Raw genomic sequence first — 56504 nt, 5'->3', positions numbered from 1 at the left:
CCGGAGAAGATCATCAGTGCCGTGTGCGTCAACGACAGGTGCCCGAACTCAGCTCCGTCGGACAGGTTCAGCCAGGTCAGGTAGGCCAGCGCAGGAACCGCCAGCACCGCCGACTCGACGAACAGACCCTCCGCCGGCGGCAACGACATCCGCTTCTTGACCAGGCTGTAACAGCCGAACGAGGCCGCCAGCGTCAACGCGATATAGGGCAGCCGTCCGTAGTCGATCGCAAGGATGCCGACGGCAAGCGTGCCGACGCCGACCGCCACCCCCTGCCACAGCCGCAGCCGTTCCCGCAGCACGGTGACGCCGAGCAGGACCACGAACAGCGGGGTGATGAAGTATCCCAGCGCCGTCTCCACCACTCGGGAGGAATTGACGCCGTAGATGTAGGTGCCCCAGTTGACGCCGATCAGAAGTGCCACCACGACGACGCCGCCGAGCAGGCGCGGGGTGCGCAGAATCCGGCCCAGGAACCGCCAGTTACGCATGACGGCGAGCAGCATCGCGACGAAGAGCACCGACCAGAGCACCCGGTGCGCGAGGATCTCGAACGCGGAGGCGGGGCGGAGGAGCTTGAAGTAGATGGGGAAGAAACCCCAGATCGCGCACGCGGTGAAGCCGTACAGGTATCCACGCCGCTCCTCGCTCATGGGTTCACCGTAAGGTCGGTTTACAGGAGCGGTCCTTGCATATGGGCCAGGTCACGAGGCCAATTCGGGGTGGGCGGCTCTTTCGGGCGGGTGGTCGCGGGGGTGTGCATGCCGGGTGGGCTGCTTCGGGGCCGTCTCGGTCTTGCGGTCTGGCTATCGGCTGGTGCGCCTTCGCGTCTCCGAGCCTCGCGCCCGCACTCTGTGCCCCGCGCTCTGTGCCCCGCGCTCTGTGCCCCGCGCTCTGTGCCCCGCGCTCCGCGCTCCGTGCCCGCACTCATGAGCTGTGGGGGCGCCCGGCCGGGCGCCCCCACATGTAGTTCTTGCGGTTCTTGCTGGTCAGTCGCCGTCGGGAACCAGCATGTTGAGCACCCAGCTGACCACACCCACCAGCAGCGCGCCGAGGAGCGCCGCAGGCCAGAAGCTGTCGACGTGGAAGCCGAGGTCGAGCTGGCCGGCGATCCAGCTGGTCAGCATGAACAGCAAACCGTTCACGACCAGTGCGATCAGGCCGAGCGTGAGAACGTACAGGCCGCAGCCGAGCAGCTTGATGATCGGCCGGAGGACCGCGTTGACAAGACCGAAGATCACAGCGACCGCTAGCAGCGTGCCGGCCTTACCGGCCGCGGTGTCGGCGGTGAGGCTGATTCCGTCGATCACCAGGGTCGCTATCCACAGCGATATGGCGGTGATGACCAGCCGGATGAGGATGCCCATGGCAGGGGATCGTGCCACGGCCGGACAAGCTGCGAGTGCAACACCCCGCGATCTTCATCCATCCGCCGCCGAGGAAACCGTCATATCGACACTTATCGCTCAAATTCTGATGAGTGGACGCCTCGCCTCGCCGACCAGTGCCGCTTCGATCTGAGTCTGCGCCAGGGTTGCCCACCGAACGGTACGCCGATTCACCAGCGCGATCATGTCGGGGCGCATTCGGGTCAGGTAGGTAGTCGTCGCCCCAAGGTGTAGCGCCTCGCCGAGCAGGGCGGCTTCCGCCGGGTCGAGCACTTGGAGCACGAGCAGATCGGCTCGGGTCGCCAGGTCCAGGTCGCCGGTCCCGAGGGCGTCCCGCACGACCAGGGTCGTCTGCCAGCGGTCGGCAGCGGAAAGCGGATCGCCGGACGCGGCAGAAAGCGGATCGCCGGATGCAGCGAAAAGCGGATCGCCGGACGCAGCGGAAAGCGGATCGCCGGAAACATCAGAAGGCGGCTCGCCGGAGACGCTGGATCCAGCAGAAGGTGGTTCGTCGAAGACCGGGTGGGCGGTTTCGGCCCGGCCCGTGTCGACGATGGTGAGCGTTGGCCGCAGTGGTGAGCCGGCTGGGATGTCGAGCAGCCGGTTCGGTGGCATCACGGTGATCGACTTTCCGGGCGCGGCGGCGCCTCGCACGAAGGGCTCCCAGGCCTGTGGGCGCGTACTGCGGACAAGCACCCGGGCCCCGGCCGCTATCGCCCGGAACGCCAGCAGCTGGGCGCCGGGAAGACCGCCGACCAGCAGGACAAGAGTGGGCGCGGGCCGGAACAGGCGTGCCTGCACGGAGCGGCCCTGCCGGTTGCGTCCCACCATCAAGCCTGCTGGCACGGCCGGCAGATCCGAGCCGTCGAACGAGTCGCCACTCTCCGCCCAGCCGCCCAGCGGCAGCGTGGCGGTGAGCCCGGGCAGGTGCGCCCCGTCCCACCGCCGCATCCGGAACCCTTCTGCGGCGAGCAACCGGTGTAATGCCTGGACAGTTGTGCTGAGAGCGGTGGCGTCCGTCGCGGCCAGGCGTACCAGCAGGCTGGTCACCCGCCCGGAGGGGAGCTCCGAGGTCACGGCCACTGTCGTAGCGGCCGCCGGCAGGTGTAGCAGCCGGGCGACGAGGTGGCCCGGCAGCGCCTCGCCGGGTCTCGGGCGGCAGCGGAACGTCGCCTGGGTCAGACCGCCCAGCCGGAGGCCACTCCACGCCTCACGTGCGTCGCCGGGATTCCCGGCGTGGGCGAGCTCGGCGATTGCTCGCATCGCCGTGGCGTGGTCCAGCGGCCGTACCGGGAGGCTCGCCAGTCGCCGCGTCAGCCGCCGTCCCAGGCCCAGCAGCCCGCGCCGGAGCTCCTCCTCGGTCCACCCGCCCGTACGCAGCACGCGTACCGCCAGCACCGCGCTGTGATGGCCGAGAGAGCTGCCTTCACAGAGTGCGCGGTACGAGCTTTCGGCCGGCCCGGTCCCGGGCCGGCCGGGTGGGGCCGGGACGCCGGTCAGCACCAGTTGGATCTGGGTCGGAGGCTGATCCTGATCAGTAGCCGGAAGCAGGGTGGCGAGCGACGGGAGCGGTGGCGCCTCCCCGGACGGATCACCGATCTCGAGGAGCAACGTCAACCCGAAGTCGTCGGCGAGCACCGCAGCAGGCGTGCCGGCCAGGTCGGCGGTCGTCATGAGGGTGCGTGGTGCGGCGAAGCGCAGCACCGCCGCGGGTCCGTCGATCCGAGCCGAACGCGTACGAGCGATAAAACGCAGCATGGTGCTCAGCCACCCGAACGCCCAGCGGCCGCGTACGCGTACCCAGGTCAGGGCGAGCAGGCCGACGGCGGAGATCACCGCCACGACCAGCGCCGAGCCGCCCTGGATCGCGCCGATCAATACGGCCACCACGGCGGCCTGGGTGACGATGATCTGATTCAGGCGTACGCCGAAACGTTGTCCACTCCGGACTATGCGCCCCGCGTCCCCGGTCGGCGGCGCCACCACCTCGATGCTCACGTGACCCCCCGTCCGCCGAACAGACATTGATCGTCATGCGCGCCTCATCGTATGGCAGCCGACGTGCCGGCCCGGAGTTATCCACAATCTCGGTGCCGGCGACCGAGTTATCCACAGGCGGCGATCAGGGACTACCGCGCCGAGTCACCGTGCCGCTACCGTCGGCGGGAACTTTCGAACGGCCGATCGCAACGGGCAACGTGCTCGTCGCCGAGCGGTTAACCTAGTGACCCACGTCGATGGATTTGTGGGTCCACATCAGATCCGCGAAGAGAGTGGGGGTGCATCCGCCGATGGCGCAGACTCAGGCCGAAGCCGCGGTGATGGCGAGTACGGCTGCGAAATTCGAACAGGCCAACACCGCGCTGCAGGGCATGCTGAGCACACTGATGTCCGAATTGTCGATGCTCAACGGCGCCTGGAAAGGGCTCGGAGCGAGGGCGTTCGAGCAGGTCAAGACGCAGTACGCGGCAGACCTGAAGAGCCTCAACAACGCGCTCGGGGAGACGGCGGGGGCGATCCGTTCGTCCGGCACCAGCTACGAGGCTGCCGACACCGAGGCCGCCTCTCGCGTCACCCGGACCGGTGGCACCTTCACACTCCCGCTCTGATTCTCCTGGAGGACTTGATGAACGACGGGCTTCTGCTGGTCAACTTCGGTGCGTTGCAGCAGGCGAGCGGCGACATCGAAAAGGCACTGAACGCCCTGCGGTCGCAGCTCGACCAGCTCGAGCGAGACGCCGGTCCGCTGGTGGAGACCTGGGCCGGTGAGGCGCGGGAGGCATATTCGCAGCGTCAGGCCACCTGGCGGGCGGCTTCCGAGGATCTGCAGAACATCCTCCGGCAGATCAAGATCGCGGTGGACGAGTCGGCGGCGGACTACGTCGACACCGAACGAGCGGCTACCGAGCGATTTCTGTGACGAAATGCCGTACCCTCGCGGTCGATCCGTTTGTCCGTTCCGTTGGGGTTGAGGTCGCCCGTTCGCGTAATGGCCGGGGCGGGTGTCACGGCTACCATCGGTTGTTGGATGATCGCTAGGAGCGATCTGTAGGTGCCGTGGCGCCTGCGCGATCTCGTGCCGGGTGCGCCATACTGCCGTCTCGGCTTTCAGCACGCCGCCGCCCATTGTGATTGCGGCCTGACCTTGTAGCGTATACGCGTTGAGTTGGCTCGTTCGCACGCGTGGGGAGAGGTGGACGTGTCCGAGTGGGAACCGGCTACGGACGCCGAGGTCGCGATGCGCGATGCGTTGCGAACCGATGACCAGGAGTCCTACTTCCGCATTCTCGCCGGTGTCGACCTCCTGTTACCAGTTTCAGCCGATGCCCTAGCCGGCCTGGCGCCACTGGGCTGGGGGACGTGGAGCACCGGCGGGCGTACGCACGTGCTCGCATTCACCTCGCAGGAGGCGTTGCGGTCGTGCCTCTCCGACTACACCGGTTCCGCCCGTCGCGTGCCGTATGCGGAGCTGGCCAACACCTGGCCCAACCTCGAATGGTGGCTGGCGGTGAACCCCGGCCTTCCGATCGAGGGATATCTGCCGGCTTGGTTCGTCGCCCAGCTCGCTCGTGGTGACCTGCGCCTGCCCACCCGGGGTCCTGGGCGCGCCCCACACGGCAGCTCGAAGATCCAGGGGCTCGGCGCGGCGGCACTCGCTGGCGGTCGGGGTCCGGAGGCGGCTGGCGGTCCGACGTACGACCCGGCTGCGTCCGGTGCGCCGTCGCCGGCCGCTGCCAGCGCCGGCCGAGAGGCCACGCAGCATCCAGCCGGACCCGCGCACATCTCTCCGGCCGTCGCGCCGATTCCTCCGGTCGGCACACCCGCCTCTCCGATGAGCGCGCCGCCCGCGCCGGCTGTTCCGACTCGACCGGGTGGATTCGCTGCGGCTCCGGGATTCGCCGGCCCTGGTGGTTCCGCTCCGGCCAGCCCCAGCGGGCTGGCAGGCGCTCCGAATGGCCCTGGCGGGCTGGCGGGCGCGCCGAGTGGCCCTGGCGGGCTGGTCGGTGCTCCGGGTGGCCCCGGCGGGCCTGGTGGTTTCGCCGGCGGCCCGGGTGGGCCCGGCAGTTCTGTCGGCGGACAGGCTCCGATGGGACCGGGTGGACTGCCCCAGCGGAGCCCGGGATTGCCGGCACCGAGTGGACTGCCGGGGCGTGCTCCTACTTCCGGCGGTCCCGCAGGCCCGCCGTTGCGGACGCCTCCTTCCGGAGATCCTTCGAGCCTGGTCACCCCGGCGGCGTATCAACCTCCGGCGGTGCCTCCGAGCCCGAGCGGCATGCCGCCGGGCGCAGCGCCTGCCTCCGGTGCGCCGGCTCCCGGACGTCCGGGAGCGGGTCCGGGCATGGCGACGCCGGGCTGGGACAAGGCGGCCATGCCGTTCAACCCCGACCAAGACCCTCGCGGGCCGCTGCAGGACCTGAAGGCGCCGTTGCCGGTGCGGACACCGATGGCCAACACTCCTCCGGTCCCCGAGCACGTCACGCCCTACGATCCGGCTGAGACCTCGTTCGCTCCCAACTGGTCGACGCCGGGAGCCGGGGGATCCGCTACTGGTTCGCCCGCCGGAGGTGCTCGCGAGGCACTGCCCCGGCGACAGCCCGGTCAGTCGGCCGGTGCTGGGCAGCTTTCGAGCATGCCGGGCTTTGTGCCCACCGGTTCGGCGGGCACGGCGCCGCCTTCGTCAGGCTTCGGCCCTGCCGCTTCGGCCTCTACGGCGGGGTTCCCGCAGGGACCGGCGTCACCGCAGGCCGCCGCAGCGCAGGGCGCGCCGGGGCCGACGAGCGGCGCCGGCGGCCCGGGTGTTTCCGGTGGTCCCGGTGTTTCCGGCGGACCGGGTGGTTCTGCCGGACCCGGTGGTTCTGGCGAACTGGGTGGTTCCAGCGGCCCGGGCAGCCCGCTGCCGCGGCGCCAGGTCCCTCCGCCGTCGGAGCGTCCGACCTCGATGGCTGCCGCCGCGCAGGCCCTTGGCTCCGGCCGTCAGCCGGCCCCAAACCAGGCCGGGTACCAGCAGGATCGTCAGCCTCCGGCGGAGAGTGACCGATTCGGCCCGTCCGGCCCGGCACCGTCGATTCAGCCGCACTCCCCGGGAGCGGGTGGCGAACGGCAGCCTGCGCCAGCCGTCAAACCTGCCCTGGTGCCGCCGGTCATTCCGGGCGCTGCTGGTGTCGATCGGAGCGCGCCCGCGTCCGGTGTGTCCGGCTACCCCGGTCAAGACGCGGGCGGCTACGGCCCTGCCGCATCGGCGCCCGGCTACAGCCCGGCTACCCCGGCAAGCCCGGCCGGCGGGTTCCGTCCCGGCGGCGGATCCGGCGCGCCGATCAGCTCCGCTCCAGGAAGTCCTGCGTTCGGTCAGAACTCGCCGATCTCCGGAGCTCCCACTTCGGGCGGCGCCGGGTCCGCTTACGCCTCTCCGGCCCCGGGAAGTCCGGCTCCGGGAGGCCCCGCGCCCGCTCCTATGGGACAGCCTGCGCCCGGCGCGCCGTTCGGCGGAACCCAGCCCGGGCCGTCGTTCGGTGGGGCTCAGGGAGGCTCGTCGTTCGGTGGAGCTCAGCCCGGGATCGGCGGTCCTCAGGCAGGCCCGTCGTTCGGCGGCGCCCAAGCCGGATCCGGGTTCGGTGCCGCTCAAAGCAGCTCCGCGCTCGGCTACGACAATCCCGCGCCTTCCATCCCGGGTATGCCTCCGCAGGGCAGCCCAGCGGCCGCCTACGCGACGCAGGGCTACGGCTCCTCGGCCTTCACCACCCAGGCCCTGTCGATCGGGCCGGGTGGCTACGGTTCGGCCGGCGGGGGCTCCGGGCTCGGCGTCGCGGGTTCGGACACGGGCTCCCGGATTCAGGCCAACGGCCCGGCGCAGCGGAGTCAGGCCGCGGAGGACTTCGTTCCGGCCAACGACGTGGAGCGGGAGCTGCGGGAGGCCGCCGACGCCGGTAACACCGACGTCTTCCTCTCCACGCTGCTGCTGGCAAACGTTCTCGTGCCGGTCGCGAACCACTCCCGTCCGGGCAGCGCGCCCGGTGAGTCCGGCTTCGCGTTCCTGCCCGAGGAGGTCGAGGGCGAGCGCTTCTTGATCGTCTTCACCAGCAAGGACCGGCTCTCCGAGCACTTCGGTGAGCCGACTCGCACGGTCGGGGTGCGGTTCTACGAGCTGATCCGTAACTGGCCCGATCCGGCCTGGTCGTTCGCGGTCAACCCGGGCACACCGGTCGGCGCGAAGTACCCGGGCACGCAGATCATCGCGTTGGCCAACTGGGCCACCGAAGCCGGTCTCGGCGCCGAGCCGGTCGACGGGCCGGTTGCCGATGGCGGGGCGGCGCCGATTCCGGCACCGGAGCCCGCCAGCGATGAGGCGCAGTCGGCGACGGTCATGCAGAAGACCATCTCGGCGGAGCAGGTCGACTACTACCTGGATCGCGGCTACGACCGGGTCGCGGGGTTCGTGCACCGGGCTTCCGAGGTCGAGCATCTGCGTACTCCCGCGGAGCTGTTCGCCGCGCTCGGCCTTTACTTCGACTCCTCGCCGTTCCAGCCGGACGCCAAGGAGGCCTTCGTGCTGCGCTGGCCGGCCTACCGGCCCAGCCTGTACCGGATTCCGTACGGCGGGCAGACCGAGCAGGCGCTGCGGGCCATGGACGGCTGGGTGATCGAGCGGCCGCCGTTCCGGGGCAACGGCTTCGCGCCGGGTGAGGGCCGCGACGTCATCGCCGAGTTCAAGGTGGACAGCGTCCGGCTGCCGCATGGGGCGCAGCTGTGGCGCATCGACGCGGACGGCAACGAGCGGATGCTGGCGATCTTCGACGCGGATGGACCGTTGTGGCGCCGGGTGGGTGAGCACTGATGCGTGACGGCTATGTGGTGACCTGGCAGGGGCAGGAATACGACGCTGCTCCCGAAGGGGACCGGGTCCGCATTTATGCGACAAACCCGGCCGAAGGCTTCCAGGAGGTCAAGCCGGGCCGCTACGTGCGGGTGCTGGAGCCGGACGAGTACGAGGAGATCGCGTACGTGCGGACGCTCTGCACGTGGCGCGGCGAACCGTTCATCGTGCTGGCCGAGGCGGACAGCTGGCTGCGCCTGGAGTACACCGGCGGGCGTGCTCCGGTGGCCCGCCGGCTGGGCCTGGAGGAGTTCGACTACGGCGTGTACCAGGGTTGGGCACCGGCCCACGAGGTCCGCGACCGGTACGAGCACCGCATCTGAGGACTCAGACCGGGGTCTTGAGCCACCGGAGGATCTCGCCGGTCACCACGTCCGGCGCCTCCTGGTGCAGGAAGTGTCCGGCGTCCGGGATCAGGCGCCACTCGTAGGGTGCGGTCACATACCGCCCTGAGCCCTGGGCGGTGCGGGGCAGCACCGCCGTGTCCCGGGCGCCGTGCAGCTGGAGTGTCGGCACGCTGGATGGCCGCTGCATCAACTTGACGAACCGGTAGCCCTGGAGCCGCAACGCACTCCGTGCCACCCACCGGTATGCCTCAAGCGCGCAGAACGCCGCCTGCGGGATCTGCATGGCCTCCCGGCAGCGTGCCGAGTACTCACCGAACTCCGGGGTGATCGCCCACTGCGGGCTGCTCCACTGGGTCATCAACTCGCCGACCAGCGCCGCGTCGTCGCGGGTCAGCACATGTTCGAAACGTGGAACCTGGAAACGCAGGACGGTGGCGGAAGCCGTGAACTGGCCCCGCGGATCGGCGAAGAGAGCGGCTCGCAGCCGCAGCGGATGTGCCGCACCGAGCACCACCAGCCGGTTGACCAGCTTGGGGTGGAAGGACGCGGCCGCCCATCCGATCATCCCGCCCGCTCCGGCGCCGACCACGGTCGCGGACCGCTCACCGAGTGCGCGGATCAGACCGGTGACGTCGGCGGCCATCGTGTAGCCGTCGTACCCCCGGGGTGGTTTGTCGCTGGCGCCGTATCCGCGCAGGTCGATGGCCGCCGCGCGGAAGCCCGCGTCCGCGACGCGGGTCATGATGTCGTGCCAGGCCCACCAGAATTCCGGGAAGCCGTGCAGGAAGAGCACGAGCGGGCCGGTCCCCACCTCCGCGACGTGGAACCGGCTGCCGTTGGCGCCGACGAACCGGTGGCTCCAGGGCCCCTCCGTCAGCACAACCGACTCGTCCACCAGACCGCCCATGCCGTCAGCCTAAGCGCCGTTGTCACCGTCGATGCCAGGCAGTGGCGAAGAAGAACCCTGCCGTGATCATTTGATTCGCTCGACTTCGAGCATCGTCATGAGCGCCCCGGGACCGCAGTAGATCCGCAGCATCGATGGCTCGAGCTTCACCTTGACCCGTTCGCCCTTGGTCAGCTCGGTGCCGCCGGTGGAGTACAGGGCGTACCGGGTGCCGTCGTCGGCGATCAGGCCGTAGCAGGGACCGGTGCCGCCTCGGGTGACCATGCCGGCGACCCAGCCCGTCGTCGGCAGGTTGTCGGTGGGTTCCCTGGGCGGCTTCGCCGTCTTGGTGATCGTGGGAAGCGCTGTGGGGTCCGTTGACCGGGCCGGTGACGGCCCAGCGGACGGCGGCACAGCGGAAGGCGGGACCGCGGACGGTGAGACGGCAGAAGGGGACGGAGTCGCTGACGACGGTGCGGCGGCCGTACTCGCTGGGCCTCCGTTCTCCGCGCACCCGGCCAGGATGGCTCCGGCGACCATGGCCAGGCCGATCCGGAACGTTGCGTGATCGCGCATCTTTACATCCTTCCCGCGGAAGCGCCCCGTATAGGACTACACGCGGCTTTGATCGGTTCCGCAAAGGGGGCGGCGCCCGGGGAGCGAACTCCCCGGGCGCCGCGGAAACGTCGGCTCAGTAGACGGCGACGTTCATCGAGGTGCCGACCTGAGTCAGGACGGCGATCTTGACGCCGAGCGCCGGCAGCTTGACGCCGTGGTTCGGCAGCTCCTCGTAGAAGTACTTGTCCTTGTCGTTGAAGATCGGGTCACCGAGCTGCGGCTTGATGACCGACTCCGCGCCGTTCAGGTGCAGCTTCATCCCGTCGGTCGGGTAGAGGCTGAACGGAGCGTCGTAGACCTGGACACGGGACCGCCACGGAACCCCGGTGGGGTTCATCAGCGGCTTCGGGTGCGCGTCGATGTAGAGGTTGAGCCCCTCGCCCGGGTGCACGTTGGTGTTGTTGTCCGCCTGGGAAGTGTCCCAGTAGGAGATCAGCAGGCCGGTCTGGTAGTTGTAGTGCTCCACCCAGTCCGGCTTGGTGTCCGCCCAGCCGAAGTTGTACGGGCCGGTCGCCAGGTACTTGTCGTACGAGGTGTAGCTCCGGTAGCCGGCGATGTAGTAGTGCTTGAAGCTGTCGGTAGCCGTGGCGGCGACGATGCTGAACCCGTCGAGGGTCCAGGTGGAGGTGCTCTCGGCGCCGTCGACCTCGGCCACGCCGTCGGCCGTGACGGTCAGCTCGTCACCGAAGAAGCCACCCTCGGAGACGCCGCCGTCGGTCACGTAGTACAGACGGAGGTCGATTTTCTTGCCCGCGTACGCGTCCAGCGGGACCGCGATGTCGACCCAGGCGTTGTCGCTGGTGCCGCTGATCGCCGGGCTACCGCTGCCGTCCTTCACGAACGGTGCACCGGCCACGGTGCCGTCGAGCTTGGTCCAGGTCGCTCCGCCGTCGGTCGACGCCTCGAAGTAGAGATAGTCGTACTCGGCCTCGATCGCGTACCGGCCCTTGAGCGTCAAACTCGCCGTGGACTTGCCGGTGAGGTCGACCGTCTTGGAGAGCGAGTTCTTCAGGTTGTCGGCGTTGCCGGAGAAGAACTGCTTCGCTCCGGCGGCCGGCTGGCCCAGGTCCCGGGTGACTTTCTTGTCCGGAAGGTTGACCACCAGAGCCTGCTTCTTCTCGGTGTTGTATTCCTCCGGGCCGAGCTTGACGATCTTCTTCTTGCCCGCGTCCACCGACTCGTAGTCGAGCCAGCCGAGCTGGAGCTTGTTCCAGGCACCGAGGTCACCCGGGCGGGTGCCGATGCCCTGGTCGCCCTTGGCGCCGAGGCGGCTCTGCGCCATCAGCGTCCAGTACTCGCTGTTGTTGTCGCCCAGACCACTGGTGTCGTAGTCATCCGGCAGGCCGAGGTCGTGCGCGTACTCGTGCACGAAAACGCTGAGGCCGCCGTTCTCCGGCTGGACGGTGTAGTCACCGATCCAGATGCCGGTGTTGCCGATCTGGGTGCCGCCGAGCAGGTTGCCGGCCGGGCCGGTGCGGCCCTGGTCGGTCACGTACGCGTACCAGCGGTGGCTCCAGATCGCGTCCTCACCCTGCCACGGGTCACCGTCGGCCTGGTCACCGCCGGAGTGGACGATCTGGAAGTGGTCGATGTAGCCGTCCGATTCGTTGAAGTTGCCGTCGCCGTCGAAGTCGTACCGGTCGTGCTGGTCGAACGACTTCATGTCCGCCGCGATCTCGGCGTCGGTCTTGCCGGCGGCCTGCTGGTCCGCGACCCACTGGGTGGCGGCGTCGCGCACGAGTGCCCAGACGTTCTGGCAGTTGCTGCTGGCGCAGACGGCCGGGTCGTCCCCGTTGGCGTCTGCCGGGTTGTCGTTGGACCGCCCGTAGCGGCCCTCGTTGTACTTGACCTTGACCCAGTCGGTGACCTTGCCGTCGACGCTGTAGCGACCGGACGATTGAGTCTCGAAGTAGGTCTTGACCGACTCGACGTTCTTGCCGGTGCCGAAGTACAGCTTCTGGTAGTACTCCTGCGAGTAGTCCTTCTGCCAGATGGTGGAGTTGTCGACCGTGCGGTCTGGCTCCGGGATGGCGTTGTGCAGAGGACCGTCGAACGTCGCGGGGCCCGCAAACTGCGGCGTCGTGTCCTTGTCCGGGAAGTCCGGGTGACGCTCGTTGCCGAACTCGGTCAGGATTACGAAGATCCGGTCGGTCTGCTTGCGTTCGAGCTCGACGTACTGGTTCTTGCCGGGATGGCCGAAGCCGCCGTTTCCGTACGTCCGGCCCAGGTTGACCACCTTGCTGCCGTTGCGGGTCTCAACCTTGGCGTCCCCGCTGACCACCTCGGAGACCGCCTGCTCGCGCAGAGCGCGGCGCTTGTCCTCGAGAGGGTGCGGCAGGTCATCGGCCGGGCGCGAGTCCTCGGCCTCTGTTGCTGGAGTCCGGCCTGACGGTGGCGCTGCCACAGCCACGGACGGAGCCATGGCTCCGACGCTCGTGACCATCGCGGCGCCAAGCAGTCCCACGACCACCTTGCGCACTACGTTTACCTCCGTTTACGCGGCCGGTCGCTGGGTGTAGCGGACCGGCGTCAAACGGCCCCGGGGTTCGGGACTGTAGGTGAACGTATGCAAACCAACTGATGCGTGCGAGATGGCGACGAGATTGATGACCAACAGTTATGTGTTATGGCAAGGTCATAACATCGCGTGCCCCGGGAAAGCCGAAAGGCTGGCGGCGCAAGCGCGCCACCAGCCTTTATGGACAGCGGTCGGTCAGTCTTCGGACTTGCCCGACTGCATCCCGGAGGAGATCAGGTCCATCACGGCCGAGTCCTGCAGCGTCGTCACGTCGCCCAGCGATCGGTTCTCCGCGACGTCCCGCAGCAGCCGCCGCATGATCTTGCCGGAGCGGGTCTTGGGCAGCTCGGGGACGAGCATGATCTGACGCGGCTTGGCGATCGGCCCGAGCGTCTTGGCGACGTGGTTGCGCAGGTCCTTGATGAGCTCTTCGCCCGCATCGCCTGAAGTGTCCACATTGCCGCGCGGGATGGTGAACGCGACGATCGCCTGCCCGGTGGTCGGGTCGGTGGCGCCGACCACGGCCGCCTCGGCCACCGACGGGTGCGACACCAGTGCCGACTCCACCTCGGTGGTGGAGATGTTGTGACCGGAGACCAGCATGACGTCGTCGACCCGGCCGAGCAGCCAGAGCGAGCCGTCCTCGTCCTTCTTCGCGCCGTCGCCGGCGAAATAGATCCACTCGTCGGAGGACGAGGAGTCGGAGCCGGCTCCGAACCGCGACCAGTACGTGTCCAGGAACCGCTGGTCGTCGCCCCAGATGGTGCGCAGCATCGACGGCCACGGCTCACGCAGCACCAGGAAACCACCGCCGCCGTCCGGTACCGACTGCGCCTGGTCGTCGACCACGTCGGCGCTGATGCCCGGCAGCGGGGTCATCGCCGAGCCGGGCTTGGCCGAGGTCACGCCGGGCAGCGGCGAGATCATGATCGCGCCGGTCTCGGTCTGCCACCAGGTGTCCACGATCGGGGCGCGCTCGCGGCCGACGTGCTCCCGGTACCACATCCAGGCCTCGGGGTTGATCGGCTCACCGACGCTGCCCAGGACGCGCAGCGACGACAGGTCGTACTTGGCGGGGATGTCGTCGCCCCACTTCATCATGGTGCGGATCAGTGTCGGGGCGGTGTAGAGGATCGACACCTTGTACTTGTCGACGATCTGCCAGAACCGGCCGCGGTCCGGGGTGTCCGGCGTGCCCTCGTACATCACCTGGGTGGCGCCGTTGGAGAGCGGGCCGTAGACGATGTAGGAGTGGCCGGTCACCCAGCCGATGTCCGCGGTGCACCAGTAGACGTCGGTCTCCGGCTTGAGGTCGAAGACCGCGTGGTGGGTGTAGGAGGTCTGGGTCAGGTAGCCGCCGGTGGTGTGCAGGATGCCCTTCGGCTTACCGGTCGTGCCCGAGGTGTAGAGGATGAACAGCGGGTGCTCGGAGTCGAACGGCTGCGCGACATGCGAAGCGTCGGCCTGCTCGACCGTCTCGTGCCACCACTTGTCCTTGTCGGTCCAGGCGACGTCCTGGCCGGTGCGGCGGACCACCAGCACGTGCTCGATGCTGCCGGTGCGCGCCACGGCCTCGTCCACGGTCGGCTTGAGCGCCGACGGCTTGCCCCGTCGGTACCCACCGTCCGCGGTGATCACGACCTTGGCCGCGGCGTCCTCGATCCGGGTGGCCAGCGCGTCCACCGAGAAACCGCCGAACACGACGCTGTGCGTCGCACCGATCCGGGCGCAGGCGAGCATCGCTACCGCGGCTTCCGGGATCATCGGCAGGTAGATCATCACGCGGTCGCCTGCGGCGACCCCGAGCTCGGTTAGCGTGTTGGCGGCCTGGCTGACCGATTTCAACAATTCGGCGTACGTGACAGCGCGGGTGTCCCCGGGCTCACCCTCCCAGTGGATCGCCACCTTGTCGCCGAGTCCCGCCTCGACGTGGCGGTCCACGCAGTTGTACGCGATGTTCAGCTCGCCGCCGACGAACCATTTCGCGAACGGCGGGTTGGACCAGTCCAGTACCTGGTTCCACGGCTTCGCCCAGGTCAGTCGCTCGGCCTGGCGAGCCCAGAAGGCGAGCCGGTCGGACGCGGCCTCCTCGTACGCCTCGGCCTTGACGTTGGCGTTCGCCGCCAGGTCTGCGGGCGGCGGGAACTGCCGCGTCTCGGAGTACAGATTCTCCAGTGTCTCGCTCATGAGGGCGGCTCCTCTGCCTGACCGGGGTCTTTTCGTTGCACACTAGTTCTGCCGGGGGATCCGGCGAAGGTCTGTGTGGCGGTGCGCGCCCGATGGTGCCGTACGCGCGCCGACTGGCGAGACGATGATCGCTCTTGCGCGAATCTTGCCAGTTCCAAGCTCGTTTGTGCACCCCGTGTTGCAGGTCTTTTACCAGCTACCGTGTTCACGTGGATCCACTCGCCCCGTTGCTCGACCTCGCTGACGTCGCGCCCGCCTTCGCCGAAGCCCGTGATTCCGTCGACGCCGCGATGCGGCATCGATCCCTGCGCCGGCACGGCGGTCAGGTCGCGGCGGAGGCCAGCCTCCGGGCCGCGGTCGCGAGCGCCGCGCTGGAGGGCAGCAGCTACGACCTTGATGAGGTACGCGGCGGAACCGTCACCGATCCGGTCGTCCAAGGCGCCCTGCGGGTCGCCGAATCGCTCGGCGGGCTGGTCGACCTCTGGCCCCGGGCTCCCCGCCAGGTCCTCGCGAAACTGCATGTCCTCGCCGCCCGAGGCGTCGTCCACGATCACGATCTGGGCCGCCTCACCTCCGGCGCCGAGCGGATCGACGCACTCGCCGGCCTGGTGGCGGGCAACGAGGAGACCCCGCCGCTGCTGCTCGCCGCGATCGTGCACGCCGAACTGCTCACCCTGCGGCCCTTCGCCGGGCCGGCCGGTGTGGTGGCCCGGGCAGCAGCACGCCTCACCCTGATCGGGCGCGGCTTCGACCCCCGCGGTCTGGTCACCGCCGAAGTGGGTCATCTCAACCGCGAGCCCGAGTACGTGGGCTCGGCCGGCGCCTATGCCACCGGTACGCCGGACGGAGTGCGATCGTGGCTGCGCCACTACGCGGCGGCGATCACGGCCGGGGCCGAGGAGATTGTGGTAATCGGGGACGGTGTCCTGGCGACCGTCTGAACGGCGGCATACTTCTCTGCGTGGGAGAGAACTGGATCCGCCCGTACCCGCCCGGGACCGGCCGCTGGCTGGTGATCGGCTGGGAAGCAGCCGCGCTGGCGTTCCTGACCTGGGCGACGGTCCAGCATTTCGACCTGATCGGACACGGGGTCCGGGCGGTCGCCGGGCTGGTGGCGGCGCTCTGGGTGATCGGAACGTGGCGAATCCTTCAGCACGGTGTCTACGTCAGTGCCGACGGCGTGCTGATCCGCGGGCTGATGCGCTCACGGGTCCTGCGGTGGCGGGAGATCGCCGGGGTGCACCTGCACCGCGCCACCCATCGCGTCGGTCCCTGGAAGATCGAGAGCGGGATGACGGTTCTGATCGAGCGGCACGACGGTGCCACGGTCAACACCGAGCTCTGGGCCCAGGGAGTGGACTTCCACTCCCGGCCGAAGCTCTTCCGTGCCGTGTACCAGGAGATCCGCAATCGACACCTGGCCTCGGCACGGTAGCCCGGGAACGATAAGAGCCGGCGTCCCTGGAGGGGCGCCGGCTGTGCGCGTCCAGACCGGGTTATCAAGCGTGCACCTGGGTCGTTGTCGACGGTCCAGCCACCCAGATATCGGGCAGAGGTCCCGCCGCAACGTGCCTGCCGTGGCTGATCGCGCGTGGGTTCCCGGTGGCCGTGCACGGTGCCCGATTAACTCGGGCCCGCGAGTCATTTCTACGCCGCTTCGTACATGATCGCCAGGTATCAGCCCGGCAAACCTGGCGTACCCCTATTACTCAGACCAATGCCATTCATGCTGCTCACTGAGCCCGTGCTGTTTCCCGGCGGCCGCGTTTCGGCCGGGAGCGGGCGGTGGGCCGCGTGGCCGTGGCGGGACGGCGTGGTGGGTTTTGGGGACGGTCGATCACGCGTACCGAGAAGGGTTTTTATGCCACTGCGGCGCGCGTGCGGCGGTGGCGGCCGTAGATGGCGAAGCCGATGGCGACGCCGACGCCCACGCCGAGCGCGGCAGCGGCGACCGGCACCGCCGGGCGGTCGCGGAGGCGCCTGCCCAGAGGTACGGGGTTGCGGAACTCCAGGACCGGCCAGGAACGCTCGAGGGCCACTCGGCGCAGCGCGCGGTCCGGGTTGACGGTGCTCGGGTGACCCACCGCTTCCAGTAGGGGCAGATCGCTGCTCGAGTCCGAGTAGGCGTAGCACTCGGTGAGGTCGTAGCCGCGGGCGACGGCGAGTTCCCGGACGCCGACCACCTTGGCCGGGCCGGCCGCGTAGAACTCGACCTCGCCGCTGTAGCGGCCGTCGACGATGGCCATCCGGGTGGCGATGATGTCGGTGATGCCGAGAAGTGCGCCGATCGGCCGGACCATCTCGTCGCCGGAGGCGGAGACCAGCACGACGTCGCGGCCGGCGGCCTGGTGCTCGGCGATGAGCGCGGCGGCCTCGGCGTAGACATACGGATTAATCAGGTCGTTGAGCGTCTCGGCGACGATCTGCTGGACCTGCTCCACCCGCCAGCCCTTGCAGAGGGCGGCCAGATAGTCACGGGTGCGCGCCATGGCCTGCTCGTCGGTGCCGCCGCCGAGCCGGAACATCAGTTGGGCATAGGCGGACTTGACGACGTCACGCCGGCTGATCAGGCCGTCACGGTAGAACGGCCGTCCGAAAGCCAGGGCGCTGGATTTCGCGATGACGGTCTTATCGAGGTCGAAAAAGGCGGCGCTGAGGCCCACGGGCCGAAAGTGTAGCCGCAAGACGCTAGTGCCCGTCGCCCCGCTCGTGCGACGCGCGCGGTGGTGACGCGCTGTGAAAACGGTCAGACGGGCAGGGAGCGTGGCATCCGGCGACATTCGGTACTCGACGCCGGACCTGATTCTGAGGCAGACTTGTGTTTGCTGGCGGGAAGAGTGTTGTTACCGTCGCGTCTGGTGAACTTCTGATGAACCGCTGGCCCTCGGTGATCGCGCCCCCCGCGATTGCCGAGTTGATTCGGCTCGACCCCCCCGGAGCCGAATCCCAGGACGACCCCCGTCTCCCCCGACGGGGGTCGTTCCCTTAGGAGCCGGTGGCCTGGGCGGACTCGGCGTCGAGGGATGTCTCCGCCGGCTCGGTCAGGCCGAAGAAATCGGCGAGCCCGGTCACCGTCAGCACCCGCCGGAACGTCTCACTCGGATTGACGACCACGAAGTCGATGTCGCGGTCCGTCGCGGCCCGATAGCCCTCGATCAGCGCGCCCAGCCCGGTCGAGTCGATGAACGAGGCGTCGCGCAGATCCACCAGGACGATCGTCGGGGACCAGTCCATGACGGCATCGCGGATCCCCAGGGCCACCTCGTCCGCATTCGAGAAATCGATCTCGCCCAGCACGGTGACGGTGACCGCGCCGTCGTCGCCGAGCGTGGTCCGGATCGATTCATCCATGCCAACTCCATCGGTCCGTGTCGGCGTCAACGATACCCAACCGGGTCCGTACCAATCGTTGCGCCTAGCAGATCAACCCGTCCGGCGAAGGCCTGTCCACAGGCACCGACGATATCCACAGCGGAGCGGATGAACCGTTGCTGGGACCCGTCCGGCCCGGCGACGGTGGGCGCCTCAAACCGCCGCGTCCCGCTGGAGGCCAGTGATGCCCGCCCCACGCCGTCCCCTGGTCGTGACCGCCGACCCGGACCTGCTCGACGATCTGCTCCGGCTCGCCGCAGCGGGCGGCGCCGAGATCGACGTGGCGTCCGACCCGTCGGCCGCCCGGGCCCGCTACTCGGGCGCGCCGCTCGTCCTGATCGGCGCCGACCAGACCGCGGCCTGCCTGCGTGCCCGCCTGCCACGCCGGCCCCGGGTCATCGTGGTCGGCCGGGACGAGGCCGTCGCGAGCGCCTGGGACATCTCCCAGTTGCTCGGAGCCGAGCACGTCGCGGTCCTGCCGACGGCCGAGCCATGGGTGGTGGACCAGTTCACCGGACGACCGGCCGCGGCCGCCACCGCACGCACGATCGCGGTGATCGGCGGGCGCGGCGGGGCCGGCGCCAGCATTCTTTCGGCTGGGCTCGCGACCACGGCGGTACGTGCGGGACACCGCACCCTGCTCGTCGACGCGGACCCACTCGGCGGCGGGCTGGATTTGGCGCTCGGCTGGGAAGAGGTGGACGGGCTGCGCTGGCGTGCGCTCGCCGGAGCCGACGGCCGGGTGGACCCGCCGACCCTGATCAGCTCCCTTCCCCGGCGCGGTGACCTGGTGCTGCTCTCCTTCGACCGGGAGGAACTGCTCGGCATACCGGCGGAGGCGATGGCGGCGACGCTTGACGCTGCCCGGCGCGGCCGGGACGTGATCGTCGCCGACCTGCCGCGCCAGCTCGACGACGCGGCGGTGCTGACCCTCCAGGCGGCCGACCGGACCCTGCTGGTCGTGCCGGCCGAGCTGCGGGCCGCCGCGTCGGCGGTGCGGATCGCGGCGACGGTGGCGCCGCACTGCGACAACCTCGCCGTCGTCGTGCGCGGACCGGCGCCGGGACGGCTCCGGGCCCGGGAGATCGCGCAGGCGCTGGGCCTTCCGCTGGCCGGGACGCTGCGACCGGAGCCGGCGATGTGCCAGGCGATGGAACGGGGCACGGCGCCGACAACGGACGGCAAGGGCCCACTCGCCGAACTCTGCCTGCGGCTGATCGAGGACCTGATGCGTACGGCCGGCTCGCAGGCGGCGGCATGAGCGCCGAACCGGTGGTGGATCGAGTGCGGCGGCAGTTCGCGTACGAGGGGACCGAGGCGACGCCGGCCGCCGTGGTCAGTGCGGTTCGCCGGGAGCGCGGAGTGCTCGGCGACACGGCCGTGCTGCGCCTCGCCGACCAGATCCGCGACCAGCTGATCGGCGCGGGCCCGCTGGCGCCGCTGCTCGCTGATCCGGAGGTCACCGACGTCCTGGTCAACAACCTGCAGGTCTGGGTGGATCGCGGCGCCGGCCTGCAACGCGCGGCCGTCCGCTTCAACGACCCGGATGAGGTACGCCGACTCGCGCAACGCCTCGTGGCGGCCTGCGGACGGCGACTCGACGACGGGCAGCCGTACGCGGACGCGCGGCTCCCCGACGGCACCCGGCTGCACGCGGTGCTGCCGCCGGTCGCGACCGAGGGGCCGTACCTGTCGTTGCGGACCTTCCGGCAGCGGCCGTTCAGCCTGGACGACCTGGTGTCCCACGGGACGGTCGACCCGGACGCCGCCGCGGTGCTGTCCGGGGTGGTGGCGGCGCGGCTGGCGTACCTGGTGACCGGCGGCACCGGCAGCGGCAAGACCACGCTGCTGTCGACCCTGCTGGGTCTGGTCCCGCCGAGCGAGCGGATCGTGCTGGTCGAGGACGCCGCGGAACTTCGGCCGGTGCATCCGCACGTGGTGGCGTTGCAGGCGCGTACCGCCAATGTGGAGGGTGCCGGTGCGATCGGTTTGACCGACCTGGTCCGGCAGGCGCTGCGGATGCGCCCGGACCGGCTGGTGATCGGGGAGTGCCGGGGCGCCGAGATCGTGGACCTTCTCGGCGCGCTCAACACCGGGCACGACGGTGGCGCCGGGACTCTGCACGCCAATGCGCCGGGTGACGTACCGGCTCGGCTGGAGGCGCTGGGCATGCTCGGCGGGCTGCCGCGAGCCGCCCTGCACGCCCAGGTGCTGGCGGCCCTCCAGGTGGTGCTTCAGGTACGGCGTACGGCTCAGGGCCGGCTCTTGGAGTCGATCAGCGTGTTGACGCCGTCGGGGGAGGAGCGGCTCGCCACGGTCGTACCGGCGTGGCAGCGGGGTGACGGTGCCGGGCCCGGGGCCGGTGTACTGGCTCGGTTGCTCGTAGAGCGGGGTGTTCCGGTGCCGGCTCTTCTCCGTGCCGTTCCGGCTGCGGGGTGGGCGGCATGATCTGGGCTTTGGCAGCGGCGCTGTTGGCTGGTGCTTTGGTGGTCGCCTGGCCGGCCGGCTCGGCCCGGGACCGACTGCCGGGGCGGAGGCGGGCCTCGGGCCGCATCGGGGTCGACTATGTGCGGCTCCGGCGGATCGGGGCGGAGCTCGTGCCCAGATCACCTCGGCGAGCGGCGCTGGGCATGTCGGCGCTGGCCGCCGGAGTGGCGCTGTTGGCCGGCGGGCCGGTGGCCGCGCTGGTCGCGGCCGTCTACGCCGGTCTGGGCGCCCGTGAGCTGGCCCGCCGGGCCGGTCGGAAGCGCGTCGCGGCCGGACGTGCGGCGGCTCTCGATGGGCTCAGTTCTCTGGTCGCGGAGTTGCGAGCCGGGGCACCGCCCGCTGTGGTGGCGGGCGGGGTCGAGGGCGCTCCGATCGGCTCCGAACTCGACGGGGACGAGCGGATCGGGAGTCTTGCGGGGGCGGTGTGGCGCCTTGCCGAGCAGACCGGGGCGCCGGCCGCTGACCTTTTGGAGCGGATCGAGGCCGACGCTCGTACCGGTGATCGGGCGGCCAAGGCGGCCCTGGCGCAGGCGGCCGGGGCCCAGGCGACGGCGTTGTTGCTGGCGGCGTTGCCGGTGGGCGGGATCGGGCTCGGTTACGCGATCGGTGCGGACCCGCTTCACGTGCTGTTGCGTACGCCGGTGGGCGCGGGATGCGCGGTGGTCGCGGTGGCGCTGCAATGCGGCGGGCTGCGGTGGGCGCAGCAGCTCACGGATGGGCTGGGCCGATGAATCGGGCCGAGCCGTCCGCTGTCTCGTGCGGGGCGGCCGAGCTGTTGCGGCGGGGCGGGCCGGTCCGGGTTCCGTTGCGGGAGTGCTGCGCTGCGGCGCTGATCGGCGTGACCGCGGTGACCGCCGGGTGCCGGGCGCTGAACGGGACCGCCGTCTTGCCACCTGCTCGCGCCGGCCGGGACGGGCCGGTCGACCCCGTGCCCGGCCGAGTGGGGGTGCGTCAGTGACAGCCCTTGTCGTCACCGCCTGCACTGCCGTGGCCGCCGCCCTGCTCGCGATGCCCCTCGCGGGTCGCAAGCCGGCCGGACGCCGGCTGTCCCGCGTCCGGCCCAAGCCGAGTGCGACACCGGCCGGGACGACTGATCGCCGGACTCGGCTACTCCTCGCGGCGTTTGCCGGGCTGACTGTCGCCGGGTTCGTCGGGACGTGGTGGGGCATCCCGATGGGTCTGGGCGCGGGGCTCGGCGCCGAGCGCTTCCTGCGGCGTCGGGAACCGGCCGAGGTCCGGCGTGAGCGCCTGCGCGCGCTGGCCGACCTGCCGCTCGCCGCGGATCTGCTGGCGGCGGCGTTACGTGCGGGCGCGCCGGTGGACCGTGCGGCGGCCGCGGTGGCGGATGCCATGGGTGGCCCGCTTGGCGCTCGGCTCCAGCGCATCGCTCGTTCACTGCGGCTCGGTGCGGGCCCGGCCGAGGCCTGGGCCCATCTCTCCGACGTGACCGGCGCCGAGCGGCTCGTCGCGGCGGCGGTCCGCTCGAGCGCCAGCGGCGGTGCGCTTGCCGGGGCTCTCGAACGTCTCGCCGCCGACCTGCGCTCGGATCGCGCGGTCGCGGCCGAGGCCGCCGCCCAGCGGGCCGGGGTCCTGATCGTCCTGCCACTCGGGCTGTGCTTCCTGCCGGCCTTCCTGCTCGCCGGCCTGGTGCCGGTGCTGGTCGCCGTACTCGGCGACGTCCTGTGAATCCGTGGTGCGGCTTCGAGCCGCACCACCTGGTGCGGCGCGCCAGGCGCCACATCGCCGACCGGTGGTGCGGTCCTCGCCGGTGCTGCGCCGCTAACCCTGTGGTGCGGTTCCGCGCGGGATGCCGGCGCTGCGCCACCGAATTCGTGGTGCGGTTCCGCAATGCCGCCGCATCGCTGCCCGAGGTGTGGCGTGACGGGCGCGCCGCACCGCCCAACTGAGGAGGTCCACGTGTACAAACTCATCGCCAACTTCCGGCGACTGCGAGCGGAAGCGGCCGACGCCGGAATGAGTACCGCTGAGTACGCCGTCGGCACGCTCGCCGCGGTCGCCTTCGCCGGTGTCCTGCTCAAGGTCATTTCGAGTAGCACAGTGCAGTCGGCACTCACCGGGATCATCGGCCGGGCGCTGAAGTGAGCGGGCGCCGGTGGCCCGGCCGGGACCGGGGCGCCTTCACCGCCGAGCTCGCGGCCGGGCTGCCGGCGCTCATGCTGTTGCTGTTCGCCGGGATCGCGGCGGTGTCAGCCGTGATGCACCAGGCGCAATGTCTGGACGCCGCACGGGAGGCCGCACTGGCCGCGGCTCGTGGTGAGACATCGCGATCGGCGGCCGAGACCGCGCCGGACGGTGCGGACATCCAGGTCTCCGAAGGCGCGGACAGCGTGACCGCGGTGGTCTCGGCCGGCGTAAGCATGTTCGGCGGGCGCCTGCCGGGCATCACCGTGCGAGCTACGGCCGTCGCGGCGCGCGAACCCGAGGCGGTCCCGCTGTGACGCCGCCCCGGTGGGCCGGCGCAGGACCGTCTCCGCCTCAGCCGTCTCCGCCTCAGCCGTCTCCGCCTCAGCCGTCTCCGCCTCAGCCGAGGTGGCGAGAGCCTGATCGGGGTGCCGCGTCGATCTTCGTGCTGGGGGTGGGGCTGTTCCTGGTGGCGGCCGGAATGGCCGGCGCGGCGGTTGGGTCCGCCCGGGTGGCACGGCACGAGGCGAGCAACGCGGCCGACCTCGGCGCGCTGGCCGGAGCTCAGCGGGTGCTCGAGGGCGAGGGGGTGGCCTGTGCCGAGGCGGCCCGGTACGCGTCCGCGAACGGCGCCCGAATGTCCGCCTGCACGGTGTCGGGCCTGGAGATTGTGATTCGCGTCGAGGTGGCGGTAAGCCCGTGGCCGGGCATCTCCGGTGTGGCCGCGGCAGCGGCACGGGCCGGCCCGATATCGGCGAGCTGAGGCCGGTCGATCATCGGCCGGCCGCGGCGAGAACGGCGTCCGGAGTCGTCCTGGCGGTCAGCCCGGCGGGCCGGCGGGAACGGTGTCCCATAGCTGTCACTGGCCAGTCCGGCGGGAACGATGTCTGTAGCCCTGTGGCGAGTCAGTCGGCGCGGGCAGCGTAGAACCGCGTCCGAGCTGCCTGGCCAGGTCAGGCCGGTGGGAGGGCGGCGAGCACTGTATCCAGGACCTTCACCGCGTCCGGCTTGTTAAGGGGGTTGTTGCCGTTTCCGCATTTGGGTGACTGCACGCAGGACGGGCACCCGACCTCGCAGACGCATGACGCGATCGCCTCGCGGGTGGCTCGCAGCCACTCGGCGGCGGTTCCGTACGCCCGCTCCGCGAACCCCGCCCCGCCGGGATGGCCGTCGTAGACGAAGACGGTGGGCGCCTCGGTGTCCGCGTGGTTGGCCGTGGAGAGACCGCCGATATCCCACCGGTCGCAGGTGGCGATCAGCGGGAGGAGGCCGATTCCGGCGTGCTCGGCGGCGTGCAGGGCACCCGGGAAGTCGGCGGGCTCCACGCCGGCGGCTACCAGGGACTCCGGCGACACGGTGAACCAGACGGCCATTGTGCGGAGCTCGCGTACCGGCAGGTCCAGCGGCCGGGTGTCGATGATCTCGCCGCTGCCGATGCGCCGCCGCTGGTACGAGACGACCTGGTTGGTCACGTCCACCTCGCCGAAGAAGAGGCCGACCGGGCCGGCGTCCACGTACGAGCGGACGCCGACCACTGAGAGGTTTGTCACATCCCGGGCGTGAGTGGTCCAGTCCGGCTCCTCCTGGTGGACCAAGGCGACCGCGTCGTCGAGATCCAGGTCGTCCACCACGTAGGAGACGCCCTGATGCAGGTAGACCGCACCCGCGTGCAGCATCACATGCGACGAACCGGGGTCCACCGTGCCTAGCAGCCGGCCCGTGGACGACTCGACCACCGCGACCGGTGTGCCGCCGGTGCCGCGCAGGTCCACCTCGGGCCGGCCCCGGTGGGTCCAGTACCAGCCGGATGGGCGTTGCCGCAGCACACCCTCGGCGGTCAGGGCCCGGGCCGCCGCGGCCGCCCCCTCGCCGCCGAACAGGTCGAGGTCGGCGTGGGTGAGCGGTGCCTCCGAGGCGGCACAGCAGAGTTGCGGGCCCAGGACGTACGGGTTCGACGGGTCCAGCACCGTCGCCTCGACCGGACGGCCGAATACCGCCTCTGGGTGGTGCACCAGGTAGGTGTCCAGCGGATCGTCCCGGGCGATCAGGACCGCGAGCGCCTCACCGCCGGCTCGTCCGGCCCGCCCCGCCTGCTGCCAGAGCGACGCCCGGGTGCCCGGATAACCGCAGATCAGTACGGCGTCCAGGCCGACCAGGTCGACGCCGAGTTCGAGCGCGTTGGTGGACGCCAGGGCGAGCAGTTCGCCGGAGAGCAGGGCCTGTTCGATCGCCCGCCGATCCTCCCGCAGGTAGCCCGCCCGATACGCGGCGACCCGGTCGCCGAGCCCGGGAACCGCCTCGTCGAGGGCCCGCCGGGTCATGGCGGCGACCACCTCGGCACCTCGCCGGGACCGCACGAAGGCGAGCGTCCGGGTGCCGACCGCGACCGCGTCGGCGAGCAGGTCGGCAGTCTCCCGCAGCGCCGACCGCCGGATCGGCGGCATCTCCACATCGACGAGCGCCTCCGAGAACGACGGCGCGGGCAGGGACGAGTGCGAGGCCGCGGATGGAGACGCGGGCGCAGGTAGGGACGAGTGCGAGGCCGCCGATGGAGACGTGGGCGCAGGCGGCCATGAATGCGGGGCCGCGGATCTGGAGGCCGGCGCGGGCACGGAAGCTGAGCCGGCCTGCGCAGGCAGGGACACGGTTGAGGCCGGCAGCAACGGCGGCTCCCACAGGGCGAACGTCACAGCACCACGCGGCGAAGCATCCTCGGTCACCGCCACCACTGGCAGCCCGATCAAGCGGGATGCCGTCCCGGCCGGATCACCCGAGGTCGCGGAGGCGAGGACGAACGTCGGCGAGCTGCCGTACCGGGTCGCGGATCGGCGCAGCCGCCGCAGGACGTGGGCCACGTGCGAGCCGAACACGCCGCGGTACGTGTGGCATTCGTCGACCACCACGTACGCGAGTCTCCGGAAGAAGGCCGCCCATCGGGCGTGACCGGGCAGCATGGCGTGATGCAGCATGTCGGGGTTGGTCAGCACGAACCGCGCGTGCTGCCGGATCCACTCGCGTTCCTCGCGCGGGGTGTCACCGTCGTACGTCGACGGGCGCACACCATCCATCCCAAGCCGGACAATTCCCCGCAACTGGTCAGCCGCGAGTGCCTTGGTGGGTGACAGATACAGCACCGTCGCCTTAGGGTCCGTGGCGAGCGCATTGAGCGCGGGCAGCTGGTACCCGAGGGACTTCCCCGAGGCGGTGCCGGTGGCCAGCACGACGTGCGTGCCCTCCCAGGCGAGGGTGGCGGCGGCCGCCTGATGTTCCCACGGCGCGGCGATCCCCTGTGCGATGAAGGCGTCACGCACCGTGGGGTCGGTCCACGTGGGCCATGGCGTCGCGCGCCCGGCCCGGGCTGGCACCCGCTCGATGTGTGTGATCGGGGACACCGCCGCCGCGGACTCTCGGGCCCGCAGCCGATGCAACAGCTCAGCAGGACCGAAGGCGGTGAACGTCACGCATTGCACTCTGACACCGGTATGCCCCGAACCTCAAACGGGTAGGACGGTGGGTGCCACGCGTCGCGCCGTTCCCGTCGGTGGTTAGATTTCGCGGGGGAGATCTAGGGAGGAGGACCGATGGAGCTGTCGCTGGCGACCCGTACCGTCGCCGAGCACACCGTGCTCGAGGTCGGTGGCGAGGTGGACGTCTACACCGCCCCCAGGCTGCGTGAGCGTCTCATCGAGCTGGTGGATGCCGGCGCCCGTGACGTCGTCGTCGATCTGGAGCGGGTCGAGTTCCTCGACTCGACCGGTCTCGGTGTGCTCGTCGGCGCCCTCAAACGGCTGCGGACCGCGCAGGGGACGTTCGGTCTCGTGTGTGCCAAGGAGCCGTTGCTCAAGATTTTCCGGATCACCGCGTTGGACCAGGTTTTTCCGATCTTTCCGACGGTTGAAGCGGCCACCGAACGCGACGGCAGCGGTCCAGCTTCGTGATGGCGACTGTTCGGCTCTCCTTCTCGCCGGCGCCGGTGCACGTGCGCACCGCCCGGCTCGTCGGCGTAGCGGTCGCCAGACGTGCGGGGGTCGCCGAGGAGTTGCTCGACGAGGTGCGGCTCGCGATCGGTGAGGCGTGCACCCGGGCGGTCACCCTGCACCGGCAGTACGGCCTCGCCGACCTGGTCACCGTCGAGATGTCCGACTCGGACTCGTACACCGTCCGGGTCATCGACCACGCCCCGATCGAGGCGAGCGTGGGTCTGGCGAAACTGCCTCCGGACGAACTCGCCGACGAGTCGCTGACCGACGACGCGCTGACCACAGGCGTCGGTTTCGCCCTGCTCGCCGGTTTCGTCGACGACCTCCAGGTGCGCCCGGTCGAGGACGGCCCAGGCACCGAGGTCCGCATGATCTGGCCAGTAGCGCGCCGCTGAAAAAGCCGGCCGGCTAGAAAGCTAGCCGGCTAGAAGGCCCGCCGGCCGAAAAGCTAGCCGGCTAGAAGGCCCGCCGGCCGAAAAGCCCGCCGGCCGAAAAACGCGTCCCGGATCAACGACAAGCGCGCCCCGGATGAACCGACACCCCCGAAAGCGGGAACCCTCGCGGCCAATCCCGCCGAGATCAACGATCACCCAGCAAGCTGGACCCCGCACGCCCGCCGACCTGCGGCGAGAGATCAACCGCGCCCTATACCCGTTCGCGGTGGCGCTAACACAGCGGTGAACATCACCGCGACACGGCCGGGGCCACGTGTGACGACCGCCACGTGGGGCCTATACAGTACGCGAGTTGTCAGCTACTGCTGGTCCCGCGTCCGCGGGTCTGGTCGGTCATTCCCCGGCTCCCCGGGGAGGCGCCCGGCAGGTTTCGTCAGCCGGCCGGGTGCGTTCGGTGTACAGGAGGACATTGATGTCCGGGACCTCGATAGACCTCGCCGCCGAGGGCGGCGGAGCGTCCCTCAGCGGATCAAACGTCACTTTCGTCATCGTCGCGTTGGTGTTCGCCCTGGTGGCGCTCGGCTTCGCTGCGATGTTCGTGCAATCCGTGCTGCGTACCGCGCGCGGCACACCGAAGATGCAGGAGATCGCGGGCGCCGTGCAGGAGGGCGCCTCGGCATACCTGATCCGCCAGTTCAGAACACTGGCGATCTTCGTGGTGATCGCGGTCGTCCTGCTGTTCCTGTTGCCGGTGCACGCGACTGAGAACGAAACCTTGGTGAAGATCGGCCGGTCGGCCTTCTTCATCGTGGGCGCCCTGTTCAGCTCGTTCATCGGTGGGGCCGGCATGGCGCTGGCGACCCGCGCGAACCTGCGGGTGGCCGCGGCGGCCGGTGAGTCCGGTGGCCGGGAGAAGGCGATGGGCATCGCCTTCCGTACCGGTGGTGTGGTCGGCTTCCTCACCGTCGGCCTCGGCCTCTTCGGTGGCGCGCTGGTCGTGCTGATCTTCAACAGTGACGCGCCCACCGTGCTCGAGGGCTTCGGCTTCGGCGCCGCGCTGCTCGCCATGTTCATGCGGGTCGGCGGCGGCATCTTCACCAAGGCCGCGGACGTCGGCGCCGACCTGGTCGGCAAGGTCGAGCAGGGCATCCCGGAGGACGACCCGCGTAACGCCGCCACCATCGCGGACAACGTGGGCGACAACGTCGGTGACTGTGCCGGTATGGCGGCCGACCTCTTCGAGTCGTACGCGGTCACCCTGGTCGCCGCACTGATCCTCGGCTCCGCGGCGTTCGGCCAGGACGGCCTGATCTTCCCGCTGATCGTCTCCACGATCGGTGTGGTCATCGCGATCATCGGTGTCTTCATCACTCGTCTGCGGGCGAGTGACCGCAACGGCCTCACCGCGATCAACCGGGCCTTCTACATCTCGGCCGCGATCTCGGCAATCGCCGTCACCGTGGTCAGCTTCCTCTACCTGCCGGACAACTTCGCCGAGTTCGGCGACACCGGCATCGCCGAGGACATCCTGGCCAGTGGCCAGAACCCGCAGTTGGTGGCGATCGGCGCGGTCGTGATCGGCATCGTGCTGGCCGCCGCCATCCAGGCGCTGACCGGCTACTTCACCGAGACCAACCGGCGCCCGGTGCAGGACATCGGCAAGTCGTCGCAGACCGGCGCGGCCACCGTGATCCTGGCCGGCATCAGCGTCGGCCTGGAGTCGGCGGTCTACTCGGCGCTGCTGCTCGGCGCCGGTGTCTTCGGCGCCTTCCTGCTCGGTGGCTCGTCGCTGACGCTGTCGCTGTTCGCGGTGGCGCTGGCCGGCACCGGTCTGTTGACCACGGTGGGCGTCATCGTGGCGATGGACACCTTCGGCCCGATCTCGGACAACGCGCAGGGCATCGCCGAGATGTCCGGCGACGTCGACGAGCGCGGGGCGCAGATCCTCACCGAGCTGGACGCGGTCGGCAACACCACGAAGGCGATCACCAAGGGCATCGCGATCGCCACCGCGGTCCTCGCCGCGACGGCGCTGTTCGGCTCGTACACCAACAGCCTGGCCAGCTCGATGGCCGACGCGGGTGTGCGGGACGTCGGGGCCGAGATCCTGGACCAGCTGAACATCTCGAACCCGCGCGCCCTGGTCGGTCTGCTGATCGGTGCGGCCGTGGTGTTCCTCTTCTCCGGTCTGGCGATCAACGCGGTCTCCCGCTCGGCGGGTGCCGTGGTGATGGAGGTCCGCCGCCAGTTCCGCGAGTTCCCGGGGATCATGGACGGCACCCAGCGTCCGGAGTACGGCCGGGTCGTCGACATCTGCACCCGGGACGCGCAGCGCGAGCTGCTCACCCCCGGTCTGCTGGCGATCCTGGCGCCGATCGCGGTGGGCTTCGGGCTGGGCCCGGGCGCCCTGGCCGCGTACCTGGCCGGTGCGATCGGTACCGGCACACTGATGGCGGTCTTCCTGTCCAACTCCGGCGGCGCGTGGGACAACGCGAAGAAGCTGGTCGAGGACGGCGCCTTCGGTGGCAAGGGCTCCGAGGCGCACGCCGCCACGGTGATCGGTGACACGGTCGGTGACCCGTTCAAGGACACCGCCGGTCCGGCGATCAACCCGCTGCTCAAGGTGATGAACTTGGTCTCGCTGCTGATCGCGCCGGCCGTCGTGACGTTGAGCTACGGCGTGGACGCCAGCGTCGGCGCGCGGGTCGGCATCGCGGTCCTTGCGGTCGCGATCGTCAGCGCCGCGGTGATCTGGAGCAAGCGCAAGCCGATCTCCATGGGTGACGACGCCGGCGCCGTCGGCACGGCGAATGCCGCGCCGGACTCCCGGGAAGAGCAGGCGTCCCGGATCAAGGACAACGTCAGCTGAGCCGTCCCGCGGCGGAGACTCGAAGAAAAGCCCATCGAAAGATCTGAAAAGGACGAAAGGGCACCCGGTTCCGGGTGCCCTTTCGCTTTGACTCGATCGAGGCGTGTGGAGTGTCGGACCGTAGTCGTACGCTGCTTCCCATGCGCGCGGTCCGACCGATCTCCCTGGCTCTCGCCCTCGTGCTCGCCGTGCCGCTGGGCGCCTGTTCCGGGCAACCCGGACCACAGGCCTGGGCGGCGCTGGTCTGCACCGCACTCAACCCGTGGCGCAGCGAGATCGACACCCTCACCAGCCGGACCCAGCAGCAGATGACCACGAAGACCACGCCCGGCCAGGCGAAAGAGAACCTGGCCCGGCTCTTCGACGGTGCCGCGACCGCGAGCGAGGAGGCCCGTCGCGACGTGGAGCGTGCCGGCGTCCCCGACGTGGACAAGGGTGACGAGATCGCGCAGGGCTTCATCGGCTCGCTCGCCGGCATCCGGGATGCCTACGGCCATGCGCGCAACGGCATCCAGGCCCTCGCCACCAGCCCGGCCAAGGCGTTCTACGCCGAGGTGAGCAAGGTGGTCGAGCGCCTCACCGCGGAATATGAGGAGAGCAGCCTCGACACCAAGACACTGGAGTCGATCGAGCTGAGACAGGCCTTCGACTCACTGCCGGAATGTCAGTGAGATGACCTGAATGTCAGTGAGATGACCGAGACCGGCTGGCCGCTGATACCGCGCGAGGTGCTTCCTCCTCCGGTCCCGGTGGCGAAAAGGCATCCTCAGCGTGGCGCGGCGAGCCGGGAGGCGGGCCGCCAGCTGTCGATGTTCGGCGCCGAGACCACCGAGCCCTCGCCGGCCGATCTGGCCGGCTTGCTCGCCGGCCCCGGCCGGCTCGGCCGGATGGGCGGCACAGCGCGGGTCACGGTTCGCGTCGATGCCGCCTGGCGGGTGCATGTCCTGGTCGGCGAGCTGGTCGCGCGCGGCCTTGCAGCCGGTTGGGCTCCGGTGACGGAAAACCCCGATGGGGTACGGGAGGACGAGCCCTCGATCCAGTCAGAGGTGATCGACGGGCCGAAACACCCGAAGAGCGACGAACCGGGCGCCACGGAGCCGCCCGTCGAGCCCGATGCGGCGAAAGTCACGGAACCCGAAGCCGAGGCCGATCCGGAGCCACCCCGGCAGATCTTCGAAGTGCGTACGGCGTACTCCCAGCGGTTGAATGGCCTGGCCCGTGCCTGGCCGGCGGCCGCCGCTCAGCTCTTCCTGAGCGGACCCCGGCTGCGTCTCTGGGTGGCCGCCGCGGGCGATCCCCGGCCCGGCGGTTACGCACTCGGCCTGGATCTCGGAAAAGACCGGCTTCCGGTGGAAGCGGCGCTGGTCCGGGCCGGTCTGGCCGGCCGCGTGTCGGATGACGGACGGTTCTATCTGATCTCCGGCCGCCGGCGTCTGCGCCGGCTCGCCGAGCTGGTCGGAGAGCGCCCACCTGCGGCGCCGGAGGAATCATGGCCCGGCGGCGCAGCTGCGTGATCTTCCTTGATTGTGTCCGACATAACAACGTCTTCCCGGTGTACGGTGTCGCGGTCGGACGCATGCGGTGGCCGGGCCGTTACCATCCGACTGCGGGGTTCCCGGGGAATGTGGGCTCGTCCGGCGCGTTACGTTGAACGTCTGTGCTCTGCCGGGCAAGACGGAGAGCGCCGAGGATCGCAACGAAATTGGGAGTGCCGTGCCGAGTGACGCCAGGACGACCCGTCTGGTCATCGTCGAGTCTCCGTCGAAGGCCAAGACGATCGCCGGTTATCTGGGCCCCGACTATCTCGTCGAGGCTTCCATCGGCCATGTCCGTGACCTGCCTCGTAACGCCGCCGACATCCCCGCGGAGTACGAGGGTGAGGCGTGGGCGAAGCTCGGCGTGAACGTCGACAACGGCTTCCAGCCCCTCTACGTGATCTCCGCGGACCGCAAGCAGCAGATCGCCAAGCTGCGGAAACTGGCCCGCGAGGTGGACGAGATCTTCCTCGCCACCGATGAGGACCGCGAGGGCGAGGCGATCGCCTGGCACCTGATCGAGACGATCAAGCCCAAGGTCCCGGTCAAGCGGATGGTCTTCCACGAGATCACCAAGCCGGCCATCCAGGCCGCCGTCTCCAACCCGCGTGACATCGACCGCGACCTGGTGGACGCCCAGGAGGCTCGCCGCATCCTGGACCGGCTGTACGGCTACGAGGTCAGCCCGGTCCTGTGGAAGAAGGTGCGCCCGAAGCTCTCGGCCGGCCGGGTGCAGTCCGTGGCGACGCGGATCGTGGTCGAGCGGGAGCGCCAGCGGATGGCGTTCCGCTCGGCGGAGTACTGGGACATCCTGGCCACGCTCGCCGTGCAGGGGCGGATCGAGGGTCCGCGGACCTTCCAGGCCACCCTGATCGCGCTGGGCGGCGACCGGATCGCCACCGGCAAGGACTTCGAGCCGACCACCGGCCAGGTCAAGTCCGGCTCGACCGTGGTGCACCTGGACGCGGACGGTGCCCGGGGCCTGGCCGCCCGGCTGGAGGGCCGGCCGTTCACCGTCACCCGGGTCGAGGAGAAGCCGTACCGGCGCCGGCCGTACGCGCCGTTCATCACCTCGACGTTGCAGCAGGAAGCGGCCCGCAAGCTGCGGTTCTCCTCCTCGCAGACGATGCGCACCGCGCAGAAGCTGTACGAGAACGGTTACATCACCTATATGCGTACCGACTCGGTGAACCTCTCCGAGACGGCCATCGCCGCCGCCCGCCGGCAGATCGCCGATCTGTACGGTGCGGCCAGCGTGCCGCCGCAGCCGCGCCGCTACACCACCAAGGCGAAGAACGCGCAGGAGGCGCACGAGGCGATCCGACCAGCCGGGGACAACTTCCGGACCCCCGGTGAGGTCGCCAAGCAGCTGAACACCGACGAGTTCAAGCTCTACGAGCTGATCTGGCGCCGCACCATCGCGTCGCAGATGACCGACGCGGTCGGCAACTCGGTGAGCATCCGGATCCGGGCCATCTCGACCGCGCAGGAGGAGGTTGACTTCGGCGCCTCCGGCAAGACCATCACCGACCCGGGCTTCCTGCGCGCCTACGTGGAATCGTCCGACGACGAGAACGCCGAGGCCGAGGACGCCGAGCGCCGCCTGCCGAACCTGGTCAAGGACCAGCCGCTGACCGCCGACGAGCTGAACGCGGTGGGTCACAACACCTCACCGCCGGCCCGCTACACCGAGGCCTCGCTGGTCAAGGCCCTGGAAGAGCTGGGCATCGGCCGGCCTTCCACGTACGAGTCGATCATGCGGACCATCCAGGATCGCGGCTACGTGGAGAAGCGGGGCCAGGCCATGGTCCCGTCGTTCCTGGCGTTCGCCGTGATCGGCCTGCTCGAGGGGCACTACCCGCGACTGGTGGACTACAACTTCACCGCCGCGATGGAGGGCCAGCTCGACGACATCGCCTCCGGCGACTACACCCAGCTGGACTTCCTGACCTCCTTCTACTTCGGCAGCGAGACCAGCGGGGCGGACGACTCGATCGCCAAGGCCGGCGGCCTGAAGAAGATGGTCACCGAGAACCTCAGCGCGATCGACGCGCGGACGGTCAACTCGATCCCGCTCTACACCGACGAGCAGGGCCGCACGGTCGTGGTCCGGGTCGGCCGGTTCGGGCCGTACCTGCAGCGGCAGTCGCCGGACACGACCGAGGAGTCGGCGGAGGACCGCGCTTCGGTGCCCGAGGGCCTGGCGCCCGACGAGCTGACACCGGAGAAGGTCGAGGAGCTCTTCCTGGCCGGTAACGGCGACAAGACCCTCGGCGACGACCCGGTCACCGGCGAGCCGGTGACCGTCAAGTCCGGCCGCTACGGGCCGTACGTGCAGAGCGGTGAGCGCAGCTCGTCGCTGTTCAAGACCCAGTCCACCCAGACGATCACGCTGGAGCAGGCGTTGCAGCTGCTCTCGCTGCCCCGGGTGGTGGGCAAGGACGCCGACGGCAACGAGATCGTCGCCCGCAACGGGCGCTACGGGCCGTACATCGCGCGCGGCACCGACTCCCGGTCGCTCGGCAGCGAGGACCAGCTGTTCACGGTGACGCTGGACGAGGCGTTGACGCTGCTGGCCGCGCCGAAGACCCGGCAGTCCCGGACCGCCAAGCCGCCGCTGCGTGAGATGGGCAACGACCCGGCCACCGAGAAGCCGCTGGTGATCAAGGACGGCCGGTTCGGTCCCTACGTGACCGACGGGGAGTTCAACGCCTCGCTGCGGCGCGACCAGACGCCGGAGGAGCTGACCCTCGAGCAGGCGTCGGAGATGCTCGCCGAGAAGCGTGCGAAGGGCCCGGCGCCGAAAAAGCGGGCGCCCGCCAAGAAGGCCGCGGCGAAGACCGCGGCGGACGGCGAGACGCCGGCCAAGAAGGCCCCGGCCAAGAAGACCGCCGCGGCCAAGAAGACCACGGCGGCCAAGCGGACGACCGCGGCCGCGAAGAAGGCGGCTCCGGCGAAGAAGGCAGCGCCGCGGAAGGCGACCTCGGCCGCCGAGTGAGAGCCGACTAGCCCAGGACCCGGGTCAGGTAGTCGTTGGTGAAAACCCGATTCGGGTCCAGGCGGTCGCGCACCGCCAGGAAGTCGTCGAAGCGGGGGTACGCCGAGCGCAGTGACTCCGCGTCCCGGTAGTGCAGCTTTCCCCAGTGCGGCCGGCCGCCCAGTGGTGCGCAGACCGCTTCGAAGGCCCGGAAGTACGGCTCGTACGGGCTGCCGATGAACTGGTGCACGGCGATGTAGGCGGACTCGCGGCCGTACCCGTGCGACAGCCAGATGTCGTCCGGGCCGGTGAACCGCACCTCCACCGGGAACTGCACCTTGAACGGCAGCCGGTCGAGGATGCCGGCCAGCGCGTCGAGGACCTCGGGGAGGGCGGCGCGCGGGATCTCGTACTCCATCTCGGTGAACCGGACCCGCCGGGGCGAGCAGAAGACCTCATCGGAGCGACCGGTGTAGGTCCGCGCGCTCAGCGCGCGGGCCGACATCGCGCTGAGCGCCGGAACCGTGGCCGGCACTCGCCGGCCGAGCCGGCAGACACCCTGCCAGACGGTGTTGGAGAGGAAGTCGTCGTCGAGCCAGCCCCGGAACGCCGACAGCGGCCGGTCGTTCTCGGGCACCCGGTTGTTGCGCTTGAGGTGGGTCCGGTCGGTGTACGGATACCAGAAGAACTCGACGTGGTCGTTCCCGGCGATCCATTCGTCGAGCCCGGCCAGCACGTCCGGCAGTGCCATCGGCCGCTCGTCGGCGAGCAGCGTGAAGGTGGGCACGCAGCGCAACGTCACCTCGACCAGTACGCCGAGCGCGCCCAGCCCGAGCCGGACCGCCTGGAACTCCGGCGCGTCGGCGGTGAACTTCTCGATCTTGCCGGTTGCCGTCACCATCGTCACCGCCTCGACGCAGGACGCCAGGGTGGAGTGGCCGGCGCCGGTGCCGTGGGTGCCGGTGGAGACGGCCCCGGCGACGGTCTGCGCGTCGATGTCGCCGAGGTTCGGCAGGGCCAGCCCGTGCTCGGCGAGCAGCGCGTTCAGAGTGGACAGCGGCATGCCGGCCTGCACGGTCACCAGCGGGCCGTCGATAGAGACGAGTCCGGTCAGCCGGTGCAGGAGCATCCGCTGGTCGTCGGCCACCGCGATGGCGGTGAAGGAGTGCCCGCTACCGACCACTTTGATCCGTCGGCCGCTTTCCGAGGCGTGGTTCACTTGGGCGGCTACCTCGTCCGCGGAGCCGGGAGTCAGCACCTCTGCCACCGACTCCTGATTGCGTCCCCAGTTGGTCCAGCGGCGGGAGTTAGCGGGTGTAGTCATTCCGGCCTTGTCCTCCGTCCGAGCGGACACCAGTACCTGGCGTCCCGTCGATGCGCCTCGCTCGTTGATCCGAGTAACGTTCGATTTATCACTGAGATTTATTCACGACATTGTCTTCGTGAGTAAATCTCTCTGCTGAGAGGGAGTGGCGACGCGTGTCGACACCAACCGTCAGCACCGGTCCGCTGAGGCGGGTTCCGGTGCAGGGCAGAAGCGTTGCCCGGGTACAGCGCATGCTCGACGCCTGCGCCGAGCTGGTGGACGAGGTCGGGTATGAAGGCCTGACCACGACGCTGCTGGCCGAGCGAGCCGAGGTCGCCATCGGCTCGGTCTACCAGTTCTTCCCGGACAAGCGGGCCATCGTTCAGGCCCTCGCGCTGCGCAACATGGACGCTTACCTGCAGAGTCTCTCCGACCGGTTCGCCAGCGAGACGTTCACTCACTGGTGGGACGCGGTGGACGCGGCGATCGACGCGTACATCCGCATGCACCGCAGTGTCCCGGGCTTCCGGACGCTGCACTTCGGTGACGTGGTCGACCTGCACCTGCTGGACTCGGATCGGGACAACAACGCGGTCATCGCCGAGCGGCTGGCCGAGTTGCTGGTCGAGCAGTTCCAGCTGATCGACCGGATCCGGCTGCGCTTCGCGTTGCAGATCTCGGTCGAGGCCGCCGACGCGCTGATCAAGCTGGCGTTCCGCCGGGACGCGAACGGTGACGAGGCGGTGCTGACCGAGGCCAAGGCACTGATCCGGGAGTACCTGCACCGGCACGTGGACGCCTGAGCTCGCCGTTCTCGAACGGTCAGCCCAGGAAGGCACGGCCTTCTCCGCGGTAGGTCGGGGCCGGCGTCGCTGTCTCGCCGTCGATGAGCTGCAACTCGTTGACGTGCTCGCACAGCTCGCCGGCCTTGGCGTGACGGAACCAGACCCGGTCGCCGGGGCGCAGCTCTTCGGCCGCCGCGCCGAGCAGCGGTGTCTGCACCTCCCCGGCGCCCTCGTCGGCCTTGAACTCGAGCCCTTCCGGCAGGTAAGGCGCCGGCAGGCGGGACTTCTCCGCGGTGCCGGAGGCGACCCAGCCGCCGCCGAGCACCGTGGCGATCCGGGGTGCCGGGCGGCGGACCACCGAGAGCGCGAAGAACGCGGCCGGGTTCGGGCGCCAGCTCCGGTACGAGTCGAAGAGCGCCGGGCCGTAGAGGCCGGAACCGGCGGTCACCTCGGTGATCGAGGGATCGGCGCTGGTCGCGGCCACGCTGCCGGTGCCGCCGCCGTTGACGAACTCGAGGTCGGCATGCTCGCGTACGGCCCGGACCGCCGCCGCGCGACGCGCCAGCAACTCGGGGAGGGCCCGGCTCTGCATCAGCCGGATCAGCCGGGCGCGCAGTGCCTGTCCGGGCGGGTCGTCGCCGACGCCGGCGATGTGCGCCTCGTAGGACATCATGCCGGCCAGCCGGAATCCGGGCCGGTCAGCGAGCATGCGGGCCAGGGCACCGGCCTGGGCGGCCGAGTGCACCGGCGAGCGGCGTACGCCGACGTACAGCGGACCGGCCGGCCGCCAGGAGGCGTCGAAGTCCAGGCAGAGACGGATGTCCGGCCGATCGGTGGGCGGTACGACCTGGTCGATCAGATTCGGCTGGGCCGGGTGGTCGACCATGACGGTCACGGCGGCGGCCAGCGCGGCGTCCGAGGCCAGCTCCCGCAGCGCGGTCCGATCGGCGGTGGGGTACGCGACAAGCACGTCATCGGTCACGCCGGAGCGGACCAGCCAGATCGCCTCGGGCAGCGTGTACGCCATCACGCCGCGCCAGCCGGGGCGGGACAGCACCCGTTCGAGCAGCGTGCGGCAGCGCACCGACTTGCTGGCGACCCGGATCGGCTTGCCCGCAGCACGGGCGGTCAGTTGATCGGCGTTGTCGTCGAAGGCGGCCAGGTCCACCGCGGCGAGCGGCGTCTCCAGGTGGTCGGTGGCCTTTTCGAGTCGCTGACGCAGGGCAGTGCGGTCCGTGAGCACGCGAGCACGGTAACTTGCCTCCGGGGCAATGCGAAAGGCATTCACATCCGTTCTACCCGTATGTGTGGAGCTCAGTGAGCTGCGGCGGCCGGTTACAGTGCTCCGAGCAGTGACCACGGGAGGTAGGGGCCATCAACAGCGAAAATCGCCAGGACAGCGGGCCCGTCGACCTCTCGGGTGCGGCGGCGCTCCGGTCGGTCCTGCGGCTGCGAGGCTTCCGCCGGCTCTGGCTCGTGCTCGCCGCCGCGTCGTTCGGCGACTGGATCGGCCTGCTGGCCACCGCCCTCTTCGCCTCCGCCCAGTTCGAGAACACCGCGGCCCAAGGCGCGGCGTTCGGCGGCACCATCGCCGTACGCCTGCTGCCGGCGCTGTTGCTCGGCCCGATCGCCGGTGTGTTCGCGGACCGGTTCGACCGGCGCTACACGATGGTCATCACCGACCTGCTCCGATTCGTCATCTACGGGTCGATCCCGCTGGTCCCGCTGTTCGGCGGCTCGGCCGCGCTGACCGTCGCCTGGGCCACCATCGCCACCTTCATCGGCGAGACGATCACCCTGATCTGGATCCCGGCCAAGGAGGCCGCGGTTCCGAACCTCATCCCGAAGAGCCGGATCGAGATCTCCAACCAGCTCACGCTGGTCACCACGTACGGGATCACGCCGATCCTCGCCGCGCTGGCGCTCTCCGCGCTCACCGCCGGCGTGCAGCAGTCCGGGGTGTCGCTGCCCGACTGGGCCCAACCGGTGCAGCTGGCGCTCTACATCAACGCGCTGGCCCGGCTCGCCACCGCGCTGGTGGTCTTCTTCGGCATCAAGGAGATCGGCGGCAAGACGCCGGAACGGGCGAAGGCCGCCGAGCAGAGCATGACCCGCCAGTTCCTGGACGGGTGGAAGTTCATCGGGCACACCGCGCTGGTCCGGGGCCTGGTGCTGGGCATCTTCGGTGCTTTCGCGGCCGGCGGTGTGGTGATCGGCGCCGCGCGTACCTTCGCCACCTCATTGGGCGCCGGCGAGGCCGCCTTCGCGCTGCTCTTCGGCGTCATCTTCATGGGCCTGGCGCTCGGCATCGGGCTCGGGCCGATGATCGTGAAGGACCTCTCCCGGCGCCGCTGGTTCGGCATGAGCATCGTGCTGGCCAGCGGTTCGGTGATGTTCCTCGGTTTCGCCTTCCACCTCTCCATGGCGCTGGTCGGTGCCCTGCTGGTCGGTGCGGGCGCCGGGATGGCGTTCCTGGCCGGTACCACCCTGCTCTACGGCGAGATCGCCGACGAGCTCCGTGGGCGGGTCTTCGCCGTGGTGCAGATCGGCGTCCGGATGGTGCTGCTGCTGGCCATCACCCTCTCCGGCTTCCTGGTCGGGCTGGGTAGCTCGCGCCGGGTCGATCTCGGGCCGGTCGGCTTCGACGTCTCGGCCACCCGCGTGCTGCTGCTGGTGGCGGGCGCGATCGGGATCTGGGTCGGCATCGGCTCGTTCCGGCAGATGGACGACAAACGCGGCGTACCGGTGCTTGCCGACCTGTGGGGCTCGGTGCGCGGCCGCCCGCTCTCCCCGGCGGAGACCTTCGTCCGGGCCGGTGTTTTCGTGGTGTTCGAGGGCGGTGAGGGTGCCGGCAAGTCGACCCAGGTCAACCGGCTCGCCGAGACGCTGCAGGCGCAGGGACGGGACGTGGTGGTCACCCGGGAGCCCGGTGCCACCCCGGTCGGCTCCCGGATCCGTGGCCTGGTCCTGGACAAGGGCGACGCCCCGTCACCCCGGGCCGAAGCCCTCCTGTACGCCGCCGACCGGGCACACCACGTGGCCACGGTGGTCCGGCCGGCGTTGGCACGGGGCGCGGTCGTGATCAGCGATCGGTACGTTGACTCGTCGCTCGCCTATCAGGGTGCCGGGCGTACCCTCCCGGTCCAGGAGATCTCCTGGCTCTCCGCCTGGGCCACCGGCGGCCTCAAGCCCGACCTGGTCGTCCTGCTCGACGTGGACCCCGGTGTCGGGCTCAACCGGGTGGACTCCCGTGGCGCCGGCACCGACCGGCTGGAGAGCGAGTCGCGGACCTTCCACGAGCGGGTGCGGTACGCGTTCCTCGACCTCGCCGCCGCGGACCCCAAGCGGTACCTGGTGCTGGACGCGGCCCGGCCGGTCGAGGAGATCGCCGAGACGGTGACCGAGCGACTGGCGGGGCTGCTCAGTGCCATGGACGCGGCGTACCCGGAGACCGTGCCGCCGGCGGCCGCCCCGGACACCGACATCCCGGACGCGCCTGTGCTGGAGGAGATGGCCGAGTTGATCGGTATCGACGACGACGAGGACACGCAGACCCGTCGCCGTCCCTAGCGACTAATTCCGGAAGAGGCGGAGCGGGATCGCGGCGGCCATCGCGGCCATCCCGGCGTCGTTCGGGTGCAGGTGGTCACCGCTGTCGTAGGCGGCGGCCAGCCGTAGCGGATCAGCCGGGTCACGGACCGCCCGGTCGAAGTCGATCACGGCGTCGTACTCGCCGGACGTACGGATCCAGGAGTTCAGCGCGGACCGCTTGCGCTCGTTCTCCGGGGTGTAGAAGCCGAGCGTGTCGGCCTTGAACGGCAGGATCGTCGCACCGTACGCCCGCAGCCCGGCCTGATGCGCGCGAGCGATCAACTGGCGGTGCCCCCAGATCAAGTCCTCCGCCGACACCACCTCGTTCGCCGGAGCGACGGTGCCCGGGTGACCGAGGTCGTTGACCCCGATCAGCACCACCAGGTACGCCGCGCCGGGCTGGGCGAGCACGTCCCGATCGAATCGGCGCAGCGCACTGTGCCCGAAATACGCCGCGAACGCCTCCGCGGCACTGCCGGCCGGCGGATTCGGGTCGTGCAGCAGCCGGTTTCCGGAGACGCCGACGTTCGCCACACCGCGCTCGACGCGTGCCGCGCGCAGCCGGGCGGCGAGCAGGTCGGGCCAGCGGTGGTTGGCGTTCGTCTCGGTGTTCGCCCCGTTCGTGATCGAGTCGCCGAGCGTGACGATCGACGCGCCGTGGGTGCGCACGCTGACCCCGGAGAGGAACAGCACCTGCCCCACGGTCCGGACCGGGGTGACCCGGCGGGCCGCGGTCACGTTCCCGCTCGCGACCACGTTGTCCTGGAAGGCGAAGGCCGCCAGCGTGGTGACCGGGGTGGACTCCGGCAGATGGATGCTGACGACCAGGTCCGTCCCGCCCTTGATCGGCAACCGGACCGGGTCGCTGACCAGCGGTGCCCCGGCCGGCACGGTCACCGCGCCACGCCCGCCGAAGGTCACCCGCCGATCGGTGCCGGCGACCGCGTCGGTGCTCGCACCCGAGCCGTCCCGGACCGCGACGTGCACCTCGCCGATCCGCAGCGGGGTCGCGCCGAACTCGTTGGTCAGCCGGATCCTCAGCTGATCACCGCCGATGCTGGTGTGCACCACGTGCCGGACCGTCTGGTCGGCCAGCACCAGCGGATCTCCCGGCGGGATCGTCGTCGGCACGGCGGCCCAGGTCGCGACCCAGCCGTCGGCACGGCCGGCGGCGAAGGCGGGCTCGGGCACGGCCGCGGCGGCCAGCGCCGTACCGGAGGCGAGGGCCAGGATCTCGCGACGAGTCGACATGAGGCACTCCGAAACTTTCGGAAACCGGACGATCGAGCTCCCGTAACGTAGAGCCGCCCGTCCGGCGTCGTCAAGGTCTCACCGATACGCTGGTCGCGGTTGTTCAGCCTGCGACGCTTATCGATGGCATCCGGTTGACGCGACGGCCTTGTTGTGCTTAATTTCGGCATCGGAATTCGGAAGTTTCGCGGGTGGCGCGCCGGATTGCCGAGGTGGCCAGGTCATCGTCACCACGGCGTCCGGTGTGCCGCATCAGCGGACCGCGCATCGTGCCGAGTTCCAGCACACTGGAGCACCTGCTCGCGCGGCGTGTCCCAGAGCGGCCCGGGAGAGGGGTCGCACCGTGGCCGTGCCGGCACCGTCCGCCGGCACGGTCACGGTGCCTGCACTGCTCAGCCGGCCTGCACTGCTCAGCCGGCCTGCACTGCTCAGCCGGCCTGCACTGCCCGGCCGGCGTGCACTGCCCGGCCGGCGTGCACTGCCCGGTCTGCGTGCACTGCCCGGCCTACATGCACTGCCCGGCCTACGTGCACCGCTCGGCTGAGTTGCGCCCTTAGCGGCTCGGCTGGGTGTTTCGGCTGCTCAGCCGCGCCAGAGGGTGACCATCATCGCCTCGACCGCGATCTTGGGTTTGACGTTCTGCTCGATGGCGTCGCGGCAGGCGAGCACCGCCTCCAGCCGCCGCAGCGTGCTCTCCGCCGACCACTTCTGCGCGGCTGCCTCCGCCTGGCCGGCGGTATCACCGTGCACGACGGCCACCGGCGCTCGCAGATTGGTGATCAGCACGTCCCGGTAGAAACCCGCCAGGTCGACCAGCGCCCGGTCCAGCGCATCCCGCTGAGCGCGGGTGGCCCGTGACTTCTGCCGTTTCTCCAGATCCCTGATCTGCCCGGCGGCGCCCCGCATCGCACCGGCGGCGCCGCGCCCGGTGCCACCGGCGCCCAGTGCCTGCTCCAGTGCGGCCCGCTCGGTGGCGTCACTGTCGATCACCGAGGCGGCCGCCTCGGCCTCGGCCGCCTCGATCAGGGCCGCGGCCGCCTCGAAGCAGGCGCCGACGCCGGTCAGGCGGCGCGGCACGGAGAGCACCGCCTCACGCCGGGAACGTGCCTCCGGATCGGCGGCCAGCAGCCTCGCCCGGCCGACGTGTCCCTGGGCCGCCGCGGCCGCCCAGGACGCCACGTCCGGCGCCACCCCGTCCCGCTGGGCGAGCACCTCGGCGACCGCGTCGGCGGGTGGCTGACGCAGCGACACCACCCGGCAGCGGGAGCGGATGGTCACCGAGATGTCGTCCGGATGGGTGGACGGGGTGCAGAGCAGGAAGACCGTCCGCGGTGGGGGCTCCTCGATCGCCTTGAGCAGCGCGTTGCCGGCGGCCTCGGTGAGCCGGTCGGCGTCCTCGATGACCACCACCTGCCACCGGCCGCCGGACGGGGCGGTCGCCGCCCGCAGAACCAGCGCACGCATCTCGTTGACCCCGATGGACAGCCCTTCCGGCACGACGAAGCGCACGTCTGCATGTGTCCGCCCGAGCGCGGTGTGGCAACCGTGGCACTCGCCGCAGCCGGTGCCGTCGCGCTCACACTCCAGCGACGCCGCGAACGCGCGCGCCGCCACCGAACGGCCCGAACCGGGTGGCCCCGTGAAGATCCACGCATGGGTCATCCCCCCGCCGCCGGGCTCGCCCGCCACGACCCTGGCGGCCGCGCTCGCGGCCCAGCGCAGGGTCTCGACCGGCTCGTCCTGGCCGACCAACTCCGAGAAGACGTCATGCCGACTCATCCGACGATGGTATTGCGCGGGTCCGACAAGACACGGACCGGAGGCCGGCCTGCTACCGATCGTGATCAGTGTGGTGATCTATGTCACAACGCGTGGCCAAAACCGAGTTATCCACAAGGGACTTCGCGGCGTAGCGGGAGCGTCACCGCAACCGGTACGGTCTGATCCCGGAACGCGACGGTGGGATGACGCGCGGTGAGGAGCCATGAATGGCCCGCGAGATCGACGAGGTGTGGATCGATGAGGCGATCGATCGCTATCGGCGGATCGAGAAGTTACGTGCCGAGTTCGACAGAGCAGTCGTCGCGCACTCCGTGTCGGTGCACTCCCCGGACCAGTCGATCGAGGTCGTCGTCACGGCGGCCGGCGAGATCGTGGACGTTCGCATACACGGCGGCCTTCGCCACCGCGACGCCTCCGAGTTCGCCCGACAGATCCGGACCGTCGTGACCAGTGCGGCGGAAGCCGCCCGCTGGGCGCGGGAGAAATTGCACGGCGAAGTGTTCGGATCGTTTCGCCGGTTGGAGGGGCACTGACATGGATCGACTCGCCGATCAGATCGACCATGCGGCTGCTGCTCTGGCCACAATGGATCGACGGCTCCCGGCGCTCGTGCCATCCGCCGCGGCCTTCGGCGCCGACGACTCGGGGCGGCCGGGCCGGATCGGCCGGGCCCTCTACGCGGGCTGGACAGCGGTGCTCGCCGCCCGGGCGCGGGAGGCGGCTGACGCTGCCGAGAGCCTGACCGAGATGGCCGGCTCCGTGCGGTCCAGCGGCCGGCACTACGCCACCACCGACGACGCGGTCCGCCGCAGATTCGAGCGAGGGCTCTGATGGCGGACCGTCTGGATGAGCTGGTCGAGGCCGCGGGCCCGCTGCTGGACAGGGTCGACAGCGTGCTTTCCGTGGTGGGTGCTCCGGAGGGGCATCGGGTCTGGGCCGAGTTGCGCCGGGTCCGGCTGCTTCCCGGTGACGCGGTGCGGGCCGTGTGCGACCTGCGGCCCGATGCCGTCCTCGAGTCGATGCCGGAGCTGCGGGACTACACCCGTGCCTATGCCGACCTGGCCGACGCCTTGCCGGTTGCCGACACCTGGTCCGGGGAGGCCGCCGAGGCGTATGAGCAGGCGCGGCGCCGCGCTGCCGTACATCTCAACGGCGGGCCGGACAGCCTCGGCCACCGGATGGGTGCCACCGCGGACCTGGGTGACGCCCTCGCCGAGTGGATGCGCCGTACTCGTGGGGACCTGGCGATGGCTCTGGCCGAGGTCCTCGGCTCCGCTGAAGCGGTGACCCTGTCGGCCGGCGAGCTCACACCGGACGAGGAGGCGAGTGCCGCGGCCGAGGTCGCCGCGCTGCTCTTGCGTACGGTCGCCGACAACTACGACCGCGGTGAGCAACTGCTCGACGAGTCCGCCGCGCTGCAGAACGCCCTGCTCGTCTGATCGCCCCCCGAAATTCCACTGTGGCGGATGCGGACGGCCGTTGCCGCGGCCGTCCGCACGCCCCGCCCCATCAAGAGTTGATTCGGCGTCTCCGGGAGCCCATGACGACCGCGGCGGCGCCGCCGATCAGCAGACCCGCGCCCGCCAGGATCAACGTGACGATCCCCGGCCCGGTGATCGGCAACCCGGCGCTACCCCCACCGGCTCCGGCTCCGGCGGACGAGACTCCTTGGCCGTGCGCGGCCGGAACCGGAGCCACAGCGGCACCTTCGAGCACGCCGATGCCGAGGTCGGCGACCACCGGGGACGGTCGGTAGCCGCGCTTCGTACGTTCCGGATCTCCGTCGCGGACCAGCGAAACCTTGATCGCGGTGGCCCGAGCCGCGATGGCGCCGCCCTTGGTGGCGTGGCGCACGTCGCCGAGCGAGACACGCAGCCGCGTTCCCTCGGTTATGCCGGGCGCCGGAGCCGATTCCGGCTCACTCGACGAGGGGAGTCCGGGAACAGCCGGCAACGGGAGCGGCGCGATCGGCTCGATCAATGCGGGCAACGACTCCAGCCCGCGAGCCTTGTCACTCACCGTGATGTCAACGCTGTCACTCGCTGTGGTGAGCCGCCTCACCCGGCCGTTCCGCTCGGAAACCTCGACGACCGCCGGGCGGTAGTTGACCTCGCCCTTCCCTGAGGGCGGCATGCTGACCCGCAGCTCGGGGGCCCGGACCACCCGGATCCGGACGGCGCCGTCGGCCAGGCTGATCCGGCCGGCGGAGATGGTCGCCCAGGCGACCGACTCCGGCCGGCCGTCGCGCTGCCGCACCGCGGTTTCGCTCCGGCCCGAGATCTTTTCCGGTACGCCGAGCAGCGAGTCACTGCCCGCCCCGGTGACCGTGATCCGGTCGAGTTCGGTCGACGATCGCGACGCCGGGGCATCGGCGGAGGCGCACGTCATGTCGTCGGTCCACCGGGCGTGCGCGGTGAGTTCACCGGCGCCCGCCCGTAGCGGCCCGAACCGCTTCTCCCCGGTACCTCGCACCGTCGGCTTCTGGCTGCTCGGCGGTGCTTGCTGGACCACCAGGTCGTTCCGGCTGGACGACCCGGCGACTCGGCCGTCGAACACCCGGGCGGCGGCCGCCGAATTGACCGGCCCGTCGGCGATCAGCACACTCCGGGCGTCACCCAGCCCGACACCACCGATCGACTGCGGGGCGCCTTTGTCTGGGCGTACCCGATTGCCTTGGTTTTGGGGTGACCAGGCAGCTGGCGCGAAACTCGCGCCGGCGTCGTCAGCGAAGTCCATGCCCGCGAACAAACCGCTCGCCGGGTCCGCATCGGCGGACGGCTCCTCGGCTTCGTCCTGGGTTTCGGTTGAGGCGGGAGTGCGCTCGCGGTCTGGCTTGTCGTTCTCTGGATCGCTTTCCCGGTCGGACAGACGGGGAGCGTCCGCGGCGCCGTGGCGCTTGCGCGGCGGCACGTCCTTCGACGTATCGGGCTCGCGCCCGTCCCGGTGGGCGGCACCCGCCAACGGCCCGAGATCGAGCCGGTTGACCCGGAGAATCTCCGCCCCGGACTGCGCGGCGAAGTGCTCGATCCGCTCGCAGGGCGCAGGCGCGGCTAGGACGGGTGCGGCGAAGGCCGGTATCGGCGCGGCGAGCGTGCTCGCGAACCCCAGCGCAGCGACGCTGGCGGCCATCGACCTGGCGGGTGTCATGGCAGTTCCTTTCGGGGGGTGCCGCAGGGACGGCGTCAAAAGGGCGGCGTCTACGGGACTGGCCAACGACGGTCGATTGGGGCGGTTGCGCTGCATCTATGCGACAACCCTCGCGGGTAGTTCAAATCCGGCATTTGGTGCAGCTGCCCGGCGGTCGTAGGGTTGGTCGCATGGGCATGCTGTGCGCGGTCAGTTTCAACCGGTATGGCCGCCTCTACTACCTCGACCCGAACGGGTTCACGCCGGCTGTCGGAGATCGCGTGCTGGTGCCGACCGATGACGGCCCCGAGGTGGCGGAGTGCGTCTGGGCGCCGCAATGGGTCGACGAGGAGACCTCGGGCTTTCCGAAGGTGGTCGGCCTCGCCGACGAGCAGGACCTGCACCGGGACGAGTTGCTGCGCAAACGGAAGGCGGAAGCGAAGGTTGCTGCCAAGAAGCTGATCAAGGCGCACGAGCTGCCGATGAAGGTCGTCGCCGTCGACCACGTCCTCGACCAGGGCGGCGGCAACGCCCGGACGACGATCTACTTCACCGCGCCGCACCGGGTCGACTTCCGATCCCTGGTCCGGGATCTCGGTGCGACGCTGCACTGCCGGGTCGAACTGCGCCAGCTCTCCGCCCGCGACTCCGCCCGGGTACAGGGCGGCATCGGCTCATGCGGCCGGGACCTGTGCTGCGCCACGTTCCTCACCGACTTCGAGCCGGTCACCATCCGGATGGCGAAAGACCAGGACCTGCCGCTCAATCCGCTGCGCATCTCCGGCGCCTGCGGGCGCCTGATGTGCTGCCTCAAGTACGAACACCCGCTGTATCAGCAGTTCCAGGCGTCGGCGCCAGCCGTGGGCACCCGTGTCACCACGCCGGAAGGCGACGGCCGGGTCGTCGCACACAGCGTGCCGAAGGACTCGGTCGTGGTCCGGCTCGACGCGGACGGATCCCGCTGCTCCTGCAGCCGGGCCTCGGTCTGTGGCCCACGCCAGGCCCACGACGCCCACTACGGCGAGGGCTGACCAGGCCGGTCAGGCGATGACGATGGGCTCCTCGATGCGGCGGGCGGCGAGCGGCTCTTGCGGGCGCACCCAGGGCGCCTGCGAATCTCCCCCCGGGTCGGCGGCCCACTTCCGGCAGACCCGGTCGACACCGATGGGGTGGATCGTGAGGGCGCCGTCGGCGTCGATGTGCATGCGCAGGAAGCTTTTGCCGTCCTCGATGCTCTGCCCGGCGAACAGCTCGTTGAGGTTCACCCCGAACCGGCCCGAGATCAGCAGGTACAACGCGCACAGCTGGGTGGACAGGACGGAGATCAGCGGACCGTAGGCGACCGCCGCCACGACCAGCGGTCCCGGCCATGGCCAGTCCCGGGCCGGCAGCTGCAACCAGACCCAGGTGCCGGCCGCCGCGAGGCCGATCTGCGCCAGCCCGTGCGCCACCCCGAGGATCCAGTGCCGGGCGTGCTTGTCCGACTCCGCGCCGGGCGGCCTCGCGAACAGAACCGTCCCGGCCATGATCAGTACGAGCATGAGCACCAGCGGGATGCTGAACAGCCGTTGGATGTTCCCGCCCTGGCTGGCCGCCCCGGCCATGGCCAGCATGGTCAGCGTCTGGATGATCCCGAGCATCGTGGCGAACCCGGCGTTGCGCCGCGGCAGGCGATGGAAAACGCCCCAGCTCCACCGGCGCGAGGTCGGCTCATCGGGAAAGCGAGCCGCCAGATCGTACGCCCGGCTGCGGCTGCGGCTCCGGGTCAACGTCTCCCGGGGTGGCACGGTGATCTGCTCGGGCAGATTCTGTGTGCCCAACGTGTACGCCCCGCCGCCACCGCAGGTGATCAGCTCCCGATCCTCCCCGGTGTACCGCGCGTAGTGGTGCAGATCCCCGGAGACCAGCACCCGGACCTGCGCCTGCGTGGGCGCCAGGATGGTGCGGATGAAGTAGTCGACCGCGTCGTACGCCTCCGGGTTGTCGACGGCCTTGACCCACGTCGGAGACGGCGTCATCAGGATGATCCGGTCGTCCGGCCCGACCTCCCGGGCCGCCTTCTCGAAATAGAGCAGCTGCGGGTCATCGATGTACGCCCCGAACTGCTCGTCCACGGCGAACAGCCACCAGTCGGCCGGCAGCTTCACCGCGAAATAGGACCGGCGCTGCTCCGTCCGCCAGCCGCCGATATGGCCATCCTTCCGCCGGGCGAACAGGCGCAGGAAAGCGGTCAGCCCGTCGTACCAGTCATGGTTTCCCGGCAGGGCGAAAAGCGTAGGTCGCGGTATCCCGGCCGGCGCCTCCGGCAGGGCCGCGCGGTACGGCCCCTTCATCCGGTTCTCGTAGCCGTCGCCGCTCGCCAGCGGATAGACCTGGTCGCCGCCCATCAGCAGCAGGCGCCCGCGAGGCAGCCGCTCGCCGCCCACCTCCAGCTCCGGCTGCGCCAACAGGTACGCCACCGAATACGTAGCGTCGAACCCGTCCCCGAGGTCGGCGACGTAGTCCAGCCAGATGTCACCGTCCGCGGTCGCGGAGTGATCGAAGAACTCACCGTCCAGTGCGTTCTGCAGCTCGCGCTTGTCCAGATACGCCCCGAAGAGGATCGCGAGCAGAGCCCGCAACCCGGTGTTGAGCAGCAATAACGGAGCAAGCCAGCCGATCGGTCCCTTCGGCGTGAAGCCGAGCTCCTGCGGATCCAGGCTGCGCGGTCGGTTGGGCACGGTCTGTTCGGACTCGGCGGGGCGCTGCCGGGGAGCGATTGCCACGCCTTGCACATTAGTCAGGGCGTACGACATCAGGCGTCCCTGCGAGGGGTGGATCGTCGATGCCGTACACTGACTCTTCGTTGCCGCCTTAGCTCAGTCGGCTAGAGCGACGCACTCGTAATGCGTAGGTCGACGGTTCGATTCCGTCAGGCGGCTCCATGAGAAAGCCCAGGTCATAGACCTGGGCTTCTCCTTTGTCGAGGTCGACGTCCAGGGTCCACAACCGCGGAGGTCGCTGCTAGATGGCAACCAGCGAGGACGACCTGACCATCTGGTTTGAGAGCCTTGATCCCCTCAAAGCCCGAACCTACGACGATGCACCGATGCGGGATGACTACAGCGACATCTACTTCGTGGGCACCGGGAAGTCCCGTGCCCACGCGGGCCGAGTAGGCCGACGTCCCGATTGCATCCCAGCGGATGCCCAAGCGTATTGGGCGCACGACCTGTGGACCGGGTGGTTGCATCCGGCGATCCCTCGATGCACCGTCTGTTTGGCGAGGCACCCGGTGACTCAAGTGATCGAGTAGTCCGCCATCAGCCAGCGGAATCCTGTCAGCTCATGACGCGCGTTTCCGGCTCGGCCGGCGGCCGCAGAACCGGCGACAACGCAATCGACAGAATCAACAAAACCGCCACCGCGAGCAACCCCCGCAGCACCGTAATATGGTCCCCCAGCAGCCCGATCAACGGCGGCCCGCCAAGAAACGCGCAGTACCCGATCGAGGCGACCACCCCCACCCGAGCCGGAGCCTTGGCCGGCTCGTCGGCTGCCGCGCTCATCCCGACCGGGAAGCCCAGCGACGCCCCGAGCCCCCACAGCAGAGCACCGGCGAACGCCAGCGGCGTGACCGAACCGAAGACGAACAGCACCAGGCCGGCGAGCGCGGTCAGTGCCAGAGCGCGCAGCACCGGCACCCGGCCGTAGCGGTCCAGCAGGGCGGGGCCGTACCAGCGGCCGAGTGTCATGGCGGCGAGGAACACCGCGAACGCCAGGGTGCCGACCGCCGCCGAGGTGTCGTAGTCGTCGATCATCGCGACGCTGATCCAGTCGATGCCGGCGCCCTCGGTGAACGCGAAGGCCAGCACGAACACGCCGATGAGCAGGGTGCGCGGCTCTCGCCAGGTGGCCAGCGTCCGGCTGAGACCACCGCCGCCGGTTTCCGGCTCGGCGTCGTCGTCCGGCACGAACTGGCGTACCGCGGCCACCACCGCGATCGTGACCAGGACGCAGCAGGCGGTGACGTGCGCGGTGACCGAGACGCCGACCGCCACCGCGCCCGCGCCGGCCAGGGCGCCGGCGACCGTGCCCACGCTGTAGCCGGCGTGGAAGCGCGGCATGATCGACCGACCGATGCGGCGTTCCACGATCGCGCCCTGCACGTTCATCGCCACGTCCCAGGCTCCGGTGGCGAAGCCGTACAGGTACAGCGCGATGACGACCGGCACGACCCCGAACTGGTATCCGATCGCCACCGCGGAGAGCGACGCACCGAGCAGGACGGCCATCACGGCGACCGTCCGCCGTGAGCCGAACCGCCCGACGATCTGTCCGGCCAGCGGCAGCGAGGTGATGGAGCCGAGCGCGATGGCCAGCAGCAGCAGCCCGAGCCGGGACGGGGTGAGGTCGAGTTCGTCGCGAATCTGCGGGATGCGGGCGGCGAAACTGGCCATGGCCACGCCGAGGAAGGTGAAAGCGACGTAGACGGCGCGGGTGGCCCGCTGGTCGGTCGCGACGGCTGTGCTCAAGTGTGCCCCGTGGAATAGTGAGGAAGGTTCACGGAAGACGGTATCTAAACTTCTTGCGTGGTGGAGAACCCGGAGTGGGACGTCGCGGTGATCGGGGCGGGACCAGCAGGGCTTTCGGCCGCGCACGCGGCGGCGTCCGCCGGGGCACGGGTCGTGGTGCTGGAGCGCGCCGAGCATCCTCGCTACAAGACCTGCGGCGGCGGGCTGCTCGGGATCTCCCTGCGGATGACCTCGGAGCACCTGCGCGTGCCGGCCCGAGACACGATCAACGCGGTTACCTTCACCCATGACGGCCGGCGTGAGTTCACCCGCCGGTCGCCGGGCGAGCCGGTCGTCACCATGGTGCGTCGCGACGAGTTCGACCACGCCTGGTATCGGGCGGTGGTCCAGGCCGGCGCGACGGTCCGGCAAAACAGTCTGGTCCGGGCCGTTTCCCAGAGCGAGCGTACGGCTACCGTAAGTCTCGCCGGCGGCGGTGAGGTGACGGCTCGCGTGGTCATCGGCGCGGACGGCTCGGCCGGTGTCAGTACCCGGCACGTCGGCGTCACCTTCGACCAGCAGGATCTCGGGCTGGAGGTGGAACTCGCGGCGACCGAGGCGGACCGGTCGCGCTGGCGGGGCCGTCTCCTGCTCGACTGGGGCCCGGTGCCCGGCTCGTACGGGTGGGTCTTCCCGAAGGACGACCAGCTCACCGTCGGCGTGATCATGGAGAAGGGCCGGGGCGCCGACACTCGGCGATACCTCTCGGACTTCGTCGCCCGGCACGGTCTCGCTGACCGGTCGGTGGTGCGCGACTCGGGGCATCTGACCCGGTGCCGGGCGGCGGCCGCCCCGCTGCGCCGCGGACGGGTGCTGCTCGCGGGTGACGCGGCCGGTCTGCTGGAGCCGTGGACCCGGGAGGGCATCAGCTACGCGCTGCGCTCCGGCGCCTGGGCCGGTCAGGTCGCCGCGAAGGACGGTGACCTCGCCGCGTACGACCGGATGGTGACCGAGCGGCTGGCACCCGAGATGGCGGCCGGCCGCCGACTGCTGGGCCTGTTCGGGCGCCATCCGGGACTGGTGCACGCGGCGTTCGCGAGCCCGCTCGGGTGGCGGGCGTTCACCGGTTTCTGTCGCGGCGAGATCTCGATGCACCGGGTGCTGCGGAGCCGTACGATCCGGGCCGCGGTCGGCATGCTCGGCGGCCGGCCCACACGAGCGCAGCCGGCCGCCGATTAGTCGGCACGGATCAGGAGCGCATCTGCCACGGCGCCCACTGCACCGGGGCGGCGAATCCGCCGCGCCGGGCGTCCCGGGCTCCGGCCGCGGACAGCGGTCCTTCCCGGTCCGATTTCACTCCGGTGCCGATCAGCCTGGTCTCGAACCAGGATCCACCCAACCCACGACGGACGCGTTCCCAGAGCCCGCCCTCGGTCAATGCGGCGACGTGGGTGTGCAACTTCTGCGCCAGTTCCTTGGGGTCCTCACCGCAGGTGTCGCAGGCACAGGCCGGTAGCGACTCCTCCCACCACCGGCCGAGGCGCAGGATCAGCCCGGGGTCGGTGAAGTGCACCGCCAGCGGTGCCGCGGTGGGTACGCGGGGAATGAGCCGGACGGTCCGCACGAGCGCGTCATCGAGCCCGAGCGGTTCCTTGCTTTCCCGGCGCTCCACCTGGTAGCGCTCGGTGAGCTCGTCCAGCAGGTCGTCGGCCGCCTCGTGCAGCAACGCGAAGCGGTCGGTGTCGGTGGCGTGCGCGTAGCCGTCCACCATTGCAGTATGCCGCGCTCGGCCCGCGACACCCTGCTCCTCCGGCAGAAGCGGAGTCATTCGAAACCGAAGTCTCCGGCCTTGATCCCGGCGACGAACGCGTCCCACTCGGCCTTGGTGAAGGCGAGTGGGGTGCCGCCGGGCTCCTTGGAATCGCGGACGAGGAAGTGGTCTCCGACCTTGGCTACCTCGACGCAGGCCCCGGTGGAACATTGACCGCTACGACGCCAACGTGGCTCATCCGTCGGTTTGATCATCTGTGTGCACCTCCGTGACGGTTCGGTTCCACGGTATGCGAATGAGCCGAACCCAACGGATGAATGAAAATCAATCGACGCCGCTTATCACCTCAAATGTGAGGTATGCGGCGTCAATTTATGATGGTGCACGAATTTTGTGAGTATTTTTTGACCGGCCCGCCCCGCGTCGAATCGAATGCGCAGAGCGGGCGGGCCGACGACGTCAGAAGCGGAACTCTCCCGCGTTGACCCCCTCGACGAACGCGTCCCACTCGGCCTTGGTGAAGCTGAGGGTCGCGGCCTCGGGGTTCTTCGAGTCGCGAATCAGGTACTGGTCGTCGACCTTGGCAACCTCGACGCAGGTTGACGTTCCGCAGCGGCTGCTCTTCCGCCATGCGGGCACGTTGTTCTCTCCCATTGTGGACCTTCCACGATTTTTGGCGCCGCGCCGGCGAAGGCGGCCACGGCCTTGGTTATCCATCATTGTCCCGAGGTGGCCCATCGGTCGCCCCACCTTCAAGGATCTCTATCTGCCGCCGGATGAATTCGATTGTGTCTGCCTCATCGGCGACCTCGTGCCAGACCTTGTCGTAACGAGCGCGGTGTTTCGCGGTTGTTTCGCGGTCCTCGATCATTTCGTCGCCCAGGCCGGTTTCCCGGTAGAGCACCTCGCCCTCGCCCAGAATGAGCAGGTCGAAACTCGCGTTGTTGGTCACCGAGGCATCGAGGGAGAACGGCACCATCCGAATCCGGATGCGGCCCGCCTCGGCGTGTTTCTTCAGGTCGCGCAGCTGCGCGGCGAACACCTCGGAGCCGCCGATGGTGCGGCGCAGCACCGACTCGTCGACCATGAGGTAGATCTGCAGGCCGTCACCGACCCGGGCGAGCAGCGCCTCGCGGCGCAGCTTCCGAGCCCGGAGGCGCCACTGGCGTTGTTCCTCACTGAGTTCGTCCTCGAAACGGGCCATCAACGCGCTCGAGTAGTCGGCGGTCTGAAGGGGACCCGGAATGAAGTAAATCGAATACGAACGGATCTCCGTGGCTTCGCTCTCGTACTCGATCAGCTTACGCGAGGAGTCGGTGAGATGATCGCGGAACTCGGACGACTGATACCACGCCTGTCGCTGCCGGGTACGGGCGATACGGGTGTCGGCGAGCATTTCCGCGACAGTGCCCTTGTCCTTGATCCCGAGATAGGCGAGCAGCGGCTTCAGATCGTTCGGGGAGATGCTGACATCCCCGTTCTCGATCCGGATCACCTTGCTGAGCGACCACTCCATCGCCTCGGCGACCTGCAGTTGCGTGAGGTCGGCTCGCTCTCGCGCTTCTCGGAGCGCGAGACGCACCCGTCGGCGCGCGATCGTAGGCGAGTCGCCCTCAGCCATGAGTCCTTCATCGTCGAAGTCAGGTATTACGCTGAGTAGTGATGATCCTGCTATCTGCAACCTCGCTAACAGCCAACTGGCAGGTAGCGAGGTCGCCGACATCCTAGATTACTGTCCTATCAGAACGACAGGCGCCAGGTAGGGGTTTTGATCGAATAGATACTTCACTCGATAGGTTCTCGCTCGGGCCTCTCAGGCGGCGGCTAGGCCATAGCCCAGCGAGGGCCGCGGGGAGCGAGGGGTGTCCTCCATGGCCCGGCGGAGGGCGCGGCTCACCTGGTTGAACACGCGTTCGTCCGGCGAGGAGTAGAGGACCACGGCATCGCCCTTGTATTGGGCGTGCAATTCCCAGTGGCGGGGCTCCCGCCAGCTGACGGCTGCGGCGGGTGTGGCGAGGGCGAGGAAGGTGATCACGTACACCGCGGGGTGAGCGAGGATTGCCCAGCCGGCGATCGCGGTGAACAGGATGCCGCCGGCCACGGCCGGGGCGTACGGGCGGGTGCGCGCCGGCGTTTGTACCAGGCCGACATTACGCAGATGCTGAACGTGGAAAACCAACTGTCCGGAACTGGTATGCCAGACGAACTGGTCGTTGGTCACCATGGCGTCGTGCATGTCGTAATAGGTACGTGTGCGCATGGCGAACTCCTCTTCACTTTTCCTTGCGAGGAGGAGAAGAGCGGGCCACCATTGGCGCGAGAGAACGTCCCCGCCTCGCTCATGACGCAACTACCGGAGATTGTGAAGCCGGGAGCCGCCAGAGGCGGACAACGGCACCCGTTTGCCGCCGGGTGCCGTTGTTGACTCTCCCTCCAGCTCCGCCCTTTCGTTGCTCTGCCTTCAGTAGAACACGCCACCAGGCGACTCGCCACCACTCAATCTGCCATGTTGCAGAATGCGTACAAGCTGTCGGGTCCGGTGAGGGGTGAGCGGTCTTACCCGAGCGGCGGCGTTTCAGCCCTGGATCGATCGGGTAGGCCTCCCTCGTAGCCGCGACGAACCTGTATTTATGCAGGTGGGGAGGCAGAAGTCGGATGGAGAGCCGATTGAGGGTCGCGGGTCAGGCGGTCCAGCCAATACTGGTGATGTTCCCGCTGGGCCTCTTCGCGATGGCCGTAATGTTCGATATGGCGGACTTGCTGGGTGGACCTAGCATTCTTGGCGCGCTGGCCTACTGGAACGTCATCGCCGGGCTGATCGGTGGCCTGCTGGCGACCCTCGCGGGCGCTGTCGACGTGATGTTCGTGCGCCACTCCGGGGCACGCCGCCTCGGCGTCCTTCGTGGCCTGATCAACAAAGGCGTACTGGTGATCTTCACGGTCATCTCGATGTTGCGCGTGCGCGATCCCGAACGCGTGGTCAGCGGCGGGCTTTTCGTCGTCGAATTGATGGCTCTGGCGCTGGCCGGATACGGCGCCTGGTTCGGCGGCAAAATCGCGACCGGACAGGTGCCGGCGTTTGCCCGTGCCGCTACCGGGAACCGGAATTACTGACGCCTGATCACGACGTACTCCGGGTATCCGGAAGGAGCACACGATGACCGCATCGATCAAGGGAAAGCGCGTGGCTTTCCTGGCGACCGACGGCGTGGAGGAGATCGAGTACACCGAGCCGCGCAAGGCCGTGGAATCGGCGGGCGGAACTGCGGAACTCGTATCGATCAAGGACGGTGAGATCCAGGCCGTCAATCACCTGGACAAGGCCGGCACGTACCGCGTGGAGAAGAGTGTGCAGGACGCCGACGCGAGCAACTACGACGCGCTGATCCTGCCCGGCGGAGTGGCCAATCCCGACTTCCTCCGGATGGACGCCGACGCGGTGCGTTTCGTCCGCGACTTCTTCGCCGCGGGCAAGCCGGTGGCCGCCATCTGTCATGGACCGTGGACGCTGGTCGAGGCGGGCGTCGTCGACGGCCGCACGCTGACCAGCTGGCCCAGCCTGCGTACCGACCTGGTCAACGCCGGCGCCACCTGGGTGGACGAACAGGTCTTCGTGGACGAGGGCCTGGTCACCAGCCGCAAGCCGGACGACCTGCCGGCCTTCTGCGAGGCCGTCGTCGAGCGCATCGCGGCCCAGCAGCCGGCCTAAAAGATCAAAACCAATTTTCTTGTACGCCTAGGAAGAGTCTTGTGGCGCCCGGCCCCGGCCCGGCGCCCCCCCCCAGTAAACCCCCCCCCCCGCGGCCCCCCCTGGTGGCCCCCCGGGG

51 protein-coding genes, 1 tRNA gene and 1 pseudogene (1 of these 53 running past the window's edge) are annotated in these 56504 nt (G+C 69.9%); 31 read left to right on the top strand and 22 right to left on the bottom strand.

What is annotated here, in order from left to right; all coding sequences use genetic code 11:
* From rarD to I4J89_RS27780, 3 genes are all read right to left on the bottom strand, one after another.
* Positions 1-653: the 5' portion of an EamA family transporter RarD gene (gene rarD, locus I4J89_RS27790; protein ID WP_196417031.1), read on the bottom strand. 286 nt of this gene lie to the left of the window's left edge; only the first 653 of its 939 coding nucleotides appear in the window; it begins with the start codon at positions 651-653; its stop codon lies beyond the left edge, outside the window.
* A 336-nt stretch (positions 654-989) separates the two neighbouring features.
* Positions 990-1367, bottom strand: a complete 378-nt coding sequence (locus tag I4J89_RS27785) for a phage holin family protein (protein ID WP_196417030.1) — start codon at positions 1365-1367, stop codon at positions 990-992.
* Between the two features lie 99 nt (positions 1368-1466).
* Complete coding sequence (locus I4J89_RS27780; protein ID WP_196417029.1) at positions 1467-3386, bottom strand: type VII secretion protein EccE; 1920 nt, start codon at positions 3384-3386, stop codon at positions 1467-1469.
* 281 nt (positions 3387-3667) lie between these two features.
* Between I4J89_RS27780 and I4J89_RS27775 the strand changes: the two genes are divergently transcribed.
* The 5 genes and pseudogenes from I4J89_RS27775 to I4J89_RS27760 all read left to right on the top strand — a co-directional run bounded on the left by I4J89_RS27775 (position 3668) and on the right by I4J89_RS27760 (position 8582).
* Positions 3668-3997 carry a WXG100 family type VII secretion target gene (locus tag I4J89_RS27775; RefSeq protein WP_373688165.1) on the top strand — a complete coding sequence of 110 codons (330 nt, stop codon included), beginning with the start codon at positions 3668-3670 and terminating at the stop codon, positions 3995-3997.
* A gap of 17 nt (positions 3998-4014) precedes the next feature.
* Positions 4015-4308 (top strand): WXG100 family type VII secretion target, encoded by a 294-nt coding sequence (locus I4J89_RS27770; protein ID WP_196417028.1) that lies wholly within the window; start codon positions 4015-4017, stop codon positions 4306-4308.
* A gap of 279 nt (positions 4309-4587) precedes the next feature.
* Positions 4588-4987 (top strand): annotated as a pseudogene (locus I4J89_RS52225) (SseB family protein); the annotation flags it as partial.
* A gap of 2072 nt (positions 4988-7059) precedes the next feature.
* On the top strand, positions 7060-8220 hold the full coding sequence (locus tag I4J89_RS27765) for an SseB family protein (RefSeq protein WP_230859734.1): 1161 nt from the start codon (positions 7060-7062) through the stop codon (positions 8218-8220).
* Entirely contained in the window at positions 8217-8582 is a 366-nt protein-coding gene (locus I4J89_RS27760; protein WP_196417160.1) for a UCP033725 family protein, read from the top strand. Before I4J89_RS27765 ends, I4J89_RS27760 begins: the two co-directional genes overlap by 4 nt.
* 4 nt (positions 8583-8586) lie before the next feature.
* Here I4J89_RS27760 and I4J89_RS27755 read toward each other — a convergent pair whose 3' ends face one another.
* The 4 genes from I4J89_RS27755 to acs all read right to left on the bottom strand — a co-directional run bounded on the left by I4J89_RS27755 (position 8587) and on the right by acs (position 14815).
* Entirely contained in the window at positions 8587-9513 is a 927-nt protein-coding gene (locus I4J89_RS27755) for an alpha/beta fold hydrolase (protein WP_196417026.1), read from the bottom strand.
* 66 nt (positions 9514-9579) lie between these two features.
* Positions 9580-10068 (bottom strand): hypothetical protein, encoded by a 489-nt coding sequence (locus I4J89_RS27750; protein WP_196417025.1) that lies wholly within the window; start codon positions 10066-10068, stop codon positions 9580-9582.
* Between the two features lie 115 nt (positions 10069-10183).
* A complete protein-coding gene (locus I4J89_RS27745; protein ID WP_196417159.1) occupies positions 10184-12574 on the bottom strand; it encodes an immune inhibitor A domain-containing protein in 2391 nt (796 codons plus the stop codon).
* Between the two features lie 249 nt (positions 12575-12823).
* Entirely contained in the window at positions 12824-14815 is a 1992-nt protein-coding gene (gene acs, locus I4J89_RS27740; RefSeq protein ID WP_196417024.1) for an acetate--CoA ligase, read from the bottom strand.
* A 209-nt stretch (positions 14816-15024) separates the two neighbouring features.
* Between acs and I4J89_RS27735 the strand changes: the two genes are divergently transcribed.
* Together I4J89_RS27735 and I4J89_RS27730 are read left to right on the top strand one after the other, a co-directional pair.
* On the top strand, positions 15025-15756 hold the full coding sequence (locus tag I4J89_RS27735) for a Fic family protein (RefSeq protein ID WP_309238506.1): 732 nt from the start codon (positions 15025-15027) through the stop codon (positions 15754-15756).
* A 20-nt stretch (positions 15757-15776) separates the two neighbouring features.
* Positions 15777-16250: a PH domain-containing protein gene (locus I4J89_RS27730; RefSeq protein ID WP_196417022.1), complete on the top strand. Its 474-nt coding sequence runs from the start codon at positions 15777-15779 to the stop codon at positions 16248-16250.
* 424 nt (positions 16251-16674) lie between these two features.
* Here I4J89_RS27730 and I4J89_RS27725 read toward each other — a convergent pair whose 3' ends face one another.
* Both I4J89_RS27725 and I4J89_RS27720 read right to left on the bottom strand, forming a co-directional pair.
* Positions 16675-17478, bottom strand: coding sequence for an HAD family hydrolase (locus I4J89_RS27725; RefSeq protein ID WP_196417021.1), 804 nt, complete (start codon positions 17476-17478; stop codon positions 16675-16677).
* Between the two features lie 322 nt (positions 17479-17800).
* The gene (locus I4J89_RS27720) at positions 17801-18166 is read right to left on the bottom strand and encodes an STAS domain-containing protein (protein ID WP_196417020.1); all 366 of its coding nucleotides are present in this window, start codon (positions 18164-18166) and stop codon (positions 17801-17803) included.
* 232 nt (positions 18167-18398) lie between these two features.
* Here I4J89_RS27720 and ssd point away from each other — a divergent pair, with 232 nt between their 5' ends.
* The 8 genes from ssd (at position 18399) to I4J89_RS49890 (ending at position 23579) form a co-directional block, all read left to right on the top strand.
* On the top strand, positions 18399-19448 hold the full coding sequence (gene ssd / locus I4J89_RS27715; RefSeq protein ID WP_196417158.1) for a septum site-determining protein Ssd: 1050 nt from the start codon (positions 18399-18401) through the stop codon (positions 19446-19448).
* Complete coding sequence (locus tag I4J89_RS27710) at positions 19445-20635, top strand: TadA family conjugal transfer-associated ATPase (protein WP_196417019.1); 1191 nt, start codon at positions 19445-19447, stop codon at positions 20633-20635. Before ssd ends, I4J89_RS27710 begins: the two co-directional genes overlap by 4 nt.
* Positions 20632-21405, top strand: coding sequence for a type II secretion system F family protein (locus I4J89_RS27705; RefSeq protein WP_230859691.1), 774 nt, complete (start codon positions 20632-20634; stop codon positions 21403-21405). The genes I4J89_RS27710 and I4J89_RS27705 overlap by 4 nt, the downstream gene beginning before the upstream one ends.
* Entirely contained in the window at positions 21402-21632 is a 231-nt protein-coding gene (locus I4J89_RS27700) for a hypothetical protein (RefSeq protein ID WP_196417018.1), read from the top strand. The genes I4J89_RS27705 and I4J89_RS27700 overlap by 4 nt, the downstream gene beginning before the upstream one ends.
* 50 nt (positions 21633-21682) lie before the next feature.
* Positions 21683-22360, top strand: coding sequence for a type II secretion system F family protein (locus I4J89_RS27695; RefSeq protein ID WP_196417156.1), 678 nt, complete (start codon positions 21683-21685; stop codon positions 22358-22360).
* A 288-nt stretch (positions 22361-22648) separates the two neighbouring features.
* Complete coding sequence (locus I4J89_RS49895) at positions 22649-22777, top strand: DUF4244 domain-containing protein (protein WP_230859732.1); 129 nt, start codon at positions 22649-22651, stop codon at positions 22775-22777.
* The gene (locus tag I4J89_RS27685) at positions 22774-23133 is read left to right on the top strand and encodes a TadE family type IV pilus minor pilin (RefSeq protein WP_196417016.1); all 360 of its coding nucleotides are present in this window, start codon (positions 22774-22776) and stop codon (positions 23131-23133) included. Before I4J89_RS49895 ends, I4J89_RS27685 begins: the two co-directional genes overlap by 4 nt.
* The gene (locus I4J89_RS49890; protein ID WP_196417015.1) at positions 23130-23579 is read left to right on the top strand and encodes an Rv3654c family TadE-like protein; all 450 of its coding nucleotides are present in this window, start codon (positions 23130-23132) and stop codon (positions 23577-23579) included. The genes I4J89_RS27685 and I4J89_RS49890 overlap by 4 nt, the downstream gene beginning before the upstream one ends.
* A 190-nt stretch (positions 23580-23769) precedes the next feature.
* Here I4J89_RS49890 and sftH read toward each other — a convergent pair whose 3' ends face one another.
* The gene (sftH, locus tag I4J89_RS27675) at positions 23770-26286 is read right to left on the bottom strand and encodes a DEAD/DEAH box helicase (protein WP_309238505.1); all 2517 of its coding nucleotides are present in this window, start codon (positions 26284-26286) and stop codon (positions 23770-23772) included.
* A 111-nt stretch (positions 26287-26397) separates the two neighbouring features.
* Between sftH and I4J89_RS27670 the strand changes: the two genes are divergently transcribed.
* The 6 genes from I4J89_RS27670 to topA all read left to right on the top strand — a co-directional run bounded on the left by I4J89_RS27670 (position 26398) and on the right by topA (position 34593).
* Positions 26398-26754, top strand: a complete 357-nt coding sequence (locus tag I4J89_RS27670; RefSeq protein WP_196417014.1) for an STAS domain-containing protein — start codon at positions 26398-26400, stop codon at positions 26752-26754.
* Positions 26751-27191 carry an ATP-binding protein gene (locus I4J89_RS27665; RefSeq protein ID WP_196417013.1) on the top strand — a complete coding sequence of 147 codons (441 nt, stop codon included), beginning with the start codon at positions 26751-26753 and terminating at the stop codon, positions 27189-27191. Before I4J89_RS27670 ends, I4J89_RS27665 begins: the two co-directional genes overlap by 4 nt.
* 472 nt (positions 27192-27663) lie before the next feature.
* A complete protein-coding gene (locus I4J89_RS27660) occupies positions 27664-30060 on the top strand; it encodes a sodium-translocating pyrophosphatase (RefSeq protein WP_196417012.1) in 2397 nt (798 codons plus the stop codon).
* Positions 30061-30200: 140 nt separating this feature from the next.
* On the top strand, positions 30201-30731 hold the full coding sequence (locus I4J89_RS27655; protein WP_230859689.1) for a hypothetical protein: 531 nt from the start codon (positions 30201-30203) through the stop codon (positions 30729-30731).
* Positions 30732-30752: 21 nt separating this feature from the next.
* Complete coding sequence (locus tag I4J89_RS27650) at positions 30753-31574, top strand: hypothetical protein (protein ID WP_196417011.1); 822 nt, start codon at positions 30753-30755, stop codon at positions 31572-31574.
* A gap of 199 nt (positions 31575-31773) precedes the next feature.
* Complete coding sequence (gene topA, locus I4J89_RS27645) at positions 31774-34593, top strand: type I DNA topoisomerase (protein WP_196417010.1); 2820 nt, start codon at positions 31774-31776, stop codon at positions 34591-34593.
* 7 nt (positions 34594-34600) lie between these two features.
* On the opposite strand, the gene I4J89_RS27640 is transcribed toward topA, so the two are convergent.
* A complete protein-coding gene (locus I4J89_RS27640) occupies positions 34601-35896 on the bottom strand; it encodes a D-arabinono-1,4-lactone oxidase (RefSeq protein ID WP_196417009.1) in 1296 nt (431 codons plus the stop codon).
* 155 nt (positions 35897-36051) lie between these two features.
* On the opposite strand from I4J89_RS27640, the gene I4J89_RS27635 reads away from it, so the two are divergent.
* Positions 36052-36681 carry a TetR/AcrR family transcriptional regulator gene (locus I4J89_RS27635; protein WP_196417008.1) on the top strand — a complete coding sequence of 210 codons (630 nt, stop codon included), beginning with the start codon at positions 36052-36054 and terminating at the stop codon, positions 36679-36681.
* A gap of 19 nt (positions 36682-36700) precedes the next feature.
* Here I4J89_RS27635 and I4J89_RS27630 read toward each other — a convergent pair whose 3' ends face one another.
* Positions 36701-37906, bottom strand: a complete 1206-nt coding sequence (locus I4J89_RS27630; protein WP_196417007.1) for an amino acid deaminase/aldolase — start codon at positions 37904-37906, stop codon at positions 36701-36703.
* A 233-nt stretch (positions 37907-38139) separates the two neighbouring features.
* Between I4J89_RS27630 and tmk the strand changes: the two genes are divergently transcribed.
* Positions 38140-40233 (top strand): dTMP kinase, encoded by a 2094-nt coding sequence (tmk, locus tag I4J89_RS27625; protein WP_196417006.1) that lies wholly within the window; start codon positions 38140-38142, stop codon positions 40231-40233.
* A gap of 3 nt (positions 40234-40236) precedes the next feature.
* Here the strand turns inward: tmk and I4J89_RS27620 are convergent, their stop codons facing one another.
* Positions 40237-41505, bottom strand: a complete 1269-nt coding sequence (locus I4J89_RS27620; RefSeq protein WP_196417005.1) for an SGNH/GDSL hydrolase family protein — start codon at positions 41503-41505, stop codon at positions 40237-40239.
* 582 nt (positions 41506-42087) lie between these two features.
* Positions 42088-43284: a DNA polymerase III subunit delta' gene (locus tag I4J89_RS27615; protein ID WP_196417004.1), complete on the bottom strand. Its 1197-nt coding sequence runs from the start codon at positions 43282-43284 to the stop codon at positions 42088-42090.
* Between the two features lie 209 nt (positions 43285-43493).
* On the opposite strand from I4J89_RS27615, the gene I4J89_RS27610 reads away from it, so the two are divergent.
* The 3 genes from I4J89_RS27610 to I4J89_RS27600 are packed head-to-tail and all read left to right on the top strand — an operon-like array spanning position 43494 to position 44726.
* Positions 43494-43820: a YbaB/EbfC family nucleoid-associated protein gene (locus I4J89_RS27610; RefSeq protein WP_196417003.1), complete on the top strand. Its 327-nt coding sequence runs from the start codon at positions 43494-43496 to the stop codon at positions 43818-43820.
* 1 nt (position 43821) lies between these two features.
* Positions 43822-44118 (top strand): hypothetical protein, encoded by a 297-nt coding sequence (locus I4J89_RS27605; protein ID WP_196417002.1) that lies wholly within the window; start codon positions 43822-43824, stop codon positions 44116-44118.
* Complete coding sequence (locus tag I4J89_RS27600) at positions 44118-44726, top strand: hypothetical protein (protein WP_196417001.1); 609 nt, start codon at positions 44118-44120, stop codon at positions 44724-44726. Before I4J89_RS27605 ends, I4J89_RS27600 begins: the two co-directional genes overlap by 1 nt.
* A gap of 70 nt (positions 44727-44796) precedes the next feature.
* Here the strand turns inward: I4J89_RS27600 and I4J89_RS27595 are convergent, their stop codons facing one another.
* A complete protein-coding gene (locus I4J89_RS27595) occupies positions 44797-46434 on the bottom strand; it encodes a hypothetical protein (RefSeq protein WP_196417000.1) in 1638 nt (545 codons plus the stop codon).
* Positions 46435-46604: 170 nt separating this feature from the next.
* Here I4J89_RS27595 and I4J89_RS27590 point away from each other — a divergent pair, with 170 nt between their 5' ends.
* Entirely contained in the window at positions 46605-47444 is an 840-nt protein-coding gene (locus I4J89_RS27590; protein WP_196416999.1) for a PSP1 domain-containing protein, read from the top strand.
* Between the two features lie 9 nt (positions 47445-47453).
* Here I4J89_RS27590 and I4J89_RS27585 read toward each other — a convergent pair whose 3' ends face one another.
* Complete coding sequence (locus tag I4J89_RS27585; RefSeq protein WP_309238504.1) at positions 47454-49178, bottom strand: metallophosphoesterase family protein; 1725 nt, start codon at positions 49176-49178, stop codon at positions 47454-47456.
* An 82-nt stretch (positions 49179-49260) separates the two neighbouring features.
* Here I4J89_RS27585 and I4J89_RS27580 point away from each other — a divergent pair.
* A tRNA-Thr gene (locus tag I4J89_RS27580) sits at positions 49261-49337 on the top strand.
* A 396-nt stretch (positions 49338-49733) separates the two neighbouring features.
* Here the strand turns inward: I4J89_RS27580 and I4J89_RS27575 are convergent.
* Positions 49734-50927, bottom strand: a complete 1194-nt coding sequence (locus I4J89_RS27575; RefSeq protein ID WP_230859688.1) for an MFS transporter — start codon at positions 50925-50927, stop codon at positions 49734-49736.
* 57 nt (positions 50928-50984) lie between these two features.
* On the opposite strand from I4J89_RS27575, the gene I4J89_RS27570 reads away from it, so the two are divergent.
* Complete coding sequence (locus I4J89_RS27570) at positions 50985-52145, top strand: geranylgeranyl reductase family protein (RefSeq protein ID WP_309238503.1); 1161 nt, start codon at positions 50985-50987, stop codon at positions 52143-52145.
* 10 nt (positions 52146-52155) lie between these two features.
* Here the strand turns inward: I4J89_RS27570 and I4J89_RS27565 are convergent, their stop codons facing one another.
* From I4J89_RS27565 to I4J89_RS27545, 5 genes are all read right to left on the bottom strand, one after another.
* Positions 52156-52734, bottom strand: a complete 579-nt coding sequence (locus tag I4J89_RS27565; protein WP_230859687.1) for a DUF6226 family protein — start codon at positions 52732-52734, stop codon at positions 52156-52158.
* On the bottom strand, positions 52731-52931 hold the full coding sequence (locus I4J89_RS27560; protein ID WP_196416996.1) for a DUF397 domain-containing protein: 201 nt from the start codon (positions 52929-52931) through the stop codon (positions 52731-52733). Before I4J89_RS27560 ends, I4J89_RS27565 begins: the two co-directional genes overlap by 4 nt.
* Before the next feature lie 205 nt (positions 52932-53136).
* The gene (locus I4J89_RS27555; RefSeq protein WP_196416995.1) at positions 53137-53331 is read right to left on the bottom strand and encodes a DUF397 domain-containing protein; all 195 of its coding nucleotides are present in this window, start codon (positions 53329-53331) and stop codon (positions 53137-53139) included.
* A gap of 55 nt (positions 53332-53386) precedes the next feature.
* The gene (locus I4J89_RS27550) at positions 53387-54298 is read right to left on the bottom strand and encodes a helix-turn-helix domain-containing protein (protein ID WP_196416994.1); all 912 of its coding nucleotides are present in this window, start codon (positions 54296-54298) and stop codon (positions 53387-53389) included.
* 192 nt (positions 54299-54490) lie between these two features.
* Complete coding sequence (locus I4J89_RS27545) at positions 54491-54937, bottom strand: DUF6232 family protein (RefSeq protein ID WP_196416993.1); 447 nt, start codon at positions 54935-54937, stop codon at positions 54491-54493.
* Positions 54938-55332: 395 nt separating this feature from the next.
* Here I4J89_RS27545 and I4J89_RS27540 point away from each other — a divergent pair, with 395 nt between their 5' ends.
* A complete protein-coding gene (locus I4J89_RS27540; protein ID WP_196416992.1) occupies positions 55333-55791 on the top strand; it encodes a DUF2231 domain-containing protein in 459 nt (152 codons plus the stop codon).
* Between the two features lie 43 nt (positions 55792-55834).
* Positions 55835-56386 carry a type 1 glutamine amidotransferase domain-containing protein gene (locus I4J89_RS27535; RefSeq protein ID WP_196416991.1) on the top strand — a complete coding sequence of 184 codons (552 nt, stop codon included), beginning with the start codon at positions 55835-55837 and terminating at the stop codon, positions 56384-56386.
* The last annotated feature ends 118 nt before the right edge of the window (positions 56387-56504 follow it).

The organism is Actinoplanes aureus (assembly GCF_015704865.1).
GTDB lineage: Bacteria > Actinomycetota > Actinomycetes > Mycobacteriales > Micromonosporaceae > Actinoplanes > Actinoplanes aureus.
This window is presented reverse-complemented; position numbering and strand designations above follow the sequence as displayed.

Coding starts and splice junctions, on each gene's coding strand:
- I4J89_RS27785 (WP_196417030.1), bottom strand. CDS start 1,367: ATGGGCATCCTCATCCGGCTGGTCATCACCGCCATATCGCTGTGGATA.
- I4J89_RS27770 (WP_196417028.1), top strand. CDS start 4,015: ATGAACGACGGGCTTCTGCTGGTCAACTTCGGTGCGTTGCAGCAGGCG.
- I4J89_RS27765 (WP_230859734.1), top strand. CDS start 7,060: ATGCCTCCGCAGGGCAGCCCAGCGGCCGCCTACGCGACGCAGGGCTAC.
- I4J89_RS27755 (WP_196417026.1), bottom strand. CDS start 9,513: ATGGGCGGTCTGGTGGACGAGTCGGTTGTGCTGACGGAGGGGCCCTGG.
- I4J89_RS27750 (WP_196417025.1), bottom strand. CDS start 10,068: ATGCGCGATCACGCAACGTTCCGGATCGGCCTGGCCATGGTCGCCGGA.
- acs (WP_196417024.1), bottom strand. CDS start 14,815: ATGAGCGAGACACTGGAGAATCTGTACTCCGAGACGCGGCAGTTCCCG.
- I4J89_RS27720 (WP_196417020.1), bottom strand. CDS start 18,166: ATGGATGAATCGATCCGGACCACGCTCGGCGACGACGGCGCGGTCACC.
- I4J89_RS27710 (WP_196417019.1), top strand. CDS start 19,445: ATGAGCGCCGAACCGGTGGTGGATCGAGTGCGGCGGCAGTTCGCGTAC.
- I4J89_RS27705 (WP_230859691.1), top strand. CDS start 20,632: ATGATCTGGGCTTTGGCAGCGGCGCTGTTGGCTGGTGCTTTGGTGGTC.
- I4J89_RS27700 (WP_196417018.1), top strand. CDS start 21,402: ATGAATCGGGCCGAGCCGTCCGCTGTCTCGTGCGGGGCGGCCGAGCTG.
- I4J89_RS27695 (WP_196417156.1), top strand. CDS start 21,683: ATGCCCCTCGCGGGTCGCAAGCCGGCCGGACGCCGGCTGTCCCGCGTC.
- I4J89_RS49895 (WP_230859732.1), top strand. CDS start 22,649: ATGAGTACCGCTGAGTACGCCGTCGGCACGCTCGCCGCGGTCGCCTTC.
- I4J89_RS27670 (WP_196417014.1), top strand. CDS start 26,398: ATGGAGCTGTCGCTGGCGACCCGTACCGTCGCCGAGCACACCGTGCTC.
- I4J89_RS27660 (WP_196417012.1), top strand. CDS start 27,664: ATGTCCGGGACCTCGATAGACCTCGCCGCCGAGGGCGGCGGAGCGTCC.
- I4J89_RS27655 (WP_230859689.1), top strand. CDS start 30,201: ATGCGCGCGGTCCGACCGATCTCCCTGGCTCTCGCCCTCGTGCTCGCC.
- I4J89_RS27650 (WP_196417011.1), top strand. CDS start 30,753: ATGACCGAGACCGGCTGGCCGCTGATACCGCGCGAGGTGCTTCCTCCT.
- I4J89_RS27640 (WP_196417009.1), bottom strand. CDS start 35,896: ATGACTACACCCGCTAACTCCCGCCGCTGGACCAACTGGGGACGCAAT.
- I4J89_RS27620 (WP_196417005.1), bottom strand. CDS start 41,505: ATGTCGACTCGTCGCGAGATCCTGGCCCTCGCCTCCGGTACGGCGCTG.
- I4J89_RS27615 (WP_196417004.1), bottom strand. CDS start 43,284: ATGAGTCGGCATGACGTCTTCTCGGAGTTGGTCGGCCAGGACGAGCCG.
- I4J89_RS27610 (WP_196417003.1), top strand. CDS start 43,494: ATGGCCCGCGAGATCGACGAGGTGTGGATCGATGAGGCGATCGATCGC.
- I4J89_RS27605 (WP_196417002.1), top strand. CDS start 43,822: ATGGATCGACTCGCCGATCAGATCGACCATGCGGCTGCTGCTCTGGCC.
- I4J89_RS27600 (WP_196417001.1), top strand. CDS start 44,118: ATGGCGGACCGTCTGGATGAGCTGGTCGAGGCCGCGGGCCCGCTGCTG.
- I4J89_RS27595 (WP_196417000.1), bottom strand. CDS start 46,434: ATGACACCCGCCAGGTCGATGGCCGCCAGCGTCGCTGCGCTGGGGTTC.
- I4J89_RS27590 (WP_196416999.1), top strand. CDS start 46,605: ATGGGCATGCTGTGCGCGGTCAGTTTCAACCGGTATGGCCGCCTCTAC.
- I4J89_RS27565 (WP_230859687.1), bottom strand. CDS start 52,734: ATGACTCCGCTTCTGCCGGAGGAGCAGGGTGTCGCGGGCCGAGCGCGG.
- I4J89_RS27560 (WP_196416996.1), bottom strand. CDS start 52,931: ATGATCAAACCGACGGATGAGCCACGTTGGCGTCGTAGCGGTCAATGT.
- I4J89_RS27555 (WP_196416995.1), bottom strand. CDS start 53,331: ATGGGAGAGAACAACGTGCCCGCATGGCGGAAGAGCAGCCGCTGCGGA.
- I4J89_RS27550 (WP_196416994.1), bottom strand. CDS start 54,298: ATGGCTGAGGGCGACTCGCCTACGATCGCGCGCCGACGGGTGCGTCTC.
- I4J89_RS27545 (WP_196416993.1), bottom strand. CDS start 54,937: ATGCGCACACGTACCTATTACGACATGCACGACGCCATGGTGACCAAC.
- I4J89_RS27540 (WP_196416992.1), top strand. CDS start 55,333: ATGGAGAGCCGATTGAGGGTCGCGGGTCAGGCGGTCCAGCCAATACTG.
- I4J89_RS27535 (WP_196416991.1), top strand. CDS start 55,835: ATGACCGCATCGATCAAGGGAAAGCGCGTGGCTTTCCTGGCGACCGAC.